The 57,671-nt window shown below is 39.5% G+C and carries 50 protein-coding genes and 1 other RNA gene (2 of these 51 running past the window's edge); 32 read left to right on the top strand and 19 right to left on the bottom strand.

Annotation, left to right across the window (positions count from 1 at the left end):
* The 3 genes from FAZ19_RS13960 to FAZ19_RS13950 form a co-directional block, all read left to right on the top strand.
* On the top strand, positions 1-1,153 hold the 3' portion of the coding sequence (locus FAZ19_RS13960) for a glycoside hydrolase family 30 protein (RefSeq protein WP_136821368.1). The gene continues 344 nt to the left of window position 1, outside the view; 1,153 of the gene's 1,497 nt are visible here — the last part of the coding sequence; its start codon lies off the left edge, out of view; its stop codon occupies positions 1,151-1,153.
* 86 nt (positions 1,154-1,239) lie between these two features.
* Positions 1,240-2,577: a DUF5125 domain-containing protein gene (locus tag FAZ19_RS13955; RefSeq protein WP_136821367.1), complete on the top strand. Its 1,338-nt coding sequence runs from the start codon at positions 1,240-1,242 to the stop codon at positions 2,575-2,577.
* Positions 2,578-2,687: 110 nt separating this feature from the next.
* Positions 2,688-3,773 (top strand): lactonase family protein, encoded by a 1,086-nt coding sequence (locus FAZ19_RS13950; protein ID WP_136821366.1) that lies wholly within the window; start codon positions 2,688-2,690, stop codon positions 3,771-3,773.
* Between the two features lie 226 nt (positions 3,774-3,999).
* Here FAZ19_RS13950 and mtgA read toward each other — a convergent pair whose 3' ends face one another.
* The gene (gene mtgA, locus FAZ19_RS13945; protein ID WP_136821365.1) at positions 4,000-4,731 is read right to left on the bottom strand and encodes a monofunctional biosynthetic peptidoglycan transglycosylase; all 732 of its coding nucleotides are present in this window, start codon (positions 4,729-4,731) and stop codon (positions 4,000-4,002) included.
* Between the two features lie 105 nt (positions 4,732-4,836).
* Between mtgA and mutS the strand changes: the two genes are divergently transcribed.
* Positions 4,837-7,443 (top strand): DNA mismatch repair protein MutS, encoded by a 2,607-nt coding sequence (mutS, locus tag FAZ19_RS13940; protein ID WP_136821364.1) that lies wholly within the window; start codon positions 4,837-4,839, stop codon positions 7,441-7,443.
* 16 nt (positions 7,444-7,459) lie between these two features.
* On the opposite strand, the gene FAZ19_RS13935 is transcribed toward mutS, so the two are convergent.
* Entirely contained in the window at positions 7,460-8,593 is a 1,134-nt protein-coding gene (locus FAZ19_RS13935; protein WP_136821363.1) for a hypothetical protein, read from the bottom strand.
* A gap of 74 nt (positions 8,594-8,667) precedes the next feature.
* Here FAZ19_RS13935 and FAZ19_RS13930 point away from each other — a divergent pair, with 74 nt between their 5' ends.
* Together FAZ19_RS13930 and FAZ19_RS13925 are read left to right on the top strand one after the other, a co-directional pair.
* Positions 8,668-9,375 (top strand): tRNA1(Val) (adenine(37)-N6)-methyltransferase, encoded by a 708-nt coding sequence (locus FAZ19_RS13930; RefSeq protein ID WP_136821362.1) that lies wholly within the window; start codon positions 8,668-8,670, stop codon positions 9,373-9,375.
* 106 nt (positions 9,376-9,481) lie between these two features.
* Positions 9,482-9,976 carry a metallophosphoesterase family protein gene (locus tag FAZ19_RS13925; protein ID WP_136821361.1) on the top strand — a complete coding sequence of 165 codons (495 nt, stop codon included), beginning with the start codon at positions 9,482-9,484 and terminating at the stop codon, positions 9,974-9,976.
* Between the two features lie 6 nt (positions 9,977-9,982).
* Here the strand turns inward: FAZ19_RS13925 and FAZ19_RS13920 are convergent, their stop codons facing one another.
* On the bottom strand, positions 9,983-10,318 hold the full coding sequence (locus tag FAZ19_RS13920) for a MerR family transcriptional regulator (RefSeq protein WP_136821360.1): 336 nt from the start codon (positions 10,316-10,318) through the stop codon (positions 9,983-9,985).
* Between the two features lie 92 nt (positions 10,319-10,410).
* Between FAZ19_RS13920 and FAZ19_RS13915 the strand changes: the two genes are divergently transcribed.
* Complete coding sequence (locus FAZ19_RS13915; RefSeq protein WP_136821359.1) at positions 10,411-10,755, top strand: hypothetical protein; 345 nt, start codon at positions 10,411-10,413, stop codon at positions 10,753-10,755.
* A gap of 46 nt (positions 10,756-10,801) precedes the next feature.
* Here the strand turns inward: FAZ19_RS13915 and accD are convergent, their stop codons facing one another.
* Positions 10,802-11,644 (bottom strand): acetyl-CoA carboxylase, carboxyltransferase subunit beta, encoded by an 843-nt coding sequence (accD, locus tag FAZ19_RS13910; protein WP_136821358.1) that lies wholly within the window; start codon positions 11,642-11,644, stop codon positions 10,802-10,804.
* A 473-nt stretch (positions 11,645-12,117) separates the two neighbouring features.
* Here accD and FAZ19_RS23890 point away from each other — a divergent pair, with 473 nt between their 5' ends.
* Positions 12,118-12,279 (top strand): hypothetical protein, encoded by a 162-nt coding sequence (locus FAZ19_RS23890; protein WP_169305655.1) that lies wholly within the window; start codon positions 12,118-12,120, stop codon positions 12,277-12,279.
* 187 nt (positions 12,280-12,466) lie between these two features.
* Here FAZ19_RS23890 and ffs read toward each other — a convergent pair.
* Both ffs and dprA read right to left on the bottom strand, forming a co-directional pair.
* An RNA gene (gene ffs, locus FAZ19_RS13905) (signal recognition particle sRNA small type) lies at positions 12,467-12,564 on the bottom strand.
* Between the two features lie 121 nt (positions 12,565-12,685).
* A complete protein-coding gene (dprA, locus tag FAZ19_RS13900; protein ID WP_136821357.1) occupies positions 12,686-13,783 on the bottom strand; it encodes a DNA-processing protein DprA in 1,098 nt (365 codons plus the stop codon).
* A 100-nt stretch (positions 13,784-13,883) separates the two neighbouring features.
* Between dprA and FAZ19_RS13895 the strand changes: the two genes are divergently transcribed.
* Complete coding sequence (locus FAZ19_RS13895) at positions 13,884-14,114, top strand: hypothetical protein (protein ID WP_136821356.1); 231 nt, start codon at positions 13,884-13,886, stop codon at positions 14,112-14,114.
* Positions 14,115-14,124: 10 nt separating this feature from the next.
* On the opposite strand, the gene rsmG is transcribed toward FAZ19_RS13895, so the two are convergent.
* A complete protein-coding gene (gene rsmG / locus FAZ19_RS13890) occupies positions 14,125-14,760 on the bottom strand; it encodes a 16S rRNA (guanine(527)-N(7))-methyltransferase RsmG (RefSeq protein WP_136821355.1) in 636 nt (211 codons plus the stop codon).
* Positions 14,761-14,798: 38 nt separating this feature from the next.
* Positions 14,799-15,941, bottom strand: a complete 1,143-nt coding sequence (locus FAZ19_RS13885; RefSeq protein ID WP_136821354.1) for a glycosyltransferase — start codon at positions 15,939-15,941, stop codon at positions 14,799-14,801.
* A gap of 129 nt (positions 15,942-16,070) precedes the next feature.
* Here FAZ19_RS13885 and tgt point away from each other — a divergent pair, with 129 nt between their 5' ends.
* The 3 genes from tgt to FAZ19_RS13870 all read left to right on the top strand — a co-directional run bounded on the left by tgt (position 16,071) and on the right by FAZ19_RS13870 (position 19,270).
* Complete coding sequence (gene tgt, locus FAZ19_RS13880) at positions 16,071-17,201, top strand: tRNA guanosine(34) transglycosylase Tgt (RefSeq protein WP_136821353.1); 1,131 nt, start codon at positions 16,071-16,073, stop codon at positions 17,199-17,201.
* 67 nt (positions 17,202-17,268) lie between these two features.
* On the top strand, positions 17,269-18,351 hold the full coding sequence (locus FAZ19_RS13875) for an LptF/LptG family permease (protein WP_136821352.1): 1,083 nt from the start codon (positions 17,269-17,271) through the stop codon (positions 18,349-18,351).
* Positions 18,352-18,358: 7 nt separating this feature from the next.
* On the top strand, positions 18,359-19,270 hold the full coding sequence (locus FAZ19_RS13870) for a DMT family transporter (RefSeq protein ID WP_136821351.1): 912 nt from the start codon (positions 18,359-18,361) through the stop codon (positions 19,268-19,270).
* A gap of 591 nt (positions 19,271-19,861) precedes the next feature.
* On the opposite strand, the gene mnhG is transcribed toward FAZ19_RS13870, so the two are convergent.
* From mnhG to FAZ19_RS13835, 7 genes are read right to left on the bottom strand one after another with little or no spacing between them, the layout of a single operon-like run.
* Positions 19,862-20,287: a monovalent cation/H(+) antiporter subunit G gene (mnhG, locus tag FAZ19_RS13865; protein ID WP_229707603.1), complete on the bottom strand. Its 426-nt coding sequence runs from the start codon at positions 20,285-20,287 to the stop codon at positions 19,862-19,864.
* The gene (locus FAZ19_RS13860; protein ID WP_136821350.1) at positions 20,277-20,549 is read right to left on the bottom strand and encodes a monovalent cation/H+ antiporter complex subunit F; all 273 of its coding nucleotides are present in this window, start codon (positions 20,547-20,549) and stop codon (positions 20,277-20,279) included. Before FAZ19_RS13860 ends, mnhG begins: the two co-directional genes overlap by 11 nt.
* Positions 20,546-21,022: a Na+/H+ antiporter subunit E gene (locus FAZ19_RS13855; RefSeq protein ID WP_136821349.1), complete on the bottom strand. Its 477-nt coding sequence runs from the start codon at positions 21,020-21,022 to the stop codon at positions 20,546-20,548. The genes FAZ19_RS13860 and FAZ19_RS13855 overlap by 4 nt, the downstream gene beginning before the upstream one ends.
* Positions 21,023-21,026: 4 nt before the next feature.
* A complete protein-coding gene (locus FAZ19_RS13850; protein ID WP_136821348.1) occupies positions 21,027-22,535 on the bottom strand; it encodes a proton-conducting transporter transmembrane domain-containing protein in 1,509 nt (502 codons plus the stop codon).
* Complete coding sequence (locus FAZ19_RS13845) at positions 22,532-22,888, bottom strand: Na+/H+ antiporter subunit C (RefSeq protein ID WP_136821347.1); 357 nt, start codon at positions 22,886-22,888, stop codon at positions 22,532-22,534. Before FAZ19_RS13845 ends, FAZ19_RS13850 begins: the two co-directional genes overlap by 4 nt.
* Entirely contained in the window at positions 22,888-23,313 is a 426-nt protein-coding gene (locus FAZ19_RS13840) for a Na+/H+ antiporter subunit B (RefSeq protein ID WP_136821346.1), read from the bottom strand. The genes FAZ19_RS13845 and FAZ19_RS13840 overlap by 1 nt, the downstream gene beginning before the upstream one ends.
* Position 23,314: 1 nt before the next feature.
* A complete protein-coding gene (locus FAZ19_RS13835) occupies positions 23,315-25,627 on the bottom strand; it encodes a putative monovalent cation/H+ antiporter subunit A (RefSeq protein ID WP_136821345.1) in 2,313 nt (770 codons plus the stop codon).
* Between the two features lie 393 nt (positions 25,628-26,020).
* Between FAZ19_RS13835 and FAZ19_RS13830 the strand changes: the two genes are divergently transcribed.
* The 16 genes from FAZ19_RS13830 to FAZ19_RS13755 all read left to right on the top strand — a co-directional run bounded on the left by FAZ19_RS13830 (position 26,021) and on the right by FAZ19_RS13755 (position 49,501).
* Positions 26,021-26,548, top strand: a complete 528-nt coding sequence (locus FAZ19_RS13830) for an RNA polymerase sigma-70 factor (RefSeq protein ID WP_136821344.1) — start codon at positions 26,021-26,023, stop codon at positions 26,546-26,548.
* A gap of 53 nt (positions 26,549-26,601) precedes the next feature.
* On the top strand, positions 26,602-27,753 hold the full coding sequence (locus FAZ19_RS13825; protein ID WP_136821343.1) for a FecR family protein: 1,152 nt from the start codon (positions 26,602-26,604) through the stop codon (positions 27,751-27,753).
* 189 nt (positions 27,754-27,942) lie between these two features.
* On the top strand, positions 27,943-31,611 hold the full coding sequence (locus FAZ19_RS13820) for a SusC/RagA family TonB-linked outer membrane protein (protein ID WP_229707604.1): 3,669 nt from the start codon (positions 27,943-27,945) through the stop codon (positions 31,609-31,611).
* 20 nt (positions 31,612-31,631) lie between these two features.
* Positions 31,632-33,104 carry a RagB/SusD family nutrient uptake outer membrane protein gene (locus FAZ19_RS13815; protein WP_136821342.1) on the top strand — a complete coding sequence of 491 codons (1,473 nt, stop codon included), beginning with the start codon at positions 31,632-31,634 and terminating at the stop codon, positions 33,102-33,104.
* Positions 33,105-33,126: 22 nt separating this feature from the next.
* Entirely contained in the window at positions 33,127-33,975 is an 849-nt protein-coding gene (locus FAZ19_RS13810; RefSeq protein ID WP_136821341.1) for a substrate import-associated zinc metallohydrolase lipoprotein, read from the top strand.
* Positions 33,976-33,979: 4 nt separating this feature from the next.
* Positions 33,980-35,248: a DUF4302 domain-containing protein gene (locus tag FAZ19_RS13805; protein WP_136821340.1), complete on the top strand. Its 1,269-nt coding sequence runs from the start codon at positions 33,980-33,982 to the stop codon at positions 35,246-35,248.
* A gap of 11 nt (positions 35,249-35,259) precedes the next feature.
* A complete protein-coding gene (locus tag FAZ19_RS13800) occupies positions 35,260-36,498 on the top strand; it encodes a DUF4302 domain-containing protein (protein ID WP_136821339.1) in 1,239 nt (412 codons plus the stop codon).
* Positions 36,499-36,763: 265 nt separating this feature from the next.
* Entirely contained in the window at positions 36,764-37,564 is an 801-nt protein-coding gene (locus tag FAZ19_RS13795; RefSeq protein ID WP_136821338.1) for a hypothetical protein, read from the top strand.
* Positions 37,565-38,047: 483 nt separating this feature from the next.
* On the top strand, positions 38,048-38,581 hold the full coding sequence (locus FAZ19_RS13790; protein WP_136821337.1) for an RNA polymerase sigma factor: 534 nt from the start codon (positions 38,048-38,050) through the stop codon (positions 38,579-38,581).
* Between the two features lie 47 nt (positions 38,582-38,628).
* The gene (locus FAZ19_RS13785) at positions 38,629-39,831 is read left to right on the top strand and encodes a FecR family protein (RefSeq protein ID WP_136821336.1); all 1,203 of its coding nucleotides are present in this window, start codon (positions 38,629-38,631) and stop codon (positions 39,829-39,831) included.
* A 130-nt stretch (positions 39,832-39,961) separates the two neighbouring features.
* Entirely contained in the window at positions 39,962-43,663 is a 3,702-nt protein-coding gene (locus FAZ19_RS13780) for a SusC/RagA family TonB-linked outer membrane protein (RefSeq protein ID WP_211245509.1), read from the top strand.
* An 11-nt stretch (positions 43,664-43,674) separates the two neighbouring features.
* Positions 43,675-45,156, top strand: a complete 1,482-nt coding sequence (locus FAZ19_RS13775) for a RagB/SusD family nutrient uptake outer membrane protein (protein ID WP_136821335.1) — start codon at positions 43,675-43,677, stop codon at positions 45,154-45,156.
* A 20-nt stretch (positions 45,157-45,176) separates the two neighbouring features.
* The gene (locus FAZ19_RS13770) at positions 45,177-46,568 is read left to right on the top strand and encodes a substrate import-associated zinc metallohydrolase lipoprotein (protein ID WP_136821334.1); all 1,392 of its coding nucleotides are present in this window, start codon (positions 45,177-45,179) and stop codon (positions 46,566-46,568) included.
* Positions 46,569-46,570: 2 nt separating this feature from the next.
* The gene (locus tag FAZ19_RS13765) at positions 46,571-47,902 is read left to right on the top strand and encodes a DUF4302 domain-containing protein (protein ID WP_136821333.1); all 1,332 of its coding nucleotides are present in this window, start codon (positions 46,571-46,573) and stop codon (positions 47,900-47,902) included.
* A 169-nt stretch (positions 47,903-48,071) separates the two neighbouring features.
* Complete coding sequence (locus tag FAZ19_RS13760) at positions 48,072-48,620, top strand: hypothetical protein (RefSeq protein ID WP_136821332.1); 549 nt, start codon at positions 48,072-48,074, stop codon at positions 48,618-48,620.
* An 80-nt stretch (positions 48,621-48,700) separates the two neighbouring features.
* Entirely contained in the window at positions 48,701-49,501 is an 801-nt protein-coding gene (locus FAZ19_RS13755) for a hypothetical protein (RefSeq protein WP_136821331.1), read from the top strand.
* Between the two features lie 235 nt (positions 49,502-49,736).
* On the opposite strand, the gene acs is transcribed toward FAZ19_RS13755, so the two are convergent.
* Positions 49,737-51,653 (bottom strand): acetate--CoA ligase, encoded by a 1,917-nt coding sequence (gene acs / locus FAZ19_RS13750; RefSeq protein WP_136821330.1) that lies wholly within the window; start codon positions 51,651-51,653, stop codon positions 49,737-49,739.
* 188 nt (positions 51,654-51,841) lie between these two features.
* Between acs and FAZ19_RS13745 the strand changes: the two genes are divergently transcribed.
* The gene (locus tag FAZ19_RS13745) at positions 51,842-52,711 is read left to right on the top strand and encodes a UbiA prenyltransferase family protein (protein WP_136821329.1); all 870 of its coding nucleotides are present in this window, start codon (positions 51,842-51,844) and stop codon (positions 52,709-52,711) included.
* Here the strand turns inward: FAZ19_RS13745 and FAZ19_RS13740 are convergent.
* From FAZ19_RS13740 to rsmA, 3 genes are read right to left on the bottom strand one after another with little or no spacing between them, the layout of a single operon-like run.
* Complete coding sequence (locus tag FAZ19_RS13740) at positions 52,708-53,649, bottom strand: NAD(P)-dependent oxidoreductase (protein ID WP_136821328.1); 942 nt, start codon at positions 53,647-53,649, stop codon at positions 52,708-52,710. The genes FAZ19_RS13745 and FAZ19_RS13740 overlap by 4 nt on opposite strands.
* A 2-nt stretch (positions 53,650-53,651) precedes the next feature.
* A complete protein-coding gene (locus FAZ19_RS13735; RefSeq protein WP_136821327.1) occupies positions 53,652-54,815 on the bottom strand; it encodes an FAD-dependent monooxygenase in 1,164 nt (387 codons plus the stop codon).
* 4 nt (positions 54,816-54,819) lie between these two features.
* Entirely contained in the window at positions 54,820-55,596 is a 777-nt protein-coding gene (rsmA, locus tag FAZ19_RS13730; protein WP_136821326.1) for a 16S rRNA (adenine(1518)-N(6)/adenine(1519)-N(6))-dimethyltransferase RsmA, read from the bottom strand.
* A 280-nt stretch (positions 55,597-55,876) separates the two neighbouring features.
* Here rsmA and FAZ19_RS13725 point away from each other — a divergent pair, with 280 nt between their 5' ends.
* The 3 genes from FAZ19_RS13725 to FAZ19_RS13715 form a co-directional block, all read left to right on the top strand.
* Positions 55,877-56,221 (top strand): hypothetical protein, encoded by a 345-nt coding sequence (locus FAZ19_RS13725; protein ID WP_136821325.1) that lies wholly within the window; start codon positions 55,877-55,879, stop codon positions 56,219-56,221.
* Positions 56,222-56,329: 108 nt separating this feature from the next.
* A complete protein-coding gene (gene pdxA / locus FAZ19_RS13720) occupies positions 56,330-57,385 on the top strand; it encodes a 4-hydroxythreonine-4-phosphate dehydrogenase PdxA (protein WP_136821324.1) in 1,056 nt (351 codons plus the stop codon).
* Positions 57,386-57,483: 98 nt separating this feature from the next.
* Positions 57,484-57,671, top strand: the 5' portion of a protein-coding gene (locus FAZ19_RS13715; RefSeq protein WP_136821323.1) for a CCA tRNA nucleotidyltransferase. The gene runs 1,243 nt beyond the window's last position; the window shows 188 of its 1,431 coding nt (coding positions 1-188); it begins with the start codon at positions 57,484-57,486; its stop codon lies off the right edge, out of view.

The raw sequence follows: 57,671 nt of genomic DNA, 5'->3' as shown, positions 1-57,671 counted from the left end.
TGAATCCGAAGGTATGGGGCAAAGCTATATTCGTATCGCTATAGGCTGTTCGGATTTTTCTCTTAGCGAGTACACGCTGAATGACACGCCAGGGCTAGCCAATTTTGCGCTTCAATCGGAAGAAACGGATTACGTGATTCCTGTCCTGAAAGAAATATTGGCGATCAATCCAAATGTGAAAATTTTAGGTTCACCTTGGACAGCTCCTAAATGGATGAAAGTAAATAATCTCACGAATTTGGAACCTTTTGATTCGTGGACTGGTGGACATTTAAATCCTGCACATTATCAGGATTATGCGGCCTATTTTGTGAAATGGATACAAGCGATGAATGCTAACGGGATAGAGATTTATTCCGTCACACCGCAAAATGAACCCTTGAATCCGGGCAATTCAGCCTCCATGTTGATGTTTTGGCACGAACAGCAAGCATTTGTACGTGATGCCTTAGGACCGAAACTCAGAGTTGCCGGACTTGATACAAAAATATACGCTTTTGATCACAACTACAATTACGACAACATGGCTGATCAAGAAGATTATCCAGTTAAAATATTTGAGGATGCAACCGCCGCCGCCTATTTCGCTGGTTCTGCCTATCATAATTATGGTGGTAACAAAGCTGAATTGCTCGACATTCGGGCTAAGGCTCCACATAAGGAGATCATCTTTACCGAAACTTCGATAGGTACATGGAATGATGGGCAAAATCTTGGCTTACGTCTTTTGGAAGATATGAAGGAAGTGGGCCTTGGAACGATTAACAATTGGAGTAAAGCCGTCATTGTATGGAACCTGATGCTGGATACCGAACGTGGTCCGAATAGAGAAGGAGGATGTCAGACTTGTTACGGAGCGGTAGATATTAGTTCCAGAGACTACAAAACGATACGTAAAAACTCACATTATTATATCGTCGGACATTTGTCTTCTGTTGTGAAACCAGGGGCAGTACGTATCGGGACACAGGGATATACCGCAGAAGGTATTATTTATACGGCTTTTAAAAATCCGGATAACAGTTATGCTGTTGTACTTATCAACGATACAGGTGAGGCTTCGCGTATTACGTTTTCAGATGGTAAAAATCACTTTAGTTATGAAACACCGGCAAAATCCGTAGTATCTTATTCTTGGAAAAAAACTCCATGATTGCTGGCAACACGAACAGCCATGAAAGCTTCATGAAGGCTCTCGATGGCCATTTAAAATTATACACTTTAGAAAAAATGAAACGGATGAAAAATTGTATCAATTATATGATCATTATAGCATGTTGCGTTGCTTTTTCTTCCTGTAAGGAGGAGTTGATCGTTCCTATTGGCGAGGGGCTACCGAGTATCGATATTACAGCTGTACCGACCAATGCTTTCTTTGGAGACAGTATTTCCTATACGGTAAATGTCGCAGACCAAGCTATTGATCTTTCTACGTTAAAAGTACAATTGTATTATAGCGAAGAGGTAGTAGCGGAGCAAACCATACGCACGAAGGCTTATGGAACATATTCGGGTAAGATTTTTGTGCCTTACTATGCCAATGTGCCTAATGGAACGGCAACATTGAAATTTACGTTACAGAACATTACGTTAACAAAAACGGAGAAGGAGGTTGAACTTCCATTGGCACGCCCTGATTTTCCGTATTTAACGCTAGTTACACCGACTGTATCCTATCGCATGGAAAAAGTTGGGTTATACCAGTACGAATTGACCGAAAATCTACCTTTTAAAGTGAATGGATATATAGAAGCTCCTATTTATGGTACAAATGGGAATCTTGTCCAATTCGGTTGGGACGTCGATAAGGTTACGGAAGGCAGTAGACAAGCTATTCCATTTTCCAATTCTACATCTGGCGAATATAGTATTTCGTTTAATACATTTAATTATCATGCGAGTCCTTTTATTATTGGATACGCGGTGAATGGAAATGGGATGCGTATGATTTCGGAGGATATGTACGCTGTAGATTTACAACTGACATACAACGAGGAATTGATGATAGATGGCATTGAAGAACTGCCAAGTTGGTGGATCGATGCGGATTACATTAGACAAGAAGAAGGCGACTATTTCTTTAATGCGATGACGGGAAAATACCGGATTACTGCTGATTTTGGGAAAGAATATTTTGTTATTGAAGCGATGCAAGGGAATAATCTTGCGACCTTAAATAATGATGGTACGGGTGCGGTCTGGATTATTGGACAAGGTATCGGGAAACCTTCTCTAGCTGGAAATGAAGTTGGATGGACTACAGAGAAAGCGCTTTGTATGGCACCTATCGGTAATAAAAGATACCAAATCACAGTTGCTGCAGGACAAACGATACGAGCATCAGATATAAACTTTAAGTTTTTCCATCAGAAGGGATGGGGAGGAGAGTTTAAACACACTTCTATTACAGGTTCAAGCGATATCATATTTATAGGTGATGGTACAAATGGGAGAGATTCTGGAAATCTGGGGCTTGTAACGGGCAAAACATTGGAAAATGGAGCGACATATGTCTTTGTCGTGGATTTGTCGGCCGGGATTGATAAAGGAGTCTTAACCGTGACGAAACAAGAGTAGGTATAATATTTTTTTAAGGGCGTCTCCTATGTTTGTCCCAGATAGACATAGGAGACGCTTTCAATTTTTCTATAATTCGTTTAGCACTTGAATTATTACTAATTTTAAACATGAAATATTTTTTAGTCCTTTTTGCAATGAGTTCAGTTCTACAATCCGTCTGCGCGCAATCCATACCTCTTTTCGTTGGAACCTATACGCATAAGGGGAATAGTGAGGGGATCTATCAATACAGCTTTGATGTTTCCAGTGGTGATGCGATAATGCAGTCCCATTTTAAGACTGACAATCCTTCCTTCTTGGCGCGAAACGGGCAGTATATCTATGCTGTTAATGAAAATGAAGACGGAGAGGTTTCCGCTTTTAAGTTTTCCAATTCCCAATTTGAATCTTTGAACCAACTGTCAACCGCAGGTATGCATCCATGTCATGTTGCCCTCGGGATTAAGGAGCCGATATTGGTGGTTTCCAATTACAGTAGTGGCTCGCTGGTCTTGTATTCTTTGAGTGCTGATGGTTCTATTCGCAAACAAGAAGATCTCATCCGCTTTACAGGTACAGGTCCGGATATGTCGAGACAAAAAAGTGCTCATGTCCATTCTGCATTTTTCAATGCGACAGGGGATAGGTTGTATGTCTCCGATCTGGGTTCAGATCGCGTGGTGGAATATACTATCGCGAAAAAGGACGACGATTATGCCTTTCAGCAAATAAGTGAAATCAAATTAAAAGGTGGATCTGGGCCCCGACACGTTGCTGTTTCCGGAGATGGTGCCACACTGTACGTGCTCGCAGAGCTTACTGGCGAAGTTGCGGTTTATCAAAATACGAAAGCGAATTGGCAACACCGTCAAACTCTTCCGGTGTATGCAGAAGGATTTACAGGCGATCAAGGAGGAGCAGATGTGAAAATATCTCCAGATGGAAAGTTTCTATATGCCACCAACCGTGGCGATACCAATGTCATCGTCCACTATAAGATTCTGCAAAATGGACGTCTAGAACAAATGGATGTGTATTCTGTAGAAGGGAAATCACCTCGGAATTTCAACTTTTCTCCAGAAGGAAACTTTATACTCGTAACGAATCAACAGTCCGATGAAATTGTGATTTTAAAGCGCGATATCAAAACAGGCACACTTACAGATAGCAAAAAGAGAATAGCTGTTGGACAGCCTGTGTGCGTGATATTTTAGCTTTTTTTCTGAAAGTGCGGTCAGGAATCTTTATGAGATGTCTCTAAAAAGCACTGTATCGTCGTGATTGTAATCACAAGGCGTCTACTTAAACGTCACTGCGAGGAGGTACGACGCGGCAGTCTTTACGCAACGTAGAATAACAAATTTGCTTCTTCGCTGCTCTCCTCGTAATGATGCGTTTTTCTTTTGGGTTGCTCCCTTTTTAGACGCCCTTATGAAGGTTTTATTCGGGGATGCTATAGTAGTTTAGATATCTAACGATGTTATTCGCTCTACGATTCACATAATTTGATGGATTTCGGGCGTCCCATTTTTGGGGACTCGGTAAGATAGCAATGATTAATGCTGCTTCTTTTTTGGTGAGGCTTTTACCCGATTTGTGAAAATAATATCTGGATGCTGCTTCTGCCCCATATACGCCTTGTCCCATTTCAATCACATTAAGATAGACTTCGAGGATACGCTTTTTACTCCAAAATATTTCGATCAACACGGTGAAATAGGTTTCTAGTCCTTTGCGTAACCACGATCGTTCAGGCCATAAAAATACATTTTTGGCGACCTGCTGGCTTATTGTGCTTCCCCCCCGTAATTTTTTTCCTTCCTTGTTTTTGGCGATCGCTTCCTTAATGGCTTTCGTGTCAAAGCCGTTATGGGTCATGAAATGTGCATCTTCCCCCGCTAGAGCAGCGCGTTTTAGATTGTCAGAGATATCTTTATAATCCAGCCACTCCTTATCTATTTTCCAATCTTTTCCTGCTGCCTTTCGTTCGAATGCGCGTTGGAGTTGTAGATACGTAATCGGCGGATTCATAAACATAAGAAGAAGTACCCAAAAGATGGTCAGGGCAAAAAATCCACCGATAATACGTAGTGTCCACTTCACAATCTGTCTTTTAATGGGAGTCGATTTTATTTTATTTTTCTTTCGTTGATTTGCGCGCTTGATGGCCATCGGACTTTTTTTTGATCAACAAAACTAACTAATTTTATAGCTAATAATTTAGAAAAAATGTAAGTAACTTTGTTATTTTTACAACTTACTAAAACCACAGCACCATTGGCAAAAGCAAAGAAGGAAACTCCATTAATGCAGCAGTATAACAGTATTAAGACCAAATATCCGGGTACCTTACTGCTGTTTAGGGTCGGTGATTTTTATGAGACTTTTGGTGAAGACGCGGTGAAGGCGGCGGGCATCCTGGGAATTGTATTAACCAAGAGGGGGAATGGGAGCGAATCAGAAACAGCACTAGCGGGTTTTCCGCACCATTCGTTGGAAACGTATTTGCCCAAGCTGGTGCGTGCCGGTCAGCGGGTAGCCATCTGTGATCAGCTAGAGGATCCGAAGCAAACCAAGACCATCGTAAAACGTGGCGTCACGGAGTTAGTAACACCGGGCGTGTCATATAATGATAATATCGTCCATCAAAAATCGAACAATTACCTCGCTTCCTTATTTATAGACAAAACGCAGGTAGGGGTAGCGTTCTTAGATATATCAACTGGAGAATTTCTGGTCGCACAAGGTAGCATCAGCTATATTGACAAACTACTGCAGGGGTTTAAACCTACTGAAGTCATTATGCCTAAAAAGCAGAATAAAGAGTTTATCGCACATTTTGGTAACTCCTACTATACCTACCTATTGGATGAATGGCCCTATACAGGAGATTACGCCGAGGAAGCGCTTCAAAAGCATTTTGAAATCATTTCTATGAAGGGTTTTGGCATTGACCGGATGCCGTTGGGTATTATTTCGGCGGGTGTCGCATTACACTACTTAAATGAAACAGAACACCGTAACCTACAGCATATCTCCAATATATCGCGTATAGAGGAGGATCGCTATATGTGGCTGGATCGGTTTACGATTCGAAACCTTGAGCTAATCGGTTCGGCCAATGAAAATGCAATTACATTATCCGATGTGTTGGACGATACATCTTCTCCAATGGGAGCGCGTTTGCTCAAACGATGGATTGTAATGCCGTTGAAAGATAGGAAATCCATTGAGGAACGGCTGAATGTAGTAGAGTACTTCCACCAGAATCGGGAGCTGCGGGATGAGCTGATTCGGGAGATTAAATTAGTAGGGGATTTGGAAAGGCTGATCAGTAAGATAGGTCTTCAAAAAGCAAATCCTCGTGAAATCATACAACTTAAACGCTCGCTGTTTGCTATCGAGAAGCTAAAGGAGCTTACAAACGTATCTGAATCCGAATCGTTACGGATTATTTCCGAACAACTGAATGCCTGTTCGATTATTCGGGATAAAATCGAAAAGGAGGTTTTTTCCGAACCCCCAGTCGCCTTGAATAAGGGTAATGTAATGGCAGATGGTATTGATGCCGATCTGGATAAATTGAGGCGTGTGGCGTTCGGTGGGAAGGATTATTTGTTAGAAATACAACGTAGAGAGGCCGAGCTGACAGGTATCCCTTCCTTAAAAATTGCCTTTAATAATGTATTCGGATATTATCTTGAGGTGACTAATACGCATAAGGATAAAGTGCCGGAAGGTTGGATTCGGAAACAAACCCTGGTCAACGCCGAACGTTATATCACGGAAGAGCTAAAAGAATACGAAGATCAGATTTTAGGTGCTGAGGAAAAAATTCAGGTCATCGAGAACCGACTATATGCCGAATTGTTAGTGGCAATAGCAGCTTATATAAAGCCTATTCAGCTGAATGCGCAATTGATTGCTAAATTAGATGTCTTACTTAATTTTGCAGTTATTGCAGATAAGAACTACTATGTTAAGCCAGAAATTACGGAGGATAGGCTGTTAGATATCAAAGGAGGACGTCATCCTGTTATTGAACGGAATCTTCCAATCGGAGAAGATTACATTACCAATGATACGTATTTGGATCCCGATACGCAGCAAATTATCATTATTACCGGACCCAATATGGCAGGTAAGTCTGCGTTATTGCGCCAGACAGGTCTGATTGTCTTAATGGCACAGATCGGTTCGTTCGTCCCTGCTAAAGAGGCGTACATAGGATTAGTCGATAAAATCTTTACCCGTGTAGGCGCTTCAGATAATTTGTCGTCCGGTGAGTCTACGTTCATGGTAGAAATGAATGAGACGGCCAGCATTATGAACAACTTATCGGATCGTAGCCTGATTTTGCTGGATGAAATTGGTCGTGGTACCAGCACATATGATGGTATTTCCATCGCCTGGGCGATCGCCGAGTTTTTGCACAACCATCCAACTGCACGGGCCAAAACGTTATTTGCTACGCATTATCACGAATTGAACGAGTTAAGTACATCCATGCCACGTGTGAAGAACTTTAATGTTACCGTAAAAGAGATTAATAACAAGGTCATTTTCTTACGTAAGCTTATGCCCGGTGGATCCGAACATAGTTTTGGTATCCATGTAGCCAAACTTGCAGGTATGCCACCGCGGTTGATCGGTCGTGCAAATGAAATTTTGAAACGCTTGGAGCAGGAGCGAACCGGCGGAGAGAAGATAAAAGATAGCATGCGCAAAATTCAAAAACAGGCCTATCAACTACAGATGTTCGCAATTGATGACCCAGTGCTTGAAAAAATAAGGGATATGCTGAATAACTTAGATGTTAACACCTTGACACCCGTTGAAGCATTGATGAAATTGGATGAGATTCAGCGGCTGCTAAAGAATTAGTTTTTAATGTGTTTATTTATAGTTTAAGAAACAATTCTAGACTCCAATAACGAGGTTGTATGGGCGTAATCAGATCCTCATCCCAATTGTAGGGAATATAATGATAGCCTGCTTCGAGCCCAACGAATTTTCTGCCTTTTACGTGTCTCATTACCGATAGGCCTAGAAATGTATGGAAGGTATTCGCATTGTTGTATTGAATGCCGGAAGAACTATTTCCCTCCTCGTAGTAATCTCCATCGTAAAAGGTAGTTTCAGATAGTCCAGTGTTAATAAAACCAAATCCGGCTCCTACTTTTGGAAGAATAATCCAGGGTCCGTTGTCCAGGGCCTTGTATCCCGCCGTACCTCCAAAAAAGAAACTGGAAGAAGAGTTGATGTCTTTAACAACACCGTTGTCGTTAAATTCAAAATAGTTGTCATTTGTGTTTAACCTAAATTTAATGGCGAGTTCAAAGACGAATTGGTTTGCCAGGGGGGACATCACAGAAGCGCCAAAAGAGGGGGAGGTGGCAAACGTACTATTTTTACCCACCGTTCCAAAAGCACCGGCATATATAGCAAATCCGGTACGCTGTTTATTCGATTCCAATTCTTGGTAGACCTGTACTGCCGGCTGCCGCTTAGGTTGACGGTTGAGCTGCACATAGAATGCATCTATGTTGTCGGCAAATAATAAGCTAATCGCCTCCTCTCGCTCCGTAAGTGTATAACTTGGAGAATTCAATAAGGCGGTGGCTTTGAGTTTTATAAGCGAATCTACGGCATGGTTTAATGGGATAAAGTGAAACGACTCCTTGTCTTTCATATATATACTGGCGAAATTTTTTTCTGCCGCGTTGTCGTATCTGTATGTTAGTATTTCGTCGTAGTGGTTGTCGAGATAGGTGGCGAGTTCCCGCTCTGTATCTTCCTTTAGGATCAATCGTCTGATAAGTTTAAGGCGTGATGTAAATTCACTCTTTCCACATACACTTTCCAATGTGCTTATAATCGATTCAATCTTCGAAAAATCATTTTGTTCCAACAATGGTGTTAGCTTTTGTAGAGAAGCTGTGGTAATTTCTTCACAAGATGACTGCGCATATGAATAGTTGCAAAAGCTGGATAAGAGAATGAGAGCGAAAAGAACCTTGGCGATATGCAACATAATGTATTGATTTTGGCCTAAAGTAAATATAATTTTCAGGAAGTTCAACTTAAAAATTAACTAGATTTGTGGGAATGGGGTCTATATTTCGTTTCAAAAGGTTTGAGGTAGAACAGTCGGGCTGTGCAATGAAGATTAATACCGATGGTGTTTTGCTCGGTGCACTTGCGCAGCACCCTCATCCTGAACACATCTTAGACATTGGTACGGGTACAGGTGTTATTGCATTAATGTTAGCGCAGCGATTTGATACAGCGAGAATAGATGCCGTAGAGATTGATGCCCAAGCGGCAGAACGTGCACATTCTAATTTTTCTTGCTCATCATTTTCAGGAAGGTTGAATACGATACAAGGTTCCTTTGAGGCCATCGCAGCAAAAGGGAAATATGATCTGATTGTCAGTAATCCGCCCTTTTATGTCAATTCACTTCATAATACGAATGATCGTAAAAAGTTAGCCCGTCATACGGATCATACGTTTTTCCAAGCTATGGCTAGTTTCAGTGCCGGGGCCTTGAAGGAAAATGGCATCCTTCAGCTCATATTGCCCTGTGAATTGGCCATGGAGGTTGCGGATATGGCAAGGGCGGTCGGTCTTGTGCTCGTAGAAGAAGTAAGGGTTAAATCCTATTCCAATACCGAATATATACGTTCTATTATCTCGTTGACCAAAGGTATGCCCCATAAGTTGATTCGTACTACTCTTATTATCTATGACGATAAAGGTGTATATAGCCAATCCTACAGGGATTTATTGCGAGATTTCTTTTTAGCATTTTGAGATATGAGGGAACAATGTATAAATCAAGTTTTATGAACATTTAAAACCCCGCACAGAAATAGTACGAAGGTGGGTAAGGAACAAGGAGAATATATCAGATTATTAAATGAAAAAAATTGGTTTACTTTCGGATACGCACAGTTATTTAGACGAGGCTGTTTTTAATTATTTTGATTCGTGTGATGAGATATGGCATGCTGGCGATTTTGGATCTATTGAAATTGTAGATACACTGGCAGGTTTTAAACCTTTTCGGGGTGTATTCGGAAATATTGATGGAAAAGATGTGCAATTGACATGTCCGGAGCACCTGCGGTTCGATTGTGAAGAGGTAGATGTATGGATGACTCATATAGGAGGCTATCCCGGTAAATATGCGCCACGTATAAAATCTGAAATCGTGCGCAATCCTCCAAAGTTATTTATTTGCGGACACTCTCATATTCTTAAAGTACAGTATGATCCCAAGCTGCAACTATTACACCTCAATCCTGGAGCTGCGGGTAAGCAAGGGTGGCATCAGGTGCGGACATTGATGCGTTTCGATATAAATAGTAATAAGATAGAGAATCTGGAAGTTATCGAGTTATCAGGGAGGTGAAATTTATTATAGACTGTCCCTTACTTCTAAAAGGAATGATTTCAAGCGCTCTAGAGAATCAACAACACGCTGATTTTCTTTTGCTTCGTTTTTATTTGTTCGTAAAAACTCTCGTGCGCCCTGTAGGGTATAACCCTTTTCCTTTACCAAATTAAAAATAATCTTAAGGTTGGAGATGTCTTCCTGTGTAAAAAGACGGTTGCCTTTCTTATTTTTTTTAGGTTGGAGAATATCAAATTCGCGCTCATAAAAACGTATTTGGGAGGCGTTTACATCAAACATTTCAGTAACTTCACCCATAGTGTAATACAATTTGTTTATTTCGCGCTCTTTATATGGCATGCTTTTTTATATTAGTATAACAAATATACAATCTAAGTTTCAATTTAAAAAGTTGTGTAAAACTGCATAGGTTATTCGATACAATATAATTAATGAAAGGTATTATCATTGCAAGTAAATTTTGGACAGGTTTCTTTTCGCTGGGAAAGGCAAGTGCGATAACCATATTTCCATTTGTTTTCCTCAATCACAACGCCTTAAAAGACGATGAGATTTTAATGAATCATGAGCGAATTCACCTAGCACAGGCTATAGAGTTGTTGATTGTTCCCTTCTATGTATGGTATTTAATCGAATTTTCGTTCCGTTTTTTGAAACATAGACATTTTCGCCAAGCGTATCTAAATATTTCCTTCGAAAGAGAAGCTTATCAAAATGAAAGAAATAGGAAGTATTTAAAGAGAAGAAAAATATGGTCTTTTTGGTATTATTTGTAATCTTTTAATATAAAAATGCGCTTTATTAAAAGCGCATTTTTATATTTTATCCAACCAACTTTAAGAATGTCGCCACTTTTTGCTTAAGTTGTCTCCGGTCTACGATAAAGTCTAAGAAACCGTGTTCTTTAACAAATTCGGAGGTTTGAAAACCTTTAGGAAGGTCTTTCTTGATCGTTTCTTTAATAACCCGAGGTCCAGCAAAACCGATTAATGCTCCGGGCTCGGCAATGTTAATATCGCCCAGCATAGCATACGATGCGGTAACACCTCCGGTGGTAGGGTCTGTCAATAAACAGATATAAGGCAGTTTCGCTTGGCTCAATAAGGCCAATTTTGCGGATGTTTTTGCCATTTGCATTAAAGAGAATGCAGCTTCCATCATACGGGCTCCTCCAGACTTGGAGATTAACATGAATGGGATTTTATGTTCAATACAGTAGTCGATTGAACGAGCTATTTTTTCACCTACGACTGATCCCATAGATCCACCAATAAAGGTGAAATCCATGCAGGCAATCACTAAATCTTGACCTTCCATTTTACCATGTGCGCAACGTATAGCGTCTTTTAGTCCTGTTTTTGCCTGGCTTTCCACTAACCTGTCTTTGTAAGACTTCGTGTCTTCAAAATTTAAAGGATCACCTGCTGTTAAGTTAGCGAACAACTCTGTAAAGTAATTGTTGTCAAATAAAATGGAGAAATAGGCTGCAGAACCAATACGGATATGGTAATCGCAATAGTGGCATACGTAATTATTCTCGATCTGCTCCAAGTTTAGAAGTGGTTTTTTACATGCGGGACATTTATTCCACATGCCATCCGGCGCTTCTTTTTTATTTTCTGTCGCAGTATTAATTCCTGCTTTATTTCTTTTAAACCAACTCATATGTTCGTGTTCATTCGATCTACAAATAAACGAAAAATATCCTAGTTAAGTCAAACCTAGAAAGTAAAAAGTCAAACTTAAGTAAATTTGCGTTTAGTGAGATCCGGATTAGGCAAAGCTTTAAAGCAGAAAGATGATTTTAAAGAAGGATTAATTTAGACAGTTTGTTGCTCGCTAATTCCAAATTGTGTTAGAAACCATTAATATCCATATTTTATTTCTTTGCCCTCATCGGCGGGCGGTTCTCCTTCTTTTGCTTGGCCAAAAGAAGCAAAACCCAAGACTTGGTCAATGTTACGCTAAAAGCTTTTGGATTTACTAAACAGCTCCAAGACGTTTCACTTCGGGGATCTGTTCTTAACGCAAATCCAAAAGCTTTCTTAACGCTACATCGACCTAGGTCGGCCTTTTAAATCCTGCTGAAGTATACAGTAATATTTGAGAGTAAAGCACTATCCTTCCATGCCCGACAAATGTCGCCTTGGGGGGTCGCCAACAGCAGGAATGGTGATCCGTTCTGGCGAGCCGACACAGCGACGACTTTTGCTTCTTTTGGGAGAAAAGAAGAAAGCCTTGCCACGGCGAGTGGCGGAAAGACGGTGAAATGGGAAATTTTAAAATTGTATAAAAAATAGGTTCGTTTTTATTACCCCTACTTTAATACGCCGCAATTTAAGCAGAGTTACACCCAAGTTTACTGCAGGTAATAACGGATCTGAACGGATTTTATCGGACTTAAATGGAGAATTGGAAATTTTGAAACTAGAATTGTGAAGGCAAATAATAATAGGTAAAGAGAGGACTAATTCAATAGAAATAAAAAATGGGCAAGCTCCCTTTATCGCACCGCTCAACCAAATACCCTTGCTTTGTTCCCAACCTGGGGGAGTCAATGGGAGCTGGTCGTAAAGGACTTACCCACCACAAAAGTAGCAAAATTTTTAGTTTCTGAAAACAATTTTGCTACTTATCTCTTAGTGGGTTGATAGTCAGTTTGGAAAAATTATATTTTATCGGAATCGTATTGCTTTATTAAGGGGGCTATATTAATTTATAGACTTTCCCGGGTAATGATAAGAGATGGTTATTTATTTCCATTTCTAATAATATGATGGCTAGCTTGCTTTGTGGCCAATCTAGATGTAATGCAATTGCATCGATCGTTGCCTGTTCGTGTTCTTTTAAAAAATTATAGACTTTCTGTTCGTCTTTGGACAGATTTGACGGTAAGATAGTGAGCTGTTTTGCTTGCATTACGGTTTCGGTTCGCTCCCAATTCATCAAGTAGCAGAGGTCATCTGCATGTCGAATAAGGTGTGCGCGATTGGTTTTAATTAGGTAATTGCAACCGGCCGAGTATTCTTGATCTATTCGTCCCGGAAAGGCGCAGACATCCCTATTGTACGTATTTGCAATTTCCGCAGTGATTAATGCGCCTCCTTTTATAGCCGCCTCTATGACGATTGTGACATCGGATAATCCAGCTATAATGCGATTACGCATCGGAAAATTTTGTCTATCAGGATTGGTTCCTGATGGAAATTCAGTCAGTAACCCACCATGCTGAATCATTCGGGAGGCAATGTCGCGATGAGCTGCAGGATAGATCCTGTCCAAGCCGTGACCTAATATTCCTATTGTGGACAAATCATTTTTTACCGCGAGGCGATGGGCATGCACATCGATTCCGTAAGCGAGTCCGCTAATCACTTGTACATCTAAATCTTTTAAATCCTGCACTAATTCTTCACAGATACGGTTTCCGTAGCTGGTCGCATTCCGTGTGCCCACAATACTGACTGCTTTTTGCGGATTCAAGCTTCCTTCGCCTTTGTAGTATAAAAGTATCGGGGCATCTTCGCAATGCTTTAAGCGTTGAGGATAATTGTCGTCTTCTATCCATAGAACTTGAATATTGTGCTTTTCTACGAAGTTAAGCTCCTCCTCTGCTTCTTTTAGGGAGGTTTTTGAGAGAATGGAATCCACTGAAGCGGGACCAATACCAGGAATGGATAAGAGTTGCTTTTTCGAACTTGAAAAAACGGACTCCGCACTTTCACAGTACGCAAGCAGCAACCGGCTCAACTTAGGGCCGATGCCTTTTATTTTTGTTAGGGCTATCTTTTCTATATTGTTCATAAGAGGTAGGATACAATATAGGAATATCTATTGTCTTCTTCTAAGTATTTGTAAAAAAAATAGCGTTAGAAATACTAACTTTGTTAAAAATACTGGGGATATGGAGTTACAGGAGCCTTTTGATATTGAAATAGAAAATATAGTATATTCAATTTTTCCGGATGAGGAGGATGCTTACACTATTTTTAAAGACGGAAAAGAATACATCCAGATTATTAAGGACACTGAGTCAAGCTGGCTTAAATTAAGCCCTGAAACGGGATTGCCCTTATTTGGTATGGACGAGGAAGTAAATGCAATCGGACAAGAAATTCAACGCGTAATAGGCTAGCGGAGCAAAGTTACATCGGCACGTACACCAAGTATTTTGTGTCAAAAAAATCGTCTTCGAAATAGCTCGATAGGGGGTGAAGTTCTGCCTTTAATCGAGATTCCTTGATTTCTTCTTTCAAGTCGCCTCCCTTTAGGTACAAAATACCATTGGGAATTGCATTTTTGTCTTTTTTCTCAAATTTGTTTCTGATCCAAGGTGTAAAGTCGGCCAGACGGGTAACTGCTCGGGACACAACGAAATCATATTTATAATCCAGTTGTTCGGCGCGGATATGATCGGCTTCGACATTCTGTAGGCCAATAGCTTCGGCCACTTCCCGTACTACTTTTATTTTTTTTCCGATAGAATCTACTAAATGAAAATGGACATGAGGAAATAGGATCGCTAATGGAATCCCTGGAAATCCTCCTCCTGTACCGACATCCAGAATTCGGGTACCGGTAGTAAGTTCCGTGACAAACTTGGCAATCCCTAGAGAATGCAGAACGTGCTTTAAATATAGACTTTCGATATCCTTACGAGAAATGACATTTATCTGGTCATTCCAAAACGGATATACCTCTTCCAATTTAGCAAACTGTTCTTTTTGCGTAGGGGTTAATTTGGGGAAGTACTTATAAATGATGTCGACTGTAGGGTTCATACACGTTATTAAATTAATGCACACAAAATTTTGTAGCGCTATTTCCAGGATTTTTGTTTTTTATTGCGGTTAAAAATACCATTGAAACAGATGTAAAAATAAAAAAATAAGTCTAAAATAGGCAACCAGAGTAAAAGGTCTTTCACCGCCAATTTGGAATAAATAGGTTTAAATATAACAAACTGTAAAAGTAGGCGAAGGAGGTACGCCCCGACTACGAAGTACCACCTTGATGGATAGGCGGTCAGGCACACGATTAGCATGAGATAAAATGCAATAGCCGTGAACAATTGTGTGCCGAGCATATATTGATGCTTTTTCTTATAGGCAATAGAAGCGCCTGCATGTCGTGCTTTCTGTTTATAATAGCTTTTCCACGTGTCTTTGGCTAAAGAATATACATGAGCATCTGGGTGTATGGCGATATTTACATTTGCTGCGGTCGCATTGTGGTTAACAAAAAGATCATCATCACCCGATTTTATATGCATATGTGCATTAAAACCCTTGCCTTTGAAAAATAAGGATTTGGTGTAAGCCAGATTTCGACCTACCCCCATGTACGTATTTTTTTTCAGGGCATAAGAAAGATAGCTCATCGCAGTGTGCGTGGTCTCAAAGCGGATCAATTTATTCAAAAAACCTTTGTTCTTGAAATAGGGAGAATAACCTAATATGAGTTCTTTCCCTTCAGTAAATGCTCCCGCCATTTCACTAAGCCAATGTGTGCCTTGCGGTTGGCAATCAGCATCAGTTAACAACAGGTGTTCGTATTGGGCAGCCTTGATGCCCATTGTCAACGCAAACTTCTTGCTATGCTTAAGACGTACGTGTTCTTTAATATCAACAATCTTGAGGTGGCGGTATTTGGTTTGGAAATCTTGCAATATCCACTTGGTTTCATCATCGGAGTAGTCGTTTACGACGATGACTTCAAAGTTAAGGTAATCTTGCTGTAATATGGTCGGCAAGAAGCTCTTTAGGTTTTCTTGCTCGTTGCGTGCACAAATAATGACTGAAACAGAAGGACTAGTCTGAGTTCCACGGATGGATTCTACCTTATAACGCGCCAAACGGGTATAAACAAATAATAAATAATAAAGCTGGAAAACCAGGAATAGCCCTAGCCCTCCATAAAGAATGTAGGGAAGATTTAGTAAAATATTTGTTCTATAGTCCATAAGAAAGGTCAAAGATAAGGGGTTCTTTCAAGATATTCGTCGGATAGCGTTAAGATTTGCTAATTAAATGTTTCAGATGTCGTCGGGTCGGAATTTTATAGTATTTTTGCGCTTGATTTATTATTGAGTATGATTTTTACGCTTCAAGCACAAGATAAACTTTCTCAAGCACGCGCGGGGGTGATGGAGACAGCTCATGGAAAGATAGAAACCCCTATATTTATGCCTGTAGGTACTGCAGGTACAGTAAAAGCGGTACATCAACATGAGTTGGTCAATGACATTCAGGCACAGATTATTTTAGGAAATACGTATCATTTGTATCTGCGTCCGGGACTGGATGTGCTGAATAAAGCTGGCGGTTTGCATAAATTTAATGGATGGGACAAACCCATTCTGACCGATTCAGGGGGGTATCAGGTTTATTCGTTGACAGAGGTACGGAAGATAAAAGAAGAAGGGGTCACTTTTCGTTCACATATCGACGGTTCAAAACATCTGTTTACACCGGAAAATGTGATGGATACGCAACGTGTCATCGGTGCAGATATTATTATGGCTTTTGACGAATGTACGCCGTATCCCTGTGATTACAATTATGCACGTCGTTCACTTGATATGACGCATCGTTGGTTAAAGCGTTGTTGCGACCGCTTTGATTGTACTGATCCGTTATACGGATATGATCAAACCCTGTTCCCTATTGTGCAAGGATCAGTTTACAAGGATCTACGTGAAAAATCTGCCGAGGTTATTGCTTCTTTCGAGCGAGAAGGAAATGCAATAGGTGGTCTTTCTGTAGGTGAACCTGCGGAGGAGATGTATGCCATGACAGAGGTCGTTACTAAAATTCTGCCTTATGAAAAACCTCGTTATTTGATGGGAGTGGGCACACCAATTAATATATTGGAAAATATTGCATTAGGTATCGATATGTTTGATTGTGTTATGCCTACACGTAACGCCCGTAATGGCATGCTTTTTACACGTAATGGTATTATTAATATCAAAAACGAAAAGTGGAAGGACGATTTTTCAGCGATAGAAGCAGAGAGTGACCTGATGATGGATCAAGTGTATTCTAAAGCTTATCTTAGACACTTAATTCGGTCACAGGAAATCTTGGGAGCGCAGATTGCGTCTCTACATAACTTGCATTTTTACCTTTGGTTGGTAAAGCAAGCTCGGGAAAAGATTCTGGAGGGTACTTTTTACGATTGGAAAGAAAAAATGGTAAAGGTGTTAGGACAAAGGCTATAGCGGGACTGCCCCCGTACATGTGCACGTCTGCGAATTTGTAATAAATTTATACGTTTGACTTTGTAAGATGAATATCATTGATCGCTACATCATAAAAAAATATTTAACTACTTTCTTGTTTACGGTAGGGATCTTTATCGTCGTTATCGTTGTATTCGATGTGTCCGAAAAGTTAGATGATTTTTTGAAGAATAAAGCATCGATGTCTCAGGTGTTTCTTCAATATTATGCAATGGGAAGCGTGCCATTCTTTCTGAATATGCTTACACCGCTAATCAATTTCATTGCCGTTATCTTCTTTACTTCCAAAATGGCGGATCAAACGGAAATTGTACCCATCTTAAGTGGCGGCATGAGCTTCAATCGCTTTTTGAGACCGTTTATGATCGCTGCTACTATCGTATTCGCATTTACATTAGTCTCAAATCTTTATATACTTCCGTACACGAATAAGCTAAAGGTGAAATTTGAGAATGTATACGTGCATCCGCATAAAGTCAACTCTTCGAAGCAATCCACCCATATGCAGATCGACTCCAATACGTATGTCTACATTGATAATTTCGATACAAAACGTGCTGTAGGTTATAACTTTGTGATGGAGAAGTTTGACGGAAATGAGCTGACCGAAAAGCTGATGGCCGATCGGGTTACCTGGGATTCTATTTCGAATAAATGGCGTGTAGAAAATTACACAAATCGCATTATAAATGGATTGAACGAGGAAATGCTGAAGGGGGAAAGCCGAGATACTACCCTTGACATGAAGCCGCGGGATTTTGAAGTATACGAAAATATCTTCACGGCCATGGATACAAAAGAACTTGAGGAGCGCATACGTAAGGAGGAAATTCGGGGTACAGGGATGATGAACGATCTTTTACTGGAAAAGTACAAGCGTTGGATCAACCCTTTTTCTGCATTTATTTTGACGCTAATGGGTGTTTCGCTCTCCTCCAAAAAGGTAAGGGGAGGGATTGGCCTAAGTCTTGGGATAGGTATAGGACTCAGTTTTGCGTACCTTGTGTTTAATCAGTTTTCTACCATGTTCGCCTTGAAGGGAGGGCTGCCACCTCTTTTAGCAGTACTTATTCCGAATATTACATTCTTGATACTGGGGCTTATCTTGTTGGTTAAGGCACCGAAATAAATTTAATATGTTATTGTCTGCACGCAATCGTAATTTGCTCGTCCTGCATTTTACGGTTCTTATTTGGGGGTTTACAGGTGTTTTGGGTGGATTGATTTCAGTCTCGGCTTTGCATCTGGTGTGGTATCGTGTGCTATTGGCAGCGGTCGCCTTATTCGTATATTTTCGGATAAAGAAGAAATCCGTCCTAGTGGCGCAGCGGGATATTTTTAAATTTATGGGCGTAGGGGTTATTGTGGGCCTGCATTGGGTATTGTTTTTTCATTCTATCAAAATCTCTACCGTTTCGGTTACCTTGGTTACGCTGTCTTCCGTTACGTTATTCACAGCCATTCTTGAGCCTATTATCAATAAATCTAAGATTTCTATTGCCGATGTGCTGATCGGTTTGGTCATCATCTTTGGGATTTACCTAATCTTTAAATTTGAATTTCAATACCTCTGGGGTATTATTTACGGCTTGATCTGTGCTTTCTGTGCAAGCATATTTTCCATTCTCAATGCGCGCATGGTTAAGCGATCGAGTCCTACTATTATTACCTTCTACGAGATGATTGGAGCCTTCTTAGGCGTTTCCGTTATCATGCTTTTCAAAGGGGAGTTTACATCTGAAATGATACTTTCCGATCCCGATTGGATATACCTGATCGTATTGGGGGTCGTATGCACCGCAGTAGCTTATGTGTTGGGGGTGGCGGTAATGAAAGAATTGAGTGCCTTTACGGTAGCACTTACGACAAATATGGAACCGGTGTATGGAATAATCCTAGCGGTACTGATTTTTGGAAAAGAGGAAGAAATGAGTACTGGCTTCTATCTTGGAGCAATAGTTGTGCTAGGCGCCGTCTTTATTTATCCCTATATCAAAACAAAAATAGAAAACAGGCAGAAGCAGCTTGTTAACCGGAAGCTTCATTAAAATCAAGGTTTAGGATTATATTTTGTAGCAATCGTATAAGTTTATGGGGGTGCTATAGGAAGGATTAATTTAGACATTTTGTCGCTAGGGCCGCGACATGGCCTAAACTTTTTCTTGATAAAAAGTTTAACAAAAATCAAGGCTATACCGTACTTGTCGTTCCGGCGACGCGATGATGCAATGCGCAGCTCTTAGGCCTCCGGCGCTCTGCCCGCAAGCAAAGGCTGGGATCTGCTTGGAGAAGTGCTTATTGAACGTTTCTGCAAGACATCATCTGCTGCCTACACGTCCAAATCCGCTTAGGCGGTCCTTTTTGAATCTGCCGAACACTTAGCTTTCATAACAGAAATGCACAGTCCTTACATGTACGACAAATGTCGCCTTAGCAATTTGCCGATAGCAGGAGGATGCATGAACCACTGTGGCAAATGGGTACAGCGACGATTTTTGCTTCTTTTTAGGAAAAAGAAGTCGCCTTGCGCCGGCGAAAGAGGCGCATAAAAATGATTAAGAAAAACCTTCATAAAATTTAACGCCACCTATCTAATCCAAATGAAGTGAAGCCACCGAAGGTAAAACTTGCTTTATCCGTTATTCTGTCTCTTTCTCCGTATCTGCAATATTATCTTCCTTGGCTCCTTTGGCAGAATCCGCCTTCTCAGGATCTGATTCCAATCTATGAGTTTTTTTATTATACATCCCCTCTAGTTCGTCTATGATAGTACCTTTCCAAAGCGGTGTATTTGAAAAATAAGAAGCGCGTCCTATCATGTGGGCCGCAATGGGGGAAGTGATAAAAAGGAAAAAGATGATCGCGATCGCTTTTGTCGTAACCGATATGTCCGGGAAAAGGATGGCTGCACAAAGTAATAATAACCCAACACCTAGGGTCGAGGCTTTTACCGTTACCGACAGGCGGAGGTAAAAGTCGGGCATCCGTAAGATACCCAACGCGGCGAAGAATATCGATAGTGCGCCGATTGTACTAATTATAGCTATAATAATATCACTCATCATTTCTTTTTTCAATATAATAAGAAAACGCAACCGTGCCCAGGAATGCAATTAGCGCCAATATAATTGCAACATCCAATAATACTTTCTGGTTTGATCGAATAGTAAAAACAGTAATAATACCGATACCTATTGTAATGATCAGATCCAGCGCCACCACTCTATCTACAACGTGTGGTCCTTTTAACAGGCGGAAAAAGACCAAAATAATAGATAGGGTCAGCAATGGTAGTATAAAGTAATCAAAATAAATTTCTAATGTCATCGCAAAATTTCTAATAATCTTCTTTCTAAACCCGTTTTTGTCTGTTTAACGAATGTTTCTGCATCTTCCAGGTACATTACATGGATGTACATCGTCGTTTTATCTTCACTGATATCCAAAATTAAGGTTCCTGGTGTCAGTGATATCATGGTGGAAAGCAGGTTGATTTCAAATTCCGTTTTCGCATTCAATGGATACCGGACGACACCTGGCTTCATGAAGTATTTTGGGGTCATCACATCGTATGCAACTTGTAAGTTCGCTTTTATAATTAGGTATAAAAAATAGACGACGAAACTAAGAATCTTAGGTACACGATAGAAATAGCGCTGATCGATATCGTTACGGTTCATGATCCATAACACGAAAAAGCCAAGTAAAAAGCCAAAGACAAAATTTGTATAATACATGGAACCGGTCAATGCTACCCAAATAAAAGAGAGCAAAAGGTTCATCAAAAACTGTTTTATCATATCCTTAATTTTGTTTTCCTAAAACTGCGTCCACATAAGGTCGCGTATCTATTAGCTGATCTGATATCTTATCGACCAATTGTACAATCGTTTCTGCATTGAGCCCGATATATAATGTCACGGCTGCCAGTATTCCTACAGGTAGGATCAACAATATTTTGCGGATCAACGGCAGCGGTTCAAATTTATTTTCTACTTCTACATCTTTCGGAACGTCTTTCCAGAATACTTCAGACCACATTTTGGCGATGACGTATAGTGTTACAAAACTCCCAACCATGAGTGCGGCTACAAAAAAATATTGTTGTTGTGTAAACGCTTCTTGAAACAGGTATATTTTTGGCCAAAAGCCTGATAGCGGAGGAATACCGACCAATGAGAAGAGTACCAATGCAATGAGCAAGGAAATTTTTGGGTACTCTGCGTATAGCCCGCCGAGGCTTTTCATGTCCATCGTTCCGCGTAACTGTCTGATGACGCCGGCTATTAGAAACATATTTGTTTTTACCACAATGTCGTGTATAAGGTAGAAGATAGTCCCCATTAACGCAATTTTGGTAAACATCGCAATCCCGCCGATCATGAATCCGATATGGCAGACGATGAGGTATGAAAACAATCTCCGTATGTTGGTTTTTATTAAGGCACCCATTGCTCCTGTGATAACGGTAAATACGGCCATACCCATCAACAGGTTTTGCGTAAATACATCGAATGCAAATAGCAGGCTGAATACCCGGATAATGGCGTAGATACCTACTTTTGTCAAGAGACCACCAAAGGTCGCCGCTACGGCAGAGGGTGGGGTATGATAGGATGAGGGAAGCCAGTAATACAAAGGGAAAACTGCTGATTTTATCCCAAAACCAATCAAGAAGAAGCAGGCCGTAATACCAACTAGGTATTGGTTTTGTACTTGGGTTATTTTTACAGATAAATCGGCCATATTCAAGGTCCCGGTGATGCCATAGAGTATTCCGATTCCGGTAAGGAAAAACGTAGAGGCCAGAATATTCATGGCCATGTATTTTACCGCTCCTTCTAGCTGCGCTTTTCGGCCACCCAATGTCATGAGTACAAAGGATGAAATGATGATGACCTCAAACCAAACGTATAAGTTGAATATGTCTCCGGTTAAAAAGGCACCATTCAATCCCATTAACAGAAAGTGGAAAATAGGGAAATAACCATATAGCATCCGCTGTCTATTTAACCCTGTCGATGAAAATATGGACACGGCGAATCCTGCTATTGAGGTCAATAATACCAGCGTCACGCTGAGTAGATCGGCTACGAATACAATGCCAAATGGTGCTTCCCAATTTGAGGCATTCATGGTCAGAATGCCATTTTCGTGTACTTTATCAAAAAGCCGGATAGCGAGTAGTAGTCCCAACAAACTGCCACCTACACTGATAAAGCGTTGGCTAACAGTCTTCCGCCAGGCAATAAGTTGTAGCAATGCCGAAAACAGATGGATAAAAACTGGGGCTAAAATGTGATTGTCTATCATATATCTTCCTCTTCGGGCGTATTTAAGTCATCTAAATCATCTGAATTTACAAGAGCGTAAACTCGTTTCAACAATACAATAGCAAAGGCGGTCAAACCAAAACTGATCACAATTGCCGTTAAAATTAAAGCTTGCGGAATGGGATCTGCAAAAGCATCCTGAAATATTTTAGCATTTTCATCGATAACTGGGGGTTTACCTTTCGTAATGCCTCCAAGCAAGAAAATCAAAATATTGGTACCGCTTCCCAAAAGCATAATACCCAACAGTAATTTTACCATACTTCGGCGAAGTATCATATACACACCGGCAGCATAAAGCAGGCCTAAAAGAATTATTAATAGCAACTCCATTAGTCTTTTTCGGTTAGATTGTTTAAGGAAATAGTAAACAAAATAGTTAATATTACGCCGATAACGACTAGATATACGCCTAAGTCAAAAAATAGAGACGATCCAATCATGCCGATTACGGGTATGGGCTCTTCAAACCAAAGACCGGTCATTGGTGGAAGTCCAAAAAGCATTGGAGCAGTCATACTCACGGTGGACACACCTAAACCGATGGGGATCAAAGACAGAGGCTTTCTTCTTAGTATTTTCATCGTCGCTTCTGTTCCATTGGCGAAACTATGTAAAACGAATGCAATCGAGGCCACCAGACCACCTACAAATCCACCTCCAGGGTAGTAGTGTCCGCGTAGCAATAGAAAAAATGAGAAAAGTAACAGAATAGGAAGTAAGTACTTCGTAGCTGATTGTAGTATAGGACTTCGCATATTATTCTTTTTCTGTTGATTTTAACCGTAACCTTATTAAACTGTATACGCCCAGCGCTGCAATACTCAACACCACTGTCTCAAACATGGTATCGATACCTCTAAAGTCGACAAGTATCACATTTACGACATTTTTACCTTTGGCTAAGATGTAGGCATTTTCGCCATAAAAATTAGCAATCTCTTCTGAAATAGGTTCCGACCATACCCGCAAGGCGATTAGTGATATGATGACTCCAAAACTCAACGCGATTATCCCGTCTCTGTACAGGATCGCTTTTCCGGTATGATTGATAAAACTCGGTAGCTTATACAAAACCAATACAAATAAAACCGTACTCAAGGTGTCGATAGTAAACTGTGTCATTGCCAAATCAGGAGCACTATAGAACACGAATATCAAACAGATACAGTATCCAATCACACTCATCGCAACGACCGATGTCAATCGGGAAGGGGTTGTTACGACGATGTATAAGGCACCTATCAAAATGACGATCACACCTATCTCATAAAACGAAGGTGTCGTGATTTTTTCAAGATCAAGGGTTATTGGCCCGCTAATCCATAACTTGTATGCTAAGAGCAGCTCTGCAAATAGTATAATTTTAAGATGATACGATCTTAGGTAGCCATTATGGAAGAGGTTGGTGTACCATTTTGAGAACCGCATGATATCATGGGCATAGCGCGTAAAGATACGTTGCGGCGCGATAGCATTTAGTCTTTCAATCGCTTGTAATTTTAATGCGCTTGGTTTATTGACAAAATATACAATAATTCCGGCCAGCAACGTCGCTATACTCAATATAAATACAAGATTGAATTCATGCCATATTTTGAGCTGCATATCAGATGGACTTCCCAATACAGCATCTGCGGTTGCGTGATTAATGAATTGACCAACTGCACCTGGGAGTAAACCAAAGACTAAACCGAGGATACCTAATACCAATGGAGGTATCCACATGGATTTATAGGGAAGGTGTATGTTGGCGAATTTCTCGGGCAGGGCCCCAGTAAATGGTTTTAATCCGGCCATAAATCCAGCCGCCACCAATCCAATATTTGTGAGGACTGCAATTCCTGTCAATATCCATCCGAGCGGTTGATATTCGGTATGTAAGGTAGCTTCGTATATCAAGTCCTTGCCAATAAATCCGTAGGTAAGCGGAAGACCGGCACTTGATAAAGCAGCTAAAATGCCCGCTATTGAAAGGGGCCAGAGGACTTTTCGTAAACCGCCTAGTGCGGTGATATCGCGCGTGCCCGTTTCATGGTCAATGATGCCGGCCACGAGAAATAAAGTAGCCTTGTATAGTGCATGCACCAAGATGAAAACACTCGCTGCGATAATAGCTTCTCGTGTCCCTGCTCCAATGAGGAAAGTCAAAATCCCCAAAGCAGAAATGGTGGAATAGGCTAAAATTCCTTTTAAATCAATTCGAAATAAGGAATGGATAGACGCAAATAGCATGGTAAATCCACCCACAGCCATAAGGGTATAATTCCAATAATCGGTTCCCCCTAATATTGGAGAAAACCGCGCCAACAAATAAATCCCAGCTTTGACCATCGTAGCGGAGTGCAGATAGGCAGATACGGGCGTAGGTGCTTTCATTGCTCCTGGTAACCAAAAATGAAAAGGAAATTGTGCTGATTTTGTGAATGCACCCATAAATAGGAATCCCAATATCAAAGGGTAAAGTTCATTATTGAGGATGAGCTCGCGAGCATCAATTAGTTCGGAGATGGTATACGTGCCCGCAATATTCCCTAGTAGTATCAAGCCTGCCAAAAGGAAAAAGCCGCCTAATCCAGTTACACTAAGCGCAGTCAAGGCACTTTTTCGGGAATCTGCATTGTCGTTGTTGAATCCGATCAAGAAGAAGGAGCTGATACTTGTTAGTTCCCAGAACACAAATAACAAAAGAATATTATCCGATAGTACTACACCCAACATGGCTGACATGAAGAGGCATAAATAGCCGAAGAAGCGATCAAAAAAAATGTAACCTTTTAAATAGGTTCTAGCATAAAAAAATATTGCTGTACCGATTCCTGTAATTAGGAGTGCGAAAAGTAAAGATAACCCATCCAGCCTGAAATCAAAATCTACACCCAATGAAGGAATCCAATGTATATGCTGCAAAAAGCTAGATCCGGCAGATATAGCAGGAACATAGCTCATAAAATACAAGAATAACGATGCAGGCAATAGGGTAAGGAGAAAACTCCATTTAGTCGTTAATAACTTGCCAAATGGAATAATTAAAAGCGATATGATTAATCCGGATAATACAGCTAATAGCATCTATTTTTTATTATGGATTTACAGAAAGCCTTAAAAATACAAAAAAAAGTGGTTTTTTCTGAAAAAAGTATCATGTAAATTTTAGATGATTGACTGTGGGGTTGAACCGGGGGTGTGTTTACTAAGTGCGTTTGTGTATGGACTTTTTTTTCTTTTTTTGGTAGAAAAATGAGGTAAAGTGGATTTTGACGGTGAAATTGGTGTGCTTTCTTAAAAAAAAAGTGATCTAGATTAAAGGGAGGGAGAAAAAATAAGTTTTTTTTGTGAGAAGACGGTTTTTTTGAAATATTATAATGTTATTTTAGTATTAAGTTTGTATATTGCTCTTACATTTATAGGGTAGTGTCGATCTATTCCTAGATTATCTTCTCCAAGGTTATTAATTGTAGTGTTATGAATGATATCGCGGCTGGTTTATTTAAAAGATATTATAAGGGGCTTTGTTATTTTGCATGGAAGCTAGTGGGCGATTCTGAATTGGCTGAAGATCTAGTACAGGATGCCTTTATTGTTTATTTGCAGCGAAAGGACGATATATCTGATGATGAAAATTCCATTCGGTCCTTTTTATATACCGCTGTGAAGTTTGCAGCTTTCAATATAAGCCGTAAGAATAAAGTAGTAGCGAAATATTGGACTAAGGTCGATTTTCGAGAAATGGATGAGATCGATTTAGAGCATACTATTATCCAATCGGAATTCTATTCAAGAGTGAATCAAATTATAGCCACTTTACCTCCTTCTTGTCAAGAAATATGTAAAATGGGATATATTGAAGGATATTCTAATGAAGAAATTTCGGAAATACTAAAGCTTAGTGTGAATACAGTCAAAACGCAAAAGCGGAGAGGCATTACCGTATTAAGATCGTTTATGAAGCCAGAATTGATGGCTTTTTTTCTAGCTTTTACAGATATTTAAAAAAATATCCTTTTTTGTCACCCCATTTTTCTTTTTAGGTTTCTTATCTATATATGCATAGAGAGACCTTTCAAGTAGCAGATATCATATTCAAGTTTGTGCATGGCGAGTGCACAGACAGCGAGTTAGAAATTCTGGAACAATGGATCCGTAAAGATCCACGTAATAAAGCCTTGTTTGATAACCTTGTCGCGGATGAAAGTATTTCGGAAGAATCTGATTTTCTAGATGCCATTAATATGGATCGCGCTTGGGGAAAAATAAATGCAAGAGCAAATAAAAGCAAATCCCCAATCCGGCTATGGTATAGCATAGCTGCTTCTATTTTGATTATTGTGGGATTTTCCCTTTTTTATTTTAGATCGGGGGAAGTTGCATCTCCGAAAAATACAGCTAGCATACCGACAGTATCCAACGATGTTGCACCGGCAGATGCTGGAGCGCGATTGATTGCACCAAGCGGTAAAGAATATTTGCTTGAAGATGAAATTATACTAGGCCACAATGGAAGCGTAACCTCTAAGGAGGGTAAAAATATCATTGAAAACCATGTAACCCAGTCAGAAGAAGAAACCTTATACAATGTTTTAGAAGTTCCTAAAGCCAATTTCTTCAAGATGAATTTACCTGACGGTTCGGTGATCTGGATCAATGCCATGTCTTCTCTTCGGTTTCCAGTGAAATTTGGACATAAAGAGAGGCGTGTGTATTTGAAGGGGGAAGCCTATTTTGAGGTAGCTAAAGATGTGAACAGACCTTTCATTGTGGATGTTGAAGGAAAAGAAGTGCGTGTCTTTGGGACGGAATTCAATGTTAGGACATATAACAATATTTTCAAGACTACTTTAGTAGAGGGTAAAGTAGAGGTCTCTGGTAATGGGATTTCTGAATATTTAATTCCTGGACAATATGCAACGTGGAATAATAACCGGTTTGTCGTTGATCAGGCAGATCTACAAAAGGATCTGGCATGGAAGAATAATGAGTTTTACTTTAAAAATGACAACATCGTACAAATTGCAAGTCAGTTAATGATGTGGTATGATCTAGACGTAAAAATTGCTTCAAATATCTCAACTACTAAAACCTATTCCGGATCTATTAATAGAAATGTTAATTTATCAGAAGTATTGACCATGTTAAAATTTGTGAGCAATCTGGATTTTATGCTAAAGGGAAAAGATTTGAGAATTAAGAATAAGTAGTAAAAATATGCATGGATTAAGCTCCAGTAATATGCATACAACAATTAGTGAAATACGATCATAACAAAACAATATACGCATATGAGATAAAAGATACTAAAAACAACGAAAACAGGAGTGTTGGCGCACTCCTGTATAAAAGACTCCATTAAAGCTAAATTTTAAAAATTAACCCTAATTAACAAATGTATGAAAAAAAAACTATTCGAAAAGTGGCGTATTTATCATAGGAATACGTTATTTCGAAAATCTATTCTAATTATGAAGATCTCCCTGTTTGTTTTTTTTGTCTCACTAACGCTCGTGCACGCGGAGGGCAAAGCACAGCTGATATCGCTGTCGTTAAAAAATGCGAAGCTATCAGAATTCATTGACCAAGTTTCTTCACAAACTAACTACAAGTTTCTTTACAGTGATGAAATATTAAAAAAAGCCCAACCCCTCAATATACAGATTAAGAACGAGCAAATAAAGGATGTTCTTGCCAAGGTGCTAGACCGCAGTGATATCGAATTTAAGGTAGTTGCCAATACGATTTCATTAAATCTGAAAGAAAGAAGCCTAATACAGGCAGTTAAATCGGATTTTGTGCAGGACAGAATTTCAGGTGTAGTTAGAAATACAGAAGGGAATCCGTTAGCTGGCGCTTCGATAAACGTAAAAGGTACTTCAGTTAGCACAAGCACAGATGAACAAGGACGATTCGAGATTTCGGCAGATCAAGATGCTGTTTTAGTTGTTCGATATGTTGGACATACTAATCAAGAGATCAAAATAGGCGGTAGATCGAGTATTAATATCGTATTGAATCCGACAGATCAGGTTATCGAAGAAGTAGTTGCAACAGGTTATCAAAATATTGATCGTCGTAGATTTACTGGAGCAGCAACTAAAATAAAAGCAGAGGATGCGTTGAGAGCTGGTATTCCCGACGTTTCACGTATGTTAGAGGGACAGGTAGCAGGTGTTTCGGTGCAAAACGTTTCAGGAACTTTTGGTGCGGCACCAAAAATCCGTGTTCGTGGTGCAACTTCCATTACAGGTGATAATAAGCCGTTATGGGTAATAGACGGGATTGTATTAGAAGACGTAGTTAATATTTCGAACGATCAGCTGTCTACAGGTGATGCTAATACACTATTGGGCTCGTCTGTGGCAGGAATTAATGCCGATGATATCGAATCTTTTGAAATCTTGAAAGATGCTGCCGCTACCTCATTGTATGGTGCTAGAGCAATGAACGGGGTAATTGTTATTACAACAAAAAAGGGTAAAAAGGGAGCACAGGCTATATCGTATTCCGGTAATTTTACCAGCTATTTAAAACCATCCTACTCTCAATTTGATATTTTGAACTCGTATGATCAGATGTCTGTATATGCAGAGATCGCCCGAAAAGGCGCAATTGATTATTCATTGATTAAAAACAATAAAAACTCAGGTATCTACGGGAATCTTTCAAATGCGTTAAGTACATGGAATGAGGATGGAACCCCAGTCTTACTTAATACGCCGCAAGCACGAGGGGCATATCTGCAGCGATACGTTTATCAAAATACAGATTGGTTTGACGTGCTATTCCAAAACTCCTTTATGCAGGAACATTCATTAAGTATTTCCAGTGGAACAGAAAAAGCGCAGACTTATTACTCCACATCTTATTTAAAAGATAATGGGTGGGCTATGGGGAATGGTGTTCAACGATTTACAGGCAATGCAAGAGGGAATTTTCAAGTTAATGACAGGCTATCATTTGGTTTAATTACCACAGGGTCAATTCGCGATCAAAAGGCGCCCGGTACATTAGGGCAGGATAGTAATCCTGTAACAGGTGAGGTGTCTCGAGATTTCGATATCAATCCTTTTTCTTATGCAATGAATACTTCAAGAGTAATCGCACCTTATGACCAAAACGGGAATTATGAATATGTGACCATGAATTACGCACCATTCAACATTTTGGATGAATTGGACAACAATTATATGGAATTGAAAATGGTTGATTTGAAGGTGCAGGGAGAACTATCGTATAAACTTCCTAAAAATATTAGATATGACTTTTCTGGAGCGTACCGCTATGCAAATACGTCTAATGAACATAAAATTTTGGATAACTCTAATCTTCCAAATGCCTATCGCGCTGGTACTCCCTATGGGGTTACGGGCATAGAAAATAGCACCATCGTGGATGGTAATAGATTTTTGTATACTGATCCATCCGATCCAGATGCCAGACCTGTAACTATTTTACCGTACGGAGGTCTTTATATTACATCCGATAATCTTTTAAAAAGCTTCTATTTAAGAAATAGTTTAAGCTGGAATGAGACTTTCGGCAAGAATTTTTTGACCGCATTTGCTACACAGGAATTACGTTATTTAGATCGTATTTCTAAAAATTTTACCGGGTATGGTTATCAATTTGACAAGGGAGGTATTCCTTTTATCGATCCAAATGCCATAAAGATGACGGTTGAAGCAAATTTACCTTATTATTCCATGCAGATTTTTAGGGATAGATTTGTTGCTTTTGCTGGAAATGCAACGTATTCTTATGATACCAAATATCAACTAACGGGTACGTTGCGATATGACGGTTCGAACCAATTGGGCAATAGTGCCGTAGCACGGTGGTTACCTACTTGGAATCTTTCAGGATCATGGAATATAGACCGAGAAAAATTCTTCGAGAATCAGTCCTTTTTTAATACATTAACAGTACGCGGTACATATGGGTTAACAGCCAGTATGGGGGTTGCAACCAACGCTAGCCTGGTGCTCAGAAGTGGATCCGTTAATAGGCCATATTTGAATGAGCAGGAACCGGTAATCAACATTGAAAATTTGGAAAATAGTGACTTGACATGGGAGAAACAGTACGAAACAAACATCGGTGTTGATGCTACTTTTGCCAACAAAAGATATCAAGTGGTTTTAGATCTTTACAATCGGGAAGGTTTCGACTTGATTGGTCCAATGCGCATTTCGGGTATCGGCGGAGAATTTATTAAATACGCGAATTATGCCGATATGAATTCTAAGGGAATTGAATTGTTGTTTAAAGCAACAGTATTTAGTCGATCTGATTGGAGTTGGAAAACCCAATTGACCAATGCTTTTAATAGGAATAAAATTACAAATCTCAAAAACGAACCGATGATATGGAATCTAGTTGGAAGTACCGGTGCCGCTAAGATTGATTACCCTTATCGTGGATTGTTTTCGATCGACTTTCAGCGTTTGAGTGATCAATCGGGCGTACCGTCATATGTAAATGAGAGTGGGGATATTACGGAAAATATTTATTTACAAAGCATCCATACGGATTATTTGGTATATGAAGGGCCAATCGACCCGGTGTTTAATGGTGGCTTTTATAATACGTTTACATATAAAAATTTTAATCTAGGTTTTTTAGTAACATATAGCGCTGGAAATAAAGTGCGATTAAATCCTATTTACAAAAACTCCTATTCTGAATTAGACGCTATGTCGTATGATTTTCTTGAAAGATTTGTTGCTCCTATTGAAAATCTCTCACCTTCCATTGCTACGGCTCGTACAGAATCTAGGCTTGCCGGTGATCAGGTATACAACGCTTATAATTACTCTACTGAAAGAATTGCTGATGGAGGCTTTGTCCGAATGAAGCAGGTTACGGTAGGATATAACTTGCCTCAAAAATATACCTCGAAAATAGGATTTAAAAATATGTCATTAAATGTTGTAGGAAATAACCTGTTTTTGATATACGCTGATCCAAAACTGAATGGACAAGATCCTGAATTCTATGGTTCTGGCGGGGTCGCATTGCCTATTCCAAGACAATTTACATTATCATTAAAAGCAAGTTTGTAGTAATTGAAAAAAGAATAATTATGAAAAAAATATTCATTACGACATTATTTATCTCTGCTTTGGTATTCGGCGGATGTTCCAAATATTTAGAAACAACTCCAGATATGCGTGCAGAATTAGATACGCCAAATAAGATAGCTGAACTTCTTACTTCCGCGTATCCACGTGCAAATTACATTACATTTACGGAGGCTGCGTCGGACAATGCGGGGGACAAAGGGAACATAGCGGGTACTGGTGAACCAGAGAATCGCGATCCTTGGATGTTTAAAGATGTAGAGTCTAGGGATGAAGACACGCCTACATTTTATTGGTATGGCGCATACAGAGCAATAGCTGCAGCGAACCATGCATTGGAGGCAATCGAAAAATTAGGGTCTCCAAAAGAAACGCTATCCATGAAAGGAGAGGCCTTGGTTGCAAGAGCTTATGCGCATCACATGTTAGTGACACTGTTTTCCCGCGTATATAACCCAAATACGTCGTCTACTGACGTAGGTATTCCTTATGTCACCGAAGCTGAAAAGAATGTGTTGACTAAATATGAAAGAGGTACAGTAGAGAATGTTTATACCTTGATAGAGAAGGACCTACAGCAAGGTATACCACTGTTGGATGATAGTAGGTATAAAGTTCCAAAATATCACTTTACTAGAGCTGCTGCCCACGCGTTTGCGGCAAGGTTTTATTTATTTAAACAGGATTACGCTAAGGTAGTAGAACATGCGAATTCGTCGTTAGGTCAGGATATTACCTCTTTTCTTAGGCCGATAAATTCTACTTCATTTCGATCGATGGAATATTATGCTAAGCAACAATGGTATACTATAGCGGAAAACTCAACAAATTTATTATTAGTCGAAGCTGCTTCGGCCTGGGGCAGAAATTTAGCGGGATATCGGTATGGCTTGACTACACCTCTGTTATCTGAATTGATATATGGTAGTAACGTATCGGGCGGATCTTACGCCTATATGATCTACGGTGGTACAGAGGCAGTCTATAATATTCCTAAATTTAAGGAGCTATTTGTGACCACCTCAATTAATGCGGAATACGGCGATCCTTATAATATGATCCCATTATTCACCGCAGATGAATTGTTGTTAAACAGAGCCGAAGCTTATGCTAGATTAAAGCAATACGATAATGCCATAGCTGATTTAAACAGTTTTGCAAGTAAAAAGGTATACACAAGTCAAAATAATCCAATCTATAATCCTGCCACGCATAATATCACAGAAACTAAGCTAGCTTCATTTTACAGAGCAAATCTGGAAGATAACATCATTTCCGGAGTCTTGGATTTTAGGCGGAGAGAATTTCTATTTGAAGGGATACGGTGGTTTGATATTTTGCGACATAATATAGTGGTTGTACATCGTTCTCATGATCAAAAAAACACCTATACTTTAGGCCTTAATGATCCGATGCGTATGTTTCAGCTGCCAGAAGAAGTGATTTTGTCGGGAGTTCAAGCTAACCCCAGGTAATATAAAATAAACACGTATAAAAATGAAAAAGCTTAAAAACTATATTATAGTTCTTCTTCCGCTGTTTTTTATAAACTGTTCGAAAGAAGAAGTTCTACCCACGATTCCAATTTTCGATTTAGGGGGTGAAACGTGGGTAGAAGGATCTCTCGATCAATTTATTGCGAATGAGTTTATTAAGACGTATAATATCGAAGTTAAATATAAATGGGATCCGTTTGAGGTGAACTATAACAGGACGCTTGTACCTCCGGATGAAACTAATGTACTTCCAGTACTAACAGCTGTCCGCGATATTTGGATGAAACCTTACGAGAAATTGGCAGGAACTGATTTTCTTAAAACCTATTCTCTTTCAAAATTTGTTTTAGTAGGCAGTGCGGAATACCAAAGTAATGGCACAATTATTTTGGGAACAGCCGAAGGAGGATCTAAGATTGTTTTATTTGTAGTCAATGATTTTGAATTGAGCAATAGAAGTGAGGTCGTGCGCATGTTACACACTATTCATCATGAATTTTCACATATTTTACATCAAACAATTGATTATCCTCAGGCCTGGAGGGGATTGAGTACACAGTGGTATACAGCGACTTGGTTCAATTCTACCAATACTCAAGCGAATCAGCAAGGGCTTATTACTAATTATGCAAAATCCGCGGAAAGAGAAGATTTTGTGGAGACAATAGCTTATTTACTTGTTGAAGGCCAAGAGGCTTACGATAGTATTGTAGCAGCAAATCCGGATGTTGCTTCTGTTTTTCGGACGAAGGAGAATCTTGTAGTTCAATATTACAAAGATGTTTTGGGGATCGATTTTAGGGAACTTCAAGCTGAAGTGAAATCGGCAATTGATAACTTAACGAACTAATAGTATGAAAAGGATATGGATATATTTATTTTTAGCAACGACAATTGTCGCTTGTTCTAAAGATGAAATCAATTATGAACGGCCCGATGCAAAATTAAATCGCCTAAAAGCAGAGTATCTGGATTTATTGACCGGAGCGGATAAGGGATGGATTGGTTATTTGTTTCCCGAAGGCGGCGGGGGCTATACCTTCAAGTTTACATTTGACGAGAATAATAGGGTAGTTACTTATGCTTCAATAGATGAGGAAAAAGCCAATGCCGGCAAAGAAAGCTCGTACAGAATAAAAGCTGATCAGGTACTCAGTCTTTATTTCGATACGTATACTTACCTACATATTCTCTCTGATCCAGATCCCAATAAAAGTGGGGGATCTACGGGCGCGGGTTTGATTTCTGATTTCGAGTTTGCGATTTTGGAATCGGGTCAGGATACAATCAAATTAAAAGGTAATCATAACGACAGTGAATTGTTACTAGTGCGGGCAAAGTCCGATCAAGGAGATGATTATATTGCAAGAGCCTATGAATATGTGAAAGAAGTGGATAAGGTGAACCAATTTACTTATTATTATAATAAGTTCGTTTTCAATGGAAAGAACTATGCTTTCACCGTAAATACCGAGAAAAGTACTATTAGCTTTTATTATGAGAAAAATGGGACTTTCAATAGATTCACAACGGAATATGCTGTCGCTGATAATGGCGTTCTACTACGACATCCCTTTGAAGATGGGGAAACGTCAATTAGTAGTTTGACCGATTTTGCTACCGATCAAGTTGCTGGAACCGTAGATTTAAAGGTAAATTTATCGGCATCAGCAACAATAGAGAACGTAGATGCACCTGTATTTATTGATAAAGATGCACCCCGCCGTATGTATGTAGAGTCTTATGACTATTATTCTTCAACAGGAGCGAATTACAGTGGTGTTAAGGATGCTTTGGATATTAGAAGTATACCGGGGTTTGCTGGTATGTATTTCATGCCTCGATATTATATTGACCCTTATGATGTTTTGTTTACCTATTTTAATGGAGGAGCAAATTTTGTAGGGCCTTATTTCAGAACAAGTTATGATAATTCGGGAGTGATGAAGTTTATAGTAACGAATTTAACTGGTACAAGTCCTGGAGCTGCTCATCTACCAAAGATACAGACCTTGTCTTCCCTATGGGCAGATACAGATGGTTACTATGTATATCAAACAGGTGAAAATTATTTTGATCTTGTCAGTGTCGCTGACAGTAAATTATGGTTTAGATTTTATTAAAAATATTAATTATGAAAACCAAGCTATTATTATCCTTTATTGTGTTTGCTTTTATTTCCTGTCAAAAGGATTCATTAACACAAATCGAGGTAGAAGATGTTTATGGAGACCCGGAAGAAAAACTTCAACCATTTGCTGAGGAGATCAGCAATTACGAAGGGGGGTGGGAGTTTATTGTTTTAGGGCGAAATAACAGTCAAAGTTATGGCTATATCGAATTTAATACGAATAGTATAGCTGACTTTATTAGTACTGTAAATACGGATTTTATTGAGCCAGATACAACATCCTACAAAATTACTGTACATAAAGCCAACCCGAGTTTAATCTTTCCTTCTAGCTCTAATTTTGCTAGTTTAGCCCAATTGGCGGGTGGATTGGATACTTTATTTACCTTTAAAAATGTGGAAAATGATACTATTTTCCTTGAAGGGGAGTATCAAAAAAGTAGGTTGAAGCTTTATAAAAGTAAGTCTACTACTTCAATTAACGAAAAAGTTGAGAACCTATTGAATGTTGATTCGCTTTTAACTATGCCAAAATTCTTTTATAATATAAGTCTGAACAATTCCACCGAGGTCTTTGCATATGTTGACGAGGAGAATCAAGCTGTTGTTTTCCATTATAAAGAAGGTGGTGTAAGCAACTATCATTTTACAAAATTTTTAAATACAGTGGATGGTATTAAGTTTGAAAATCCCTTAACATTAAACGGTATATCTATAACCTTTGAAGATTTAAAGCCGGCCACTTCGTCTAGTTTTACATTTAGAGATGGTCAGATTACTAATGCTGCTGAGCCTGCGTTTTATGAAAATGCTATAAATGACTTTCTTATTTCTAATTCAATTAATGAATCTCAAGTTTGGTTGTCAGAATATAGTTGGAGTCGACGTAAACGACTTGATGCTTTTAATATGAAAGCGATTCGATCTGATATGCAGTCAGTATTTAACTATAGAAATTTCAATACGCAAGCTTATCATCAAATTTGTGTTGCTTGGTTTCCTGGATTTTTTTGGTATTCAGGCGCCTTAGCTATTAATCATACTGTTACAACAGGTAATTTGTTGAGATTTACTTATTTGGGAGCGTTTGCAGCGGCTTCCAGAGCAGACGTAACTGCGTATATGACAAGTATGGTAAATAGATATATAGTGACATCGGGACATTATGTATTTAAAACATACAATAATAGGATAGCAGTTGTTTCTGCAGATAACGCGGAAAATTGGATATTTTTCCACTAGCTTATTGCGATCGTGAAGTTTATTCGTAATACCAACGATTTTCAAGAGCTTTATTAGCAATTTGACCACGGCTCGATAGGCTGTGGAACATTAAAAGTACATGGCGATACGATTTAGGAAACTGTAGTACACTTAAGTAGATGCTTTCGTGTTAAAGGTTGGAAAATGAAGGTAGAATTTAAACTTTCATTTTCCTCCTATTCGATTCAAATTGATATATAAGATTACTTATTTTCTTCAATGTCCTATGATTAGAGTTGTCAGCATGAAATACCTACTAGCTCTTGTTTTGCTTTATTTGACAGCCTGCAAAAATCCCTTTTCTGTGCAGCTTATTGGTAGCTTGCCAATTGATTCGACAGTATATGTAGATGTATACGATGCTATCAGCGGCAAACAAATTGCATCGGATACAATAGCGGAACATACTTTTGTCTTAAAGATAGACAGCATACGCGCCGGTATTTACACCGTTGTCTTTTCCTGGGAACGGGATATTCTGAAACCAACAGAGCTAAAACGCTATGCTCGTTTTGGCGAGGAAGAACTGCCTCGGTATGTACTTTCCAAATCCGTATGGTTAGATCCGAAAGAATCTCGAAAATATACGTTTTCAATATCAGAAGGACTTGATCAGTCCCAATTGGAACAGGGCTTATTAGATGAAGATTGGGGAGCGGATTTAAATGTGAGTTCTAAAGGTGACAATTTTCGTTTATATCAGGAATTCTCAGAAATTGCAAAAAAATATAGCTTAGCAAATCTGAAAGCAAAAGACAGCCTTAAACAGATCATCTATAAGCTGAATGAATCAGGCGATCTGGAATCGTCTAGATTACTTCACCAGCAGCTAAGCGCTTTATGGGTTAATAGTTTAAGGGATAGTTTGGTACGGGCTGAGGTAAACTTTCTAAAAAGGAATATAGCCACTGCACCTGCCCCATATATCTTTTACAGTTTGGTGAATACGCAAAATGACTTCGATAACTATAAAGAAGTTTATGATGCTTTATCCCCAAATGTAAAAGAGACTCTGGCAAAACGCACGTCGGTTTATTTAAAATAATACAGTTATGGAAAAAGTATTTATGATTTTAGTTGGTATTCTGACAGTTTGCTTTCTTTTTTATCGAATTTTCTGGATTAAACTAAAATAGAAGGATTAGATTTAGTGTTCGTGAACATTCAAGCCATTGTTTTACTTTCTAATTTCCTCAGCGCCCTTAATAATCTCTTCGACCACAGTTGGATTTAGATTACTTAGTCAGCAGCTAAGCGTTATGCTGGTTGATATTTTATAAGATACTAGGGGAAATAAAACACGATAATAGTGTAAAGTTTTGACTGAATTCAAAAAAATACACGTAAAGCCCATTTGTAGGTAAGGTTATTTTTCAATTTTTTATTAAATTGTAATGAATTGGATGTGTTTCTTAAATATTTTTCACCAAACTTCTTTCAATATTTAATATATTAGTATATTTACTTTCAATTGATCATTTATTAACATTTTCATAGGTGTCGGCAGGCCGGAAGGAGAGCGGTATATATGAGTGAACGAACAAAAGAAGAACTTCTGTTTAAAAAACATTACAAAAGTTTATGTCATTTCGCTTGGGGGATGACTTCGGATATGTTGGCGGCAGAGGACGTGGTATCTGATGCATTTTTAGTTTATTTCAACCAGAAAGATCGTATATCAGAAGATGAAACTGCCATCAAAAACTTTTTATACTCTACAGTTCGCTTTTCCTGTTATAATTTAGCCCGCCAACGAAAGATTGTTAATCGATATTGGGAGAAAAATGGGTATTTGGATCGTTACGATAGTGAGATTGAAAACAACATCATCCGTTCGGAAGTACTTGCCGAGATCCTGTCTATTGTAGCAACGTTACCCAATGCCTGTCAGCAGGTTTTCAGAAAAGGGTACTTGGAAGGCTTGTCCAATGCGGAGATCGCGGAAGAAATGGGTATACGCGTCAATACTGTAAAAACCCAAAAACAGCGTGGAATGCAAGTACTTATCCAAAAGTTAAACCCAGAATTTTTAGCTCTTTTCATCTTTTTTATAAAAAATTAGTTTTTTTGTGGTTCTAATCTGTCGTGAATGTTTCTATATACTATAATATGGAAACTAATCGCGACCGCATCGCTAAATTATTGATTGGCTATCTAAAAAACAGCCTCTCCAAAGAGCAAGAGGCTGAATTCACGGCTTGGTTGGAAAAAGATGATCGAAATAAAGCTTTACTAAAGGAGTTTGAAAAAACTTCTGAGGTGGAGGCAAGGCTCAATGCATTGGCGGCTTTTGACGAAAATACCGCGTGGCAACGCTTGCGCCAACAACTTGAAGGCCCTGCACCTGTTGTCTCAAAAGCTATGCGTATCCGATCCGTCCGATTAATCACTATCCTTTCTGCAGCGTCAATCTTACTTCTTTTTACTTTTTCATGGCTGTTCTTTTCGAAAACCTTGGATAAGACGCTCGGCTTGGCGCAAGAAGCAGAACACGAAACCGATGTACGCCCAGCAAGTAGCGGAGCACAGCTTATCTTTGCAGATGGCGAAACAATCTCGCTGAATACCGAAGCTGTGACAGAGAAAAGGAATGGTGTAAAACTGGTTCATGACGGAGAGGAAATGCACTATTCCACCGAAACGTCCATTCCAGATCAGAAAACGAAATACAACACATTGGTCGTGCCCAAGGCATCCTTTTTTCGTATGGTTTTGGCGGACGGTACCAAGGTTTGGGTCAATGCCATGTCAAAGCTCCGTTTTCCTGTCGTATTTTCTCCTTCCGAAAGACGGGTATTCCTAGAAGGTGAAGCCTATTTTGAAGTGGCACACGAAGCGGATCGACCGTTTGTTGTCGACGTGAATGGGGATAGGAGCATCAAGGTTCTGGGTACGCATTTCAATGTTAATACCTATAACGACAGGCTGTATGCGACATTGGCTGAGGGGAAGGTAGAGGTTTTTGCCGGAGACCAGAAGAGTATACTGATGCCGGGGCAAAAGGCATATGTTGTCCGTGACCAGATCAACGTGAGAAATGCGGACCTGAAAAGGGATTTGGCCTGGAAGAATGGTGAGTTCTATTTCAAAGATGACAATCTCGTGCAGATTGCTCACCAGCTGTCACTTTGGTATGATTTGGATATCCGCTTTGGATCGTCAGTTTCTACAACAAAAACCTATTCCGGATCAATAGGACGAGATGTAAACCTATCCGAAGTATTGGAACTACTTTCTTATGCAACAAAACTGTCCTTCGAGATGGAGGGACAAAAACTAACAATATCGGAAACTAAAAAGATGAGAATATGAAGAAAAAACTACACGAGAATTAAAGAGCGAGAATAAAAAAGCAGGGATGTAGCAGCATCCCCGCCAGACTTGTTTGAGTCCACCCAATTTGATTTATAAAAAAGATTTATTAACCCAAACAACCAAATGTATGAATAACTTTTCACTTGGGAAAGAGTGTCGTGCCCAATGGAGGCATCTCTGTTCCCAGGACCTGTACTTAAAAATGAAGATAGCCCTATTTTTGATGTTTCTGCTGGTCACCGTTGTGCAAGCCAATGGTTTAGCGCAACGTGTGTCACTGTCTGCGTCCAGCATGAAAATAGAAGATTTTTTCTCAGAAGTCTCTCGACAAACCAACCATCGATTTTTCTATAGCAGTGAAGTAGCTAGGACTGCAGGGAAGGTGCGTGTTGAGCTCCGTAATGTTTCGGTGGAAGAAGCTTTGAGAAGAGTTCTTGACCAAAATAAATTTGAGTTTAAAGTGATCGCAGGAACGGTCACCATAAATCTCAAGGAGGATATAAAAGAAGCTAACCCACTGAAGACTCAGCAGCAGGACGCCGTCAAGGGTTATGTTAAGGATTTGTCAGGCAAGCCTCTTTCCGGAGCTACAATTAGTGTAAAAGGAACCAATCGCTTAGCTGTATCTGCTCCAGACGGATCTTTCAGTATAGTAGCATCTCCTACGGCAACCTTAGTGATTGTCTACGTTGGACATCAGACCGTAGAAGTGCCCGTTCAAAACAGAACTAATATCAATATCATATTAGAAGAAGTTTTATCGGAAATCGATGCCGTAGATGTTGTCGCTACAGGTTACCAAAATATTGATCGCAAATTATTTACAGGAGCAAGTACAAGAATTGATGCCAAAGATGCGGAACGCGCAGGTGTACCCGATATCTCACGTATGCTAGAGGGACAGGCGGCAGGTGTATCTGTACAAAATGTGTCCGGCACATTCGGTGCAGCACCGAAAATAAGAGTTCGAGGAGCAACTTCGTTGTCCGGGGATAATAAGCCTTTATGGGTAGTGGATGGTATTATCTTAGAAGATGTTGTTAATATATCAAACGAGGCCTTGTCTACAGGAGATGTTAACACTTTGATAGGATCGTCAGTTGCGGGACTAAACCCTGATGACATTGAATCTTTTAACATTCTAAAAGATGCTGCCGCAACAGCCATGTATGGAGCGCGCGCCATGAACGGTGTTATTGTAGTGACCACTAAAAAAGGTCGTAATACTGATGGAAAGGCAAATGTTAATTATTCTGGCACTTATACTACTTATCTAAAACCTAACTATAGCCAATTTGACATCATGAACTCTGCTGAACAAATGTCAATTCTATTGGAACAAGAGAATAAGTATTATTTTGATCACAGTAGTGTGTCGAGGGTTAAAGACGGGGGAATCTTTTACAAGATGTATAATCTGATGTATCAGTATGATGAAACAAGTGGACAATTTGGCTTAGCAAATACATTAGATGCGCGCTTAGGATTTTTGGAACGGTACGCAAAGTCTAATACCGATTGGTTTGATGTTTTATTCAGAAATTCACTTTTACAGGAACATTCTTTAAGCATAACAAATGGTACCCCACGAGCTCAGTCGTATTTTTCATCTAGTTTTACAGGAGATAGTGGACAAAGTTTGGGTGATAATGTAAAACGTTACACTGCAAATTTTCGAAATAACTTAAAAATCAGTGATAAGTTAAGCGCTGAGGTGTTAGTTAACGGCTCTATAAGAGATCAAAGAGCTCCGGGGACATTAACCAGAAGATCAGATGCCGTATATGGACAATATTCTCGAGACTTTGATATTAATCCATACTCCTATGCGTTAAATACTTCTAGATTAATAACACCTTATGATGAAAATGGGAATTTCGAGTATTTCAACAGAAATTATGCGTCATTTAACATACTAAATGAACTAGAAAACAACTATTTAAAATTGGGGATGATCGACCTCAAAGTTCAAGGAGGTCTTAGATATAAAGTTTTATCGCCATTGACTTACTCCGTAGACGCAGCTTATCGATATGCGCGAACCGAGAGACAACATCATGTGTTGGAGAATTCGAATATGGTGCTTGCTCATCAAGCTAATTTTGATAGTTATATTAACGAGAATAATGATTTTCTCTATGCAGATCCAGATAATCCAGGCTATCCTGCTGTAGTAGTGTTGCCGGAAGGAGGGTTTTATAATACAGATTTGGACAACTTGGTTAATTATTATTTTAGACAAAATTTAGAATATGATACAAATATAGGATCAGATCATCGTTTAAATGCGTTTGCTTCTATGGAACTGCGTTATACCGATCGTCAATCTACAGCTTATCAAGGTATTGGATACCAATACGAAAATGGCGGATTAGTAAATCCTAATTATCGCTATTTCAAAAAAATGATAGAAGCAGGAGATCCTTATTTTAGAAATGGCTATACATACGATAGATTTTTGGCATATATGTTTAGAGCGGCTTATGCGTACCAAGACAGGTACAGTGTTAATTTCACGACAAGGTACGATGGGTCGAATAAATTAGGCAGTTCCCGGGTCGCTCGATGGCTGCCTACGTGGAACGTATCAGGAAAATGGAATATCGATCAAGAATCATTCTTTGGATCTAATCCATACTTAACTGCTTTGAGTATTCGTGGTACTTACGGGTTAACCGCTAGTATGGGTAACGCGACAAATTCTAGTGCGATTTTCTATAACCAAGTAGCCAGACGGCCTTATGAAGACGAAAAAGAGGCGATAATTTATCTTTCCAGCTTAGAAAACTCTGAACTGACCTGGGAGAAAATGTATGAGTTCAATATCGGTACTGATATTACCTTGTTCGACCAAGTCAATTTGACAGCAGACTACTACAAACGAAATCAATTTGATTTAATAGGATCGATAAGAACGTCTGGCATCGGCGGGCAGTTTACGAAGGTAGCGAATTATGCAGATATGAAAGCATACGGGTTCGAATTCACCATATCCGGAAATCCAATAAAAAGACCTGAGGGGTTGACATGGAGAACCAATTTTAATTTCTCAATAAATAAAAATGAAATCACCAATTTGGAAGTCAATCCTAATATTTGGACGTTAGTACGTGCAGAAGGAGGAACGGTCGAAGGCTATGCACAACGTGGGTTGTTCTCTGTTCAATTTGATGGTTTGAATCCTGAATACGGTTATCCCACTTACATTGGAACGACAGGAGAAAAAGACACGTATATCAATTTACAAAGTCAGGATATCGATTACTTAAGGTATCATGGGCCTGTTGATGCAACGTTTACCGGCGGTTTTTATAATGCCTTTTCTTTCAAAAATTTAGAGTTGACATCGCTATTTACATTTTCTGCAGGCAATTATGTAAGACTTCAGCCTGATTACAACGCTGACTATAATGATATGCGGGCTGTGTCAAAAGATTTAGTGAATAGATGGCTAATGCCCGGAGATGAGCAGTACACTACTATACCTGCTTTATTGGATACTTATGTTAGGAATAATGGGGTACTAAGAGCGAACGGAGCAACCGTAAGTGCGGTTTATCCTTATAACGCTTACAACTATTCGGATCAAAGAGTGGCTCATGGTGATTTTATTCGCTTGAAGCAGTTAAGTTTAGGTTATTTATTGCCTAGTCGAATTGTTAGTAGGTTAAGATTAAATACGGCAAAAATATCGTTAGTAGGAAATAACATCGCCCTGCTTTACGCAGATCGCAAGCTGAATGGAGCAGACCCGGAATTCTTCAATAACGGAGGTGTGGCTATGCCGGTACCTAGACAATATACTTTATCATTAAAATTAGGATTTTAAATACTTGAGATATGAAAAATATAATATATATAGGTTTAGCTCTAGCTATCTTTTATACAATTACTTCGTGTGAAAAATATCTAGAAGTGGAACCTGATATGCGTGCTCAAATTAATACGGTAGAAAAAGTGGCTAAACTTTTGGGCTCTGCCTACCCCGGATATGGGAATTTAGCTATGGCAGAGACGTATTCAGACAATGTCAACGATAAAGGCCCGACTTCCGGAGCACCATTGTTAGATCCATATGTGGATTTATACTATTGGAATGATGTGGAGGGGTCTGGAGCTAATACGCCTACCCAGTACTGGAATGGTTGTTATGCAGCGATTGCTGCTGCGAATCAGGCTTTAAAATCGATTGAGGAATATAATTTTGGAAGTGAAGCCAATCCCTACAAGGGAGAAGCTCTGGTTGCAAGAGCCTATAGTCACTTTATGTTGGTCACTTTTTTTGCAAAGGCCTATGTAATTGATGGTGATAATAGTTCACCGGGAATCCCTTATGTCTTAGAACCGGAAACAATTACATTAAAGCAATATAGTCGAGGTACTGTAGAGGGAGTCTACGAGCAGATTCAGCGAGATTTAGAAGAGGGTATTCCCTTATTGAAAGGCGGAAAGTGGGAGGTGCCTAAATATCATTTCACCTATGCTGCAGCCAACGCTTTTGCGACTAGATTTTATCTGTTCAGAGGAAATTGGGATAAGGTTATCGAACATGCTAATGAAGTGTTTCCTGGAGGTGATTATACGAGCCAAATTAGACCTGAAAATACAACTATACGGGGGCTCACCTCGGCTGAAAGGCAAATAGAATTTACTAAAGCCGACAAAAATTATAATTTGCTATTGGGGCAGATACGTTCCGTTTATCAGAGACAAGGTACGGGATATTATAGCCGATATGGCATAGGACTTATCAAATATAATGAACTTTTTGGTAGGAGTACGGCTGCGGGAGCGGCATTTGCCTGGAATGGATCTTCCTATGCAAGTTCAACACACTATTGGCCAAGAAAATACAATGAATACTTTTTCTACACCAATGTCGCTGCTGGTACCGGAGAAGCATATATAATGATACCCCTTATTACATCCGATGAAGCTTTGGTCAATAGAGCGGAAGCCTATATACGAAAAAACAACTTCCCTAACGCGTTAGCGGATCTGAATTTTTTTGCCAGCACCCGAATACTAAACTATAATATTAACAGTCACCGTGTGACTGCAGCTAAATCAAAAGTATATTTTGATGTTGAAGATGATGCGGACGCACTCATAAAAACTGTGTTACAGTTTAAACAAATCGCATTCCTGAGTGAAGGTATTAGGTGGTTGGATATTTTGAGACACCGCATTCCTGTCGCACATCCTCACATTGATAATTTGGAAAATGAGACATTCCAAACATTAGGCCCTGATGATAGCCGAAGGGTGTTCCAAATACCATCTGAAGCATTATTGGCAGGAATTGAGCGTAATCCAAGGTAGACTTAAATTAAAAGGAAACTATGAAAAGAATTAAATATATACTTTTGACAGTCGTTTTGCTGTCGGTACTAAGTTGCAGTAGGGAGGACTCGGTATTAGACGTGGATTTGTCTAAATATAACACCGATACCTTTATAACAGGGGAAGCCGATGATTGGATTTCTACTAATCTGACAATGCCTTATAATATTGAAGTCATCTATAGGTTTGATAGAGCAATGGGTGATATTTCTAGAAATATCTCACCACCTAATTTGGATCGAGTTGTGCCCACCGGAGAAATGGTCTTAAATGGATTTTTGAAGGTGTACGAGAAGGTAGCAGGACCAACATTCATTAGGACTTATACCCCTAAACAATTTGTGTTTTGGGGATCGTTGACTTATAATACGAATGGTACAGTAACGTTAGGGACAGCCGACGGAGGGCGAAGAATAGTGCTTTATGATGTCAATAATCTTAACGCAAATGATCCAGTTAATATCAAGCGGAGGTTAAGGACAATTCACCATGAGTTTACACATATTTTAAATCAGTTAGTCGCTATTCCTCCTTCCTTTGAAAAAATAACTCCAGATGGTTATAATTCAGATTGGACTAATTTTTCTGCAGAAGAAGCTCAACAGCTTGGTTTTATCTCACAATATGCTAGGGATCAGTATACGGAAGATTTTGCGGAAATGGTAGCGCATCTCTTGGTTGAGGGGCAGTTGTACTTTGATCGTTATGCGGAAGCTGCTGGTGCGGACGGGAAAGCCAAATTAAAGCAAAAGGAAGCGGTTGTGGTGGATTATTTTAAACAATATTTCGACATCGATTTTCGGGAACTTCAATATGAGGTTTATCAAATGTTAAACACGAACTATAATGACCAGACAGAAACTGTTTCGAACCAGCTTAAATTGGGTTATCTGAAGAATATACCTATTGATTTTGTAAATGGACCACATTATGCCAACTATGGCAGATCAGGTAAATTTCAGGTTGTGTGGGATAATGTAAAACAGGCTCTGGAAGCGGTGCCGACTTCTAATCCCACACCGAGAGAAGCTCGGTTATTTACATTGAATTTCATCACTGATACGCAGCTGAGACTAGAGGTAGCTTATGGTAGCACAGCTTCTGCTACTAGTAATACGATAGGTTATTTCGATTTTACGGTTACTTATCAAGTAAATGGAGATATCGACTTTACGTATGTACCTAATGTTGCGTCAGCGGGAACCCAATATAATAATGGTTTAGTAACCTATAGTGGATGGAAGCTCTTAATAGATTATCTGAATGACAATATTTTCGAAGCCGATTGGATACCCGAGTCTGCGGGATTGGTCAACTTCAGGAAGTTCGCCGGTTTCCAATTGAAAAGCGATCCTGCCAACTATTTTTATGGACCAATAACACTAAACTAGTTATGAAAAGCAAAATTTATTATTTGATGCTCTTTTTTATTGGTTTATTCATTTCATGTAATAAACCTGATATTGAATATACTTTTGGTGAACAACCAGAGGAGCGTATTAGCAAAAAACTCGACGAGTTAAAATTAGCATTGTTAAGTTCTCCATATGGATGGAGGGCTTCTTTGAATACAAATGTACGAGGTGGGTATGGTTTTTATATAAATTTTAAAGCGGATGAAACTATTGAAATGCTTTCTGATTTTAATACCACAACTAGTGAAAATCTCAAAGAATCTACCTACAGAGTAAGATGGGGGATGGATGCCTCTTTATTGTTTGATACCTACAATTATATTACTATGTTGCAAGATCCAAACCCTAGTGTAAATGGAGGTACAGGTGGCCAGGGATTGCAGAGTGACGTAGAATTTGAGTATGTTCATATTGCGCAAGATAGTATTGTGTTAAGAGGAAAGCGGTATAAAAACCTATTACTATTAACAAAACTATCTCAAGTTGATCAACAGTCTTATTTGACAGGGCAATACAGAACAAGTATTGCAGCGGTAAATGATTATTTTGCGACCCATGAAAATAACTATATAGAAATTGATGGGGTGACTGAAAAGGTTGAAATAGTTCCGAATTCTTTAAATAAAAATTTTCTCTTTCAGTATATTTCGAATAGTGATGGTGTGAAGTCAGTGACATATAAGTATAATTATGAACTGGGAGGGATAAACTTTAATGTTCCACTGAATGTTGAAAATGTGTTTTTTATTCGGGGAGAATTAAAGAATGGGGAATTTTATTTATATGATACAACAGGGAAAGAGTATCCCGTATATCAGCACAGTTCGCCGATAATGCCGATGGAGCAGGTGTTTGCTTATAATGGGGTGTATAGGACCTTATATATTACGGGTAATGTGATGCCTGCGGGTGTAACCTCGGAATTTAATAATGTCTTTAATACAACGGTTTCCAAATTTGCCGGAACAAATAGACCGACTCGCTATTTATTTTTTAGGCTGACTAATTCCACTACGTTTTATGTAGAATTTGCTTATAGTAGCGGAACATCTAACTTTACTGCCACTGCTTCTATTCCATATACCAGGGAAGGCGACATTATCAGGTTGGCAGGCAATAACAGCCTGATTTCGTATAGTACAAACTGGAATACAAGACGGACTCAGATTATAGATCTAGAGAATTATTTATTAGGCGCAGAATTTAAAATGGATTGGGTGACCAGTACGGATCCTAATGTTAAGAATTTGGGAGGGTTGTACAAAACCAATAATCCTAGTTCATTTATATATGGTGTTGCCCAATACTAAGTTGTAATAATGGTTTAAATAACGGATGGCAAGATTCAAGATTAAGGAGAAAACTTGGAATGCCTCATTGAACTCTAACCAGTAATTTATTAAGTTGAATTAATCTAAAGCATCTTTCAAGAAATTGAAAAGTGCTTTAGAGTATTAAATAGAAATAAATAAAAGCGCTATGCTTCGATATTTTAACCATCTATTGCTCATCCTTCTTGTGTTGCACTCATGCGCTACAGGAAAAAGATACCAGAAGTATGGTGCAGACACATTTAATGAAGCCCAGACCCAACAATTGGGTCTGGGTAATATCACCGAAGTTAAATTCAAAAATATCGATGGCTCTATGTCCACCGCTGCAAGGATGTATACGGACTATGGCAAATGGCATGATGCAATAAAAATAAAAGGCTTTATATCAACATTTATCTGGAAAGATGTAAAGCTTCTTTCATCGAGCGATAAGCTTTTTACGGTCTATACGTCAGGCATAGAAACCATGGATGATTATTATTCTTCTATTATGATTTTACACGAAGATAATACGGATGCATTGGCAACCGACAGCCCACTTCGGAAAGAACTTGTCGAGCTGTTTGAAGGTAGACTTAGAAGTATAAAAAACGATGAATTTTATCGCGATTTTTGGAAGTTCGATGATCCTAAGTATTATCGCGACCTGTATAATCAAAAGAAAAATAGAGATTATCATGAAGTGTTATATTAGCTTTTAGTCTCCGCGCTGATGTAAGTTGAATGATGTTTGGTGCATGAAATTTATGATCTTAACAAACTGATAGATTAGTTATGAGGATTCCCGCAATTTTACTTTTATTTCTTTTCGTCGCCTGCAAAAGTTCTCCTTCTGTAGAGCTTTCCGGCAGTTTATCAATTGATTCGACAGTATATGTAGATGTATACGATGCTATCAGCGGCAAACAAATTGCATCGGATACAATAGCGGAACATACTTTTGTCTTAAAGATAGACAGCATACGCGCCGGTATTTACACCGTTGTCTTTTCCTGGGAACGGGATATTCTGAAACCAACAGAGCTAAAACGCTATGCTCGTTTTGGCGAGGAAGAACTGCCTCGGTATGTACTTTCCAAATCCGTATGGTTAGATCCGAAAGAATCTCGAAAATATACGTTTTCAATATCAGAAGGGCTTGATCAGTCCCAATTGGAACAGGGCTTATTAGATGAAGATTGGGGAGCGGATTTAAATGTGAGTTCTAAAGGTGACAATTTTCGTTTATATCAGGAATTCTCAGAAATTGCAAAAGAATATAGCTTAGCAAATCTGAAAGCAAAAGACAGCCTTAAACAGATCATCTATAAGCTGAATGAATCAGGCGATCTGGAATCGTCTAGATTACTTCACCAGCAGCTAAGCGCTTTATGGATTAATAGTTTAAGGGATAGTTTGGTACGGGCTGAGGTAAACTTTCTAAAAAGGAATATAGCCACTGCACCTGCCCCATATATCTTTTACAGTTTGGTGAATACGCAAAATGACTTCTATAACTATAAAGAAGTTTATGATGCTTTATCCCCAAATGTAAAAGAGACTCTGGCAAAACGCATGTCGGTTTATTTAAGATAATACAGTTATGGAAAAAGTATTTGTAATTTTAGCCAGAGTTATTTGTAAATCCAAAAAACCAAGCGGATTTTATTCAGCAGCTACTGGATCTCAATCCAGATATTGAGGTTATGGTAAAAGACAAAAAAGGGGTGTTGTCGTTGCATAAAAACATGAGGTAATTTATGGACGTTTATGTGGTAACGCATGAACTAAAAAGTGAAAGGGTCAACATTTTTTGTCGACCCTTTCGCTTTTACTTTCTAATTTCCTCAGCTCCCTGAATAATCGCTTCAACTACTGTTGGATCTTGCAGTGTGGAAGTATCGCCAAGACTTGAAAGTTCGTTTTCTGCAATCTTGCGCAAAATGCGACGCATGATTTTACCTGATCTTGTTTTCGGCAAATCAGTCACAAATTGGATAATGTCTGGCTTGGCGATGGCGCCAATCAATCGCGTTACAGTCTGCAGAATGTCTTTGCGTGTACTTTCGGCGTCAATGTGGTGGTTCGCAATGACATAAGCGTAGATTCCCTGCCCTTTCACCGGATGTGGGTAACCCACGATAGCCGATTCGATTACATCGGAGTGCATATTTATGGCATTTTCGACTTCAGCGGTACCGATTCGGTGCCCTGAAACGTTTAGTACATCATCCACACGGCCTGTGATGCGATAGTAGCCCTCCGGACTTCTATAGCAGCCGTCGCCCGTGAAATATTTGTTTTCGTATGTTGAGAAATACGTCTGCTTGCAACGTTCATGATCGCCCCAGGTGGTGCGTAGCATACCCGGCCACGGGAATTTGATACAAAGATTTCCGGAGACATCGTTGCCTTCAATCTCCTGACCGTTTTCGTCCATTAGGCACGGTTGAACTCCAGGAAGTGGTAACATTGCGTAGCTAGGAATAGTAGGCGAGATGCCCGCCATCGGTGCTATTAATATACCGCCATTTTCTGTTTGCCACCAGGTATCGGCTATTGGCGCTTTGCCTTTGCCTATTTTGTCGTGAAACCATTGCCACGCTTCCTCATTGATAGGCTCCCCTACAGATCCTAGCTTTTTGATGCTGCTGAGATCATATTTGTCGACAAACTCATCCCCAAATGCCATCAGCGAGCGGAGTGCAGTTGGCGCGGTATACAGCGTATTTACCTTAAATTTGTCTACGATGTCCCAAAACCGACCTGCATCCGGAAACGTCGGGATACCTTCAAACATGAGCGAGGTTGCACCTTGGGAAAGGGGGCCGTATACGATATAGGAATGTCCGGTAATCCACCCGATATCTGCCGTACAGAAATAAACTTCATCGGGCTGGTATTGGAATACATTGGAAAAAGTATATCCGGTGTACACCATGTATCCCCCTGTTGTATGTACCACGCCTTTAGGTTTGCCTGTCGATCCCGAGGTATATAGAATGAAAAGTGTGTCTTCCGCATCCATCTCTTCTGCCGGACAGGTCGGATTTCCTTGCGTTTCCACTTTTTTGATTTCGTCTTCCCACCACACATCTCTACCTTTTATCATGGATATGGGCGTACGTGTACGTGTCAACACGATTACTTTTTCCACCGTTTTGCATTGCATAAGGGCATCATCCACAATGGTTTTTAGTTCTAATACTTTCGTGCCACGGAAGCCGCCGTCGGAAGTAATTACCAGTTTACAGTTGGCGTCATTGATGCGGTCTGCAATGGATTGGGCTGAAAATCCTCCAAATACCACAGAATGTATTGCACCAATACGGGCACATGCCAATACCGCAATAACTAATTCGGGTACCATTGGTAGGTAAATGCATACACGGTCACCTTTACGAATACTGTTGTTCTTTAAAACGTTAGCAAACTGTTCTACTTTTTGCAGCAACTGCTTGTAAGAAAGGATACGGTGCGATTCATTCGGATCATTCGGTTCCCAGATGATTGCGGGTTTATCACCCTGGCTATAAATGTGGCGGTCAAGACAGTTCTCCGTAATGTTGAGCTTACCTCCTTCAAACCATTTAATGTCTGGCTCGGTAAAATTCCAATTCAGTACATTTGTCCACTTTCTCTTCCAGAAAAAATTCTCCGCAATTTCTCCCCAAAATTGTTCCGGATTTTCACTACTTTTTTTGTACGCTTCTTGATACGCTTCAAAAGAATTAATTTGAAAACTCATCTTTTTTATTAAAATTTATAGGTCTATACTATTTTTATATTAAAACTTATTTGTTTCAGCCATATATTTATTATAAACAGCAGTTAAGTTCTTGTGTGAGCTAATTTAATTTTTTTTGATGTCAATTACTAATTTTCATGATATCTGCCCTGTGAAGTTAATGTTAAATAACGGATAAAAGTAAGGGGATGCGTATACTAAAGAAGATATATTATTTTTTGGTTTTTAGTAATCTGCTCATAGCTTTGGCTGCATATGTGCAGTGCGGATTAACGTACTTGATCCTAAATAAATCACCCAATTCCTTTGTTTTAGCAATAGAGGGAACAGCTACATTATTGCTTTACAACTTTAGTATACTACTGTCCAAGCCAAAGAAGCCCCAAGAGTCTCCTTATTTAAGAACCAGATGGATCTTCAAAAATGAATGGTTACTGTGGACAACTAGTATCCTAGCCTTTGGACTCCTAACATATGCCTTGATGCAAGTGCACATGTATACCCTTCTCTTTTTGGCAGGAATAGGCATGCTCAGTTTAGGATACACACTGCCTCTCTTTAAGATCAATGGTGTGCGGAGCGGATTGCGGCAGTTGCCCGGATTAAAGCTTTTTCATATTGCACTCATCTGGTCGTTAAGTAGTGTAGGCTTGCCCGTGATACAATTATGGGCGGAGGGAAACCAATTGGATTGGTACTCCGCCAATTATCTCGGTATAGCCAAAATCATCTTTCTATTACTTTGTACATTACCTTTTGATATACGGGATATTCGGCAAGATTCGTATTATCACCTTAAAACAATTCCCAATATGCTGGGCGAGAAAAAGGCCATTCGATTGTGCTATATTCTTGTATTGATACATTCGGTACTCGTTTTATGTTCTCCTTACGATAACGGAATAGTTATAGGTCTCTTCTTAACCAATTTAATCGTAGTCCTAGCGATGCGCTTTGTGATATTCCAGCGGATTGAGCGGTATCATTATGTCTATCTTTTGGATATGGCGCTGATCGTACAATTTCTCATCTGTGGTTTAACGCTCTATATCGTTTAATAAGTCCGACGGTTATGATACTGAATTACTTTATCCACTAAGATATCTGATAGTTTGTAATAACTTTCAAAAGTCCATCCGGCTACGTGAGGACTTAATAAGACATTGTGTCGTGCAATCAGGTCGGAATACCAATCTTGTTCACTAAGCCCCGGGAATTTTTCTACGGGTAGAACATCAAATGCTGCTCCCAGGATTTTTCCTGTGTCAAGGGCTTTCACTACAGCAGGGATGTGTACGATACCGCCGCGTGCACCCATTAAGAAGAAAATAGGTTTTCGGAAGTGAAACAGATATTCATCATCAACGAGTCCTTTCGTTTCTTTGGTTAACGGGATATGGAAACTGAGCACGTCCGCCTGTTTTACAATTTCTTCCATCGAAACTTCTTGCGCGTACGCATCCGAAAAACCAGTTTTATATTTATCATAGGCAATTACCGTGACATCAAATCCCGATAATTTTTTTGCCATGGCTTGTCCATTGTTGCCGTAACCTATTAATGCTACCGTCCGACCTTTGAGTTCATAACCTCTGTTTTCTTCGCGCAACCACTTTCCTTCGGCGATTTCCTGGTTTCCACGGTTGAGATTATTCATCAGACTAAGCAGCATGCCAATCATGTGCTCACCCACAGCATCCCGGTTGCCTTCATTAGCGCTGATCAAGGTAATACCTTTTTGCGCGGCATATTCATCATCGATGTTGTCCATTCCGGCTCCAGCACGACCGATAAACCTCAGTTCTGGTGCCAAATCTATGAATGCTCGATCTACTTGAAATTTAGAACGTATAATGAGACCCATATAATGCGAAATACGTGCCTCTGCTTCTGGCCTACTGATGGTAGGTTCGTAAGAATACGATATTCCTTGCTTGTCTAACTTCTCTAGCAAGACAGGGTGCACATCATCGACGATTAAAATAGTTGGATGCATAATTATTTAGTGATGGTCATAAAGTCGACGGAAAGGAGCTTTTCTAGCTTTGCTTGGCTCATTTTCTGGGGTGTGTTTTTTAGAATGGTGTTTCGTAGTGCAATCAACAATGGATTCTCCCATTGGGCTACCTCTCCAATATGTTTTGACGTTTGCGTAATATATCTTGTGCGCCGAAGTCTTCTTTTTTCAAAGGATAGAAATGCTTCCGTTACCGTCGTTTTATTACGAAGCACATCCATCAGTACGGCGACATCTTCTAACGCCTGACAGGCTCCCTGCCCCATATTGGGCGTAGTGGCATGGCCGGCGTCTCCTATTAGAAGAATAGGGCCATAGGCAAGGTGTCGCAATGGTTTGATGTCGATAATGTCGCTCCATATCAAATCGACATCTTTTGTGTAGGATAGTATCGACGGAATAGGGTCATGGTAGCGGCTAAAGTGACGATGCAAATCGGCTACTGTATAATTTTTGTAAGTCTCGTTCTGGAATGTAGCATTGATACAGGCGTACCAGTAAATACGTTTGTTGGTAAGCGGTGTCATGCCAAATCTTCCTTCTTTGCCCCAGGTTTCACTGCCCTGTTGTAATGCGATAACACTGTTGTCGATCGTAGCGCGCCAGCAGGTATAACCCGCATATCGCGGAACAGCAGCTGGTATTAGTTTTTGACGCAGTGGAGAATTAACGCCGTCGGCAATAATCAGGTATTTGGTATGGTGTATTGTGCCGTCGGCAAAGTGAATGGAAATAACTCCCTCTGTTTGGGACAAATCGATTGCTTTTTTACCCAAATGCAGCGATTGCGCCTTGACGTGTGACAAAAGATAAAGATGAAGATCGGCACGATGAATGGCGAAATTTTGCTGATTATATTTCTGACTTAATGTTTTCGTATTGGGTGCTACAAGTACATTTCCTTTGTCGTCTAAGATTCTATAGGAATCGAGGTGATGTCCCAATTTTTCAATGTCTTCCCGCATACCTAAATAGTCCAGCGCCTGCATCGCGTTTGCCCCTAAACCAAAGCCCGCTCCAATTCCTTTTAGTTCATCTGCTTGCTCAAATAGCGAAAAGTCCATTGCATTATTTTGGAAACCTATGGCAGTGGCTAAGCCAGCTACGCCTCCTCCAATAATTGTAAACTCACTATCTATATTCATACCATTATGCCTGGGTAATTTCGTTTGTTAACTGCATAAAATCGGCTACACTTAAGCGTTCGGCCCTTAATTCGTACAATGTATTATCGCTCATCTTATCCTTTGGAATGACGCCTGACAATGAGTTACGCAACGTCTTGCGACGTTGATTAAAACCGGCCTTTACCACGCGCCAAAATAGTTTTTCATCGCAATCCAGCGCCATTCGGGAGTTGCGTGTCATGCGCATGACACCTGATAATACCTTTGGAGGCGGATTAAAAGCGCCTGCTTTTACCGTAAAAAGATATTCTACGTCGTAGTATGCTTGAAGAAACACACTTAAAATGCCATATTCCTTACTGCCTGGTTTTGCTACACATCGTTCGGCAACTTCTTTCTGAAACATTCCTGTCATCTGGACAACACGATTTCGCTCTTCTAAAATTTTGAACAATATTTGAGAGGAGATATTGTAGGGGAAATTACCAATTATGGCCATTTTATCACCAAAATATTGGTTAAAATCCAGTGCCAGAAAATCTCCATGTATGAGCCGATCGCCTAGTTGTGGATACTTGTCGGAAAGGAATTCAATGGATTCCTCATCGACGTCTATCAAGTAGGTCTGGTATTCCTCATGTTGAAGTAAAAAGTCGGAAAGCACGCCCATCCCAGGCCCCACTTCTAACACATGCTTGAATCCCAAAGAAGGCGTTAAGGCATCTACAATGCGTCGAGCCGCGTTTTTGTCATTAAGGAAATGTTGTCCGAGGTATTTTTTTGCGCGTACAGTACTCATAAAAGCTATTTGATACAAAGATACTATTTTATGTTTTGGTACTATCGTAATTTTATTTGAGAGGGTGTTTAAGGAAATCCTTTCTAAAAACATCCAAACCCACAACGTCTCGACAATAAACACCATTGATAGTACGTATTAATAACACCTGAATATCCTACACGCCTCTCTTTTTTAACTAAGGCTCAATACTTGAAAATATTCTTTTTAAATACTGTTAATTAGAGAGATATGGTATTGTTATTGTGCAAATATTCATATGACATAAAATTATAAACATATGAAAAGGTTGATAAACCTAAGGAATCTCGTTGCTATAGTAGTAGCCGTTTCCATGATGGGGTGGACAAATGTAAATGCGCAGGAGCAAGGTAAAACCATGCCTCCTCCAAAAAAAACAAAAGAACTCCTAAAAACACCGAAACGTGAAAAGGGTATGCTCGATACCACAAAAACTGTAACGCCTAAAAAATCTCTCCCCGACTCCAAAGCTATTCCTCCTCCGAAAATGGAAGATAAGGCAACTGGTGAAAAACACAGTGGATTTGATGTTTTTTTAGATAAGGATAAGAAGAAATACTATTTAGATAAGGATGGTAAAAAGATCTTTTTGAATGAGAAATAGTATGCTTAATTAAAAAGTGGTTGTCATGCATAAGAATTCGTAAAACAGTAGAAAGCATTAGTTTTCTGCTGTTTTTTGTTTATTTTTGAGCGAATAAAGCTTTAAAAGATGAGTGAAAAATTAAAAGTAGGTATTAGTATAGGCGATATAAATGGGATAGGATTGGAAGTGATTATCAAGTCCCTTTTAGATAATCGTGTGTTGGAATATTTTACGCCCATAGTCTATGGAAATACCAAAAATGCTTCTTTTCATCGTAAAGCAAATCACATCAATGATTTCAGTTTCAATGTAATCAATGGAGTAGAGCAAGCGAATCCCAAGCGTGCAAATATGATCAATTGCTGGCAAGAGGATGTTCGAATTACGTTGGGCGAGGAAAATGAAATCGGTGGAAAGTATGCCTTCATTTCCCTCGAGAGAGCCGTGGAAGATTTGAATGCCGGAAAAATTGATGCTTTGGTCACAGCTCCCATCAACAAACATAATATTCAGCAAGAGGGATTTTCTTTTCCCGGGCATACGGAATACCTACAAAGTAAAACGAATTCGGACGATGTATTGATGTTTATGATCTGTGACGAGCTCCGTATAGGTGTTGTCACTGGGCATATTCCGGTTAAAGAGGTTGCGGCGCAGGTTACTGAAGAAGCGATATTAAAAAAGCTCCGTTTGATGAACCGCAGCCTTAAAACTGATTTTTGGATTCAAAAGCCAAAAATTGCTGTATTAGGACTGAATCCTCATGCTGGTGATAATGGCATCATAGGAACCGAAGATGATCTCATCATTCGTCCTGCCATTGATAAGGCAAAGCAGGAAGGAATCCTTTGTTTTGGACCTTATCCAGCAGATGGATTCTTTGCGTCGGAAACCTACTTGAAATTTGACGGCGTACTGGCGATGTATCACGATCAAGGTTTAATTCCTTTTAAACATATTGCGAATCGTAAAGGCGTAAACTATACAGCTGGATTGCCTATTGTACGCACCTCACCCGATCATGGAACAGGATATGACATTGCAGGTAAGAATTTAGCCTCCCACGAATCATTCTTAGAGGCGATATTTGCCGCGGTACATATCGTCAGAAATCGTAGAGAACAGGTGGAATTGGCTGCAAATCCATTAGCATTTCGCAAACTCTCAAAGGATAGAGACTGATCTTTACACGGAGAAGCAATTTTCTATACCTCGATTTCTATTTAAATTAAGTAATTTTGCGAATTATTAGACCCATAAGGGTCTGAAGTGCGAAAGCTATGACTGAATATCTACAACATCCTATATTTTCCATTATTAAAGAATTGGCAGAACATACGAAAACCGAATGCTACGTCATTGGCGGATATGTACGGGATCGTATTATGGATCGTCCGTTTAAAAATGATGTAGATATTCTAGTGATTGGAAGCGGAATAGATTTTGCAAATGCGTTGGGCGAAAAACT

The sequence above is a fragment of the Sphingobacterium alkalisoli genome, from assembly GCF_005049105.1.
GTDB lineage: Bacteria > Bacteroidota > Bacteroidia > Sphingobacteriales > Sphingobacteriaceae > Sphingobacterium > Sphingobacterium alkalisoli.
Note: the sequence above shows the minus strand (reverse complement) of the source record. Positions and strands in the feature narration are given on the sequence as shown.

What these genes read in the sequence shown, in the direction of transcription:
- FAZ19_RS13955 (WP_136821367.1), top strand. Translation starts at nt 1,240, where the DNA reads ATGAAAAATTGTATCAATTATATGATCATTATAGCATGTTGCGTTGCT.
- FAZ19_RS13950 (WP_136821366.1), top strand. Translation starts at nt 2,688, where the DNA reads ATGAAATATTTTTTAGTCCTTTTTGCAATGAGTTCAGTTCTACAATCC.
- mtgA (WP_136821365.1), bottom strand. Translation starts at nt 4,731, where the DNA reads ATGGCCATCAAGCGCGCAAATCAACGAAAGAAAAATAAAATAAAATCG.
- FAZ19_RS13935 (WP_136821363.1), bottom strand. Translation starts at nt 8,593, where the DNA reads ATGTTGCATATCGCCAAGGTTCTTTTCGCTCTCATTCTCTTATCCAGC.
- FAZ19_RS13930 (WP_136821362.1), top strand. Translation starts at nt 8,668, where the DNA reads ATGGGGTCTATATTTCGTTTCAAAAGGTTTGAGGTAGAACAGTCGGGC.
- FAZ19_RS13925 (WP_136821361.1), top strand. Translation starts at nt 9,482, where the DNA reads ATGAAAAAAATTGGTTTACTTTCGGATACGCACAGTTATTTAGACGAG.
- FAZ19_RS13920 (WP_136821360.1), bottom strand. Translation starts at nt 10,318, where the DNA reads ATGCCATATAAAGAGCGCGAAATAAACAAATTGTATTACACTATGGGT.
- FAZ19_RS13915 (WP_136821359.1), top strand. Translation starts at nt 10,411, where the DNA reads ATGAAAGGTATTATCATTGCAAGTAAATTTTGGACAGGTTTCTTTTCG.
- accD (WP_136821358.1), bottom strand. Translation starts at nt 11,644, where the DNA reads ATGAGTTGGTTTAAAAGAAATAAAGCAGGAATTAATACTGCGACAGAA.
- FAZ19_RS23890 (WP_169305655.1), top strand. Translation starts at nt 12,118, where the DNA reads ATGTCGCCTTGGGGGGTCGCCAACAGCAGGAATGGTGATCCGTTCTGG.
- dprA (WP_136821357.1), bottom strand. Translation starts at nt 13,783, where the DNA reads ATGAACAATATAGAAAAGATAGCCCTAACAAAAATAAAAGGCATCGGC.
- FAZ19_RS13895 (WP_136821356.1), top strand. Translation starts at nt 13,884, where the DNA reads ATGGAGTTACAGGAGCCTTTTGATATTGAAATAGAAAATATAGTATAT.
- rsmG (WP_136821355.1), bottom strand. Translation starts at nt 14,760, where the DNA reads ATGAACCCTACAGTCGACATCATTTATAAGTACTTCCCCAAATTAACC.
- FAZ19_RS13885 (WP_136821354.1), bottom strand. Translation starts at nt 15,941, where the DNA reads ATGGACTATAGAACAAATATTTTACTAAATCTTCCCTACATTCTTTAT.
- tgt (WP_136821353.1), top strand. Translation starts at nt 16,071, where the DNA reads ATGATTTTTACGCTTCAAGCACAAGATAAACTTTCTCAAGCACGCGCG.
- FAZ19_RS13875 (WP_136821352.1), top strand. Translation starts at nt 17,269, where the DNA reads ATGAATATCATTGATCGCTACATCATAAAAAAATATTTAACTACTTTC.
- FAZ19_RS13870 (WP_136821351.1), top strand. Translation starts at nt 18,359, where the DNA reads ATGTTATTGTCTGCACGCAATCGTAATTTGCTCGTCCTGCATTTTACG.
- mnhG (WP_229707603.1), bottom strand. Translation starts at nt 20,287, where the DNA reads ATGATGAGTGATATTATTATAGCTATAATTAGTACAATCGGCGCACTA.
- FAZ19_RS13860 (WP_136821350.1), bottom strand. Translation starts at nt 20,549, where the DNA reads ATGACATTAGAAATTTATTTTGATTACTTTATACTACCATTGCTGACC.
- FAZ19_RS13855 (WP_136821349.1), bottom strand. Translation starts at nt 21,022, where the DNA reads ATGATAAAACAGTTTTTGATGAACCTTTTGCTCTCTTTTATTTGGGTA.
- FAZ19_RS13850 (WP_136821348.1), bottom strand. Translation starts at nt 22,535, where the DNA reads ATGATAGACAATCACATTTTAGCCCCAGTTTTTATCCATCTGTTTTCG.
- FAZ19_RS13845 (WP_136821347.1), bottom strand. Translation starts at nt 22,888, where the DNA reads ATGGAGTTGCTATTAATAATTCTTTTAGGCCTGCTTTATGCTGCCGGT.
- FAZ19_RS13840 (WP_136821346.1), bottom strand. Translation starts at nt 23,313, where the DNA reads ATGCGAAGTCCTATACTACAATCAGCTACGAAGTACTTACTTCCTATT.
- FAZ19_RS13835 (WP_136821345.1), bottom strand. Translation starts at nt 25,627, where the DNA reads ATGCTATTAGCTGTATTATCCGGATTAATCATATCGCTTTTAATTATT.
- FAZ19_RS13830 (WP_136821344.1), top strand. Translation starts at nt 26,021, where the DNA reads ATGAATGATATCGCGGCTGGTTTATTTAAAAGATATTATAAGGGGCTT.
- FAZ19_RS13825 (WP_136821343.1), top strand. Translation starts at nt 26,602, where the DNA reads ATGCATAGAGAGACCTTTCAAGTAGCAGATATCATATTCAAGTTTGTG.
- FAZ19_RS13820 (WP_229707604.1), top strand. Translation starts at nt 27,943, where the DNA reads ATGAAAAAAAAACTATTCGAAAAGTGGCGTATTTATCATAGGAATACG.
- FAZ19_RS13815 (WP_136821342.1), top strand. Translation starts at nt 31,632, where the DNA reads ATGAAAAAAATATTCATTACGACATTATTTATCTCTGCTTTGGTATTC.
- FAZ19_RS13810 (WP_136821341.1), top strand. Translation starts at nt 33,127, where the DNA reads ATGAAAAAGCTTAAAAACTATATTATAGTTCTTCTTCCGCTGTTTTTT.
- FAZ19_RS13805 (WP_136821340.1), top strand. Translation starts at nt 33,980, where the DNA reads ATGAAAAGGATATGGATATATTTATTTTTAGCAACGACAATTGTCGCT.
- FAZ19_RS13800 (WP_136821339.1), top strand. Translation starts at nt 35,260, where the DNA reads ATGAAAACCAAGCTATTATTATCCTTTATTGTGTTTGCTTTTATTTCC.
- FAZ19_RS13795 (WP_136821338.1), top strand. Translation starts at nt 36,764, where the DNA reads ATGAAATACCTACTAGCTCTTGTTTTGCTTTATTTGACAGCCTGCAAA.
- FAZ19_RS13790 (WP_136821337.1), top strand. Translation starts at nt 38,048, where the DNA reads ATGAGTGAACGAACAAAAGAAGAACTTCTGTTTAAAAAACATTACAAA.
- FAZ19_RS13785 (WP_136821336.1), top strand. Translation starts at nt 38,629, where the DNA reads ATGGAAACTAATCGCGACCGCATCGCTAAATTATTGATTGGCTATCTA.
- FAZ19_RS13780 (WP_211245509.1), top strand. Translation starts at nt 39,962, where the DNA reads ATGAATAACTTTTCACTTGGGAAAGAGTGTCGTGCCCAATGGAGGCAT.
- FAZ19_RS13775 (WP_136821335.1), top strand. Translation starts at nt 43,675, where the DNA reads ATGAAAAATATAATATATATAGGTTTAGCTCTAGCTATCTTTTATACA.
- FAZ19_RS13770 (WP_136821334.1), top strand. Translation starts at nt 45,177, where the DNA reads ATGAAAAGAATTAAATATATACTTTTGACAGTCGTTTTGCTGTCGGTA.
- FAZ19_RS13765 (WP_136821333.1), top strand. Translation starts at nt 46,571, where the DNA reads ATGAAAAGCAAAATTTATTATTTGATGCTCTTTTTTATTGGTTTATTC.
- FAZ19_RS13760 (WP_136821332.1), top strand. Translation starts at nt 48,072, where the DNA reads ATGCTTCGATATTTTAACCATCTATTGCTCATCCTTCTTGTGTTGCAC.
- FAZ19_RS13755 (WP_136821331.1), top strand. Translation starts at nt 48,701, where the DNA reads ATGAGGATTCCCGCAATTTTACTTTTATTTCTTTTCGTCGCCTGCAAA.
- acs (WP_136821330.1), bottom strand. Translation starts at nt 51,653, where the DNA reads ATGAGTTTTCAAATTAATTCTTTTGAAGCGTATCAAGAAGCGTACAAA.
- FAZ19_RS13745 (WP_136821329.1), top strand. Translation starts at nt 51,842, where the DNA reads ATGCGTATACTAAAGAAGATATATTATTTTTTGGTTTTTAGTAATCTG.
- FAZ19_RS13740 (WP_136821328.1), bottom strand. Translation starts at nt 53,649, where the DNA reads ATGCATCCAACTATTTTAATCGTCGATGATGTGCACCCTGTCTTGCTA.
- FAZ19_RS13735 (WP_136821327.1), bottom strand. Translation starts at nt 54,815, where the DNA reads ATGAATATAGATAGTGAGTTTACAATTATTGGAGGAGGCGTAGCTGGC.
- rsmA (WP_136821326.1), bottom strand. Translation starts at nt 55,596, where the DNA reads ATGAGTACTGTACGCGCAAAAAAATACCTCGGACAACATTTCCTTAAT.
- FAZ19_RS13725 (WP_136821325.1), top strand. Translation starts at nt 55,877, where the DNA reads ATGAAAAGGTTGATAAACCTAAGGAATCTCGTTGCTATAGTAGTAGCC.
- pdxA (WP_136821324.1), top strand. Translation starts at nt 56,330, where the DNA reads ATGAGTGAAAAATTAAAAGTAGGTATTAGTATAGGCGATATAAATGGG.